Source organism: Pseudomonas frederiksbergensis (assembly GCF_003732705.1).
Classification (GTDB): domain Bacteria; phylum Pseudomonadota; class Gammaproteobacteria; order Pseudomonadales; family Pseudomonadaceae; genus Aquipseudomonas; species Aquipseudomonas frederiksbergensis_F.
Genome location: NZ_MOBR01000041.1, coordinates 316,372 through 371,360, shown reverse-complemented (window position 1 = coordinate 371,360; position 54,989 = coordinate 316,372). Strand labels below are relative to the sequence as shown.

Annotated in this window: 46 protein-coding genes, 2 pseudogenes and 1 riboswitch; of the genes and pseudogenes, 21 read left to right on the top strand and 27 right to left on the bottom strand. The window is 58.7% G+C overall.

Features of this window, described 5'->3' with window-relative positions:
• Positions 1 to 266 precede the first annotated feature (266 nt).
• Together BK667_RS29255 and BK667_RS29250 are read left to right on the top strand one after the other, a co-directional pair.
• On the top strand, positions 267 to 818 hold the full coding sequence (locus BK667_RS29255; RefSeq protein WP_123514731.1) for a cytochrome b: 552 nt from the start codon (positions 267 to 269) through the stop codon (positions 816 to 818).
• A gap of 31 nt (positions 819 to 849) precedes the next feature.
• Positions 850 to 1,443 carry a YceI family protein gene (locus BK667_RS29250; RefSeq protein ID WP_123514733.1) on the top strand — a complete coding sequence of 198 codons (594 nt, stop codon included), beginning with the start codon at positions 850 to 852 and terminating at the stop codon, positions 1,441 to 1,443.
• Positions 1,444 to 1,670: 227 nt separating this feature from the next.
• Here BK667_RS29250 and rhlE2 read toward each other — a convergent pair whose 3' ends face one another.
• The 4 genes from rhlE2 to ahcY all read right to left on the bottom strand — a co-directional run bounded on the left by rhlE2 (position 1,671) and on the right by ahcY (position 7,207).
• A complete protein-coding gene (rhlE2, locus tag BK667_RS29245; RefSeq protein ID WP_123599647.1) occupies positions 1,671 to 3,563 on the bottom strand; it encodes an RNA helicase RhlE2 in 1,893 nt (630 codons plus the stop codon).
• Positions 3,564 to 3,786: 223 nt separating this feature from the next.
• Positions 3,787 to 4,602: a substrate-binding periplasmic protein gene (locus BK667_RS29240; protein ID WP_123514737.1), complete on the bottom strand. Its 816-nt coding sequence runs from the start codon at positions 4,600 to 4,602 to the stop codon at positions 3,787 to 3,789.
• A 168-nt stretch (positions 4,603 to 4,770) separates the two neighbouring features.
• The gene (gene metF / locus BK667_RS29235) at positions 4,771 to 5,616 is read right to left on the bottom strand and encodes a methylenetetrahydrofolate reductase [NAD(P)H] (protein WP_123599646.1); all 846 of its coding nucleotides are present in this window, start codon (positions 5,614 to 5,616) and stop codon (positions 4,771 to 4,773) included.
• A 181-nt stretch (positions 5,617 to 5,797) separates the two neighbouring features.
• Positions 5,798 to 7,207: an adenosylhomocysteinase gene (ahcY, locus tag BK667_RS29230; RefSeq protein ID WP_123514741.1), complete on the bottom strand. Its 1,410-nt coding sequence runs from the start codon at positions 7,205 to 7,207 to the stop codon at positions 5,798 to 5,800.
• Between the two features lie 23 nt (positions 7,208 to 7,230).
• A riboswitch (S-adenosyl-L-homocysteine riboswitch) is annotated at positions 7,231 to 7,332 on the bottom strand.
• A 188-nt stretch (positions 7,333 to 7,520) separates the two neighbouring features.
• Here ahcY and BK667_RS29225 point away from each other — a divergent pair.
• Positions 7,521 to 7,925 (top strand): acyl-CoA thioesterase, encoded by a 405-nt coding sequence (locus tag BK667_RS29225; protein WP_123514743.1) that lies wholly within the window; start codon positions 7,521 to 7,523, stop codon positions 7,923 to 7,925.
• A gap of 180 nt (positions 7,926 to 8,105) precedes the next feature.
• Positions 8,106 to 8,993 carry a formate/nitrite transporter family protein gene (locus tag BK667_RS29220; RefSeq protein WP_123599645.1) on the top strand — a complete coding sequence of 296 codons (888 nt, stop codon included), beginning with the start codon at positions 8,106 to 8,108 and terminating at the stop codon, positions 8,991 to 8,993.
• Here the strand turns inward: BK667_RS29220 and BK667_RS29215 are convergent, their stop codons facing one another.
• Together BK667_RS29215 and BK667_RS29210 are read right to left on the bottom strand one after the other, a co-directional pair.
• Complete coding sequence (locus BK667_RS29215; protein ID WP_123514747.1) at positions 8,994 to 10,259, bottom strand: cation:proton antiporter; 1,266 nt, start codon at positions 10,257 to 10,259, stop codon at positions 8,994 to 8,996.
• A gap of 413 nt (positions 10,260 to 10,672) precedes the next feature.
• Positions 10,673 to 11,842 (bottom strand): MFS transporter, encoded by a 1,170-nt coding sequence (locus BK667_RS29210; protein WP_123599644.1) that lies wholly within the window; start codon positions 11,840 to 11,842, stop codon positions 10,673 to 10,675.
• A 323-nt stretch (positions 11,843 to 12,165) separates the two neighbouring features.
• Between BK667_RS29210 and BK667_RS29205 the strand changes: the two genes are divergently transcribed.
• Both BK667_RS29205 and BK667_RS29200 read left to right on the top strand, forming a co-directional pair.
• Positions 12,166 to 12,999 (top strand): EamA family transporter, encoded by an 834-nt coding sequence (locus BK667_RS29205; RefSeq protein ID WP_123514751.1) that lies wholly within the window; start codon positions 12,166 to 12,168, stop codon positions 12,997 to 12,999.
• Positions 13,000 to 13,040: 41 nt separating this feature from the next.
• Positions 13,041 to 13,424: an MAPEG family protein gene (locus tag BK667_RS29200; RefSeq protein WP_123514753.1), complete on the top strand. Its 384-nt coding sequence runs from the start codon at positions 13,041 to 13,043 to the stop codon at positions 13,422 to 13,424.
• 120 nt (positions 13,425 to 13,544) lie between these two features.
• On the opposite strand, the gene mltA is transcribed toward BK667_RS29200, so the two are convergent.
• A complete protein-coding gene (gene mltA / locus BK667_RS29195; RefSeq protein ID WP_123599643.1) occupies positions 13,545 to 14,723 on the bottom strand; it encodes a murein transglycosylase A in 1,179 nt (392 codons plus the stop codon).
• A 128-nt stretch (positions 14,724 to 14,851) separates the two neighbouring features.
• On the opposite strand from mltA, the gene BK667_RS29190 reads away from it, so the two are divergent.
• Entirely contained in the window at positions 14,852 to 15,301 is a 450-nt protein-coding gene (locus tag BK667_RS29190; RefSeq protein ID WP_123514757.1) for a c-type cytochrome, read from the top strand.
• 75 nt (positions 15,302 to 15,376) lie between these two features.
• Here the strand turns inward: BK667_RS29190 and BK667_RS29185 are convergent, their stop codons facing one another.
• The 4 genes from BK667_RS29185 to BK667_RS29170 all read right to left on the bottom strand — a co-directional run bounded on the left by BK667_RS29185 (position 15,377) and on the right by BK667_RS29170 (position 20,003).
• The gene (locus tag BK667_RS29185; protein ID WP_123599642.1) at positions 15,377 to 15,772 is read right to left on the bottom strand and encodes a DUF1090 domain-containing protein; all 396 of its coding nucleotides are present in this window, start codon (positions 15,770 to 15,772) and stop codon (positions 15,377 to 15,379) included.
• Between the two features lie 99 nt (positions 15,773 to 15,871).
• Complete coding sequence (ligB, locus tag BK667_RS29180) at positions 15,872 to 17,545, bottom strand: NAD-dependent DNA ligase LigB (RefSeq protein WP_123599641.1); 1,674 nt, start codon at positions 17,543 to 17,545, stop codon at positions 15,872 to 15,874.
• Positions 17,546 to 17,798: 253 nt separating this feature from the next.
• On the bottom strand, positions 17,799 to 18,989 hold the full coding sequence (gene metK / locus BK667_RS29175) for a methionine adenosyltransferase (protein WP_123599640.1): 1,191 nt from the start codon (positions 18,987 to 18,989) through the stop codon (positions 17,799 to 17,801).
• Between the two features lie 18 nt (positions 18,990 to 19,007).
• Positions 19,008 to 20,003 (bottom strand): ArsR/SmtB family transcription factor, encoded by a 996-nt coding sequence (locus tag BK667_RS29170; protein ID WP_123514765.1) that lies wholly within the window; start codon positions 20,001 to 20,003, stop codon positions 19,008 to 19,010.
• Between the two features lie 273 nt (positions 20,004 to 20,276).
• Here BK667_RS29170 and tkt point away from each other — a divergent pair, with 273 nt between their 5' ends.
• The 6 genes from tkt (at position 20,277) to fba (ending at position 26,635) form a co-directional block, all read left to right on the top strand.
• A complete protein-coding gene (tkt, locus tag BK667_RS29165) occupies positions 20,277 to 22,274 on the top strand; it encodes a transketolase (protein ID WP_123599639.1) in 1,998 nt (665 codons plus the stop codon).
• A gap of 150 nt (positions 22,275 to 22,424) precedes the next feature.
• Entirely contained in the window at positions 22,425 to 23,489 is a 1,065-nt protein-coding gene (gene epd / locus BK667_RS29160; RefSeq protein WP_123599638.1) for an erythrose-4-phosphate dehydrogenase, read from the top strand.
• Between the two features lie 17 nt (positions 23,490 to 23,506).
• Positions 23,507 to 24,670 (top strand): phosphoglycerate kinase, encoded by a 1,164-nt coding sequence (locus BK667_RS29155; protein ID WP_033060390.1) that lies wholly within the window; start codon positions 23,507 to 23,509, stop codon positions 24,668 to 24,670.
• A gap of 34 nt (positions 24,671 to 24,704) precedes the next feature.
• Positions 24,705 to 24,929: a hypothetical protein gene (locus tag BK667_RS29150; protein WP_123514771.1), complete on the top strand. Its 225-nt coding sequence runs from the start codon at positions 24,705 to 24,707 to the stop codon at positions 24,927 to 24,929.
• 56 nt (positions 24,930 to 24,985) lie between these two features.
• Entirely contained in the window at positions 24,986 to 25,318 is a 333-nt protein-coding gene (locus tag BK667_RS29145; protein ID WP_123514773.1) for an MliC family protein, read from the top strand.
• 252 nt (positions 25,319 to 25,570) lie between these two features.
• A complete protein-coding gene (gene fba, locus BK667_RS29140) occupies positions 25,571 to 26,635 on the top strand; it encodes a class II fructose-bisphosphate aldolase (RefSeq protein WP_054044249.1) in 1,065 nt (354 codons plus the stop codon).
• A 115-nt stretch (positions 26,636 to 26,750) separates the two neighbouring features.
• Here the strand turns inward: fba and BK667_RS33165 are convergent, their stop codons facing one another.
• Positions 26,751 to 27,167 carry a hypothetical protein gene (locus BK667_RS33165; RefSeq protein ID WP_148060171.1) on the bottom strand — a complete coding sequence of 139 codons (417 nt, stop codon included), beginning with the start codon at positions 27,165 to 27,167 and terminating at the stop codon, positions 26,751 to 26,753.
• Positions 27,168 to 27,571: 404 nt separating this feature from the next.
• Positions 27,572 to 27,673 (bottom strand): annotated as a pseudogene (locus tag BK667_RS33750) (transposase); the annotation flags it as partial.
• Positions 27,674 to 28,507: 834 nt separating this feature from the next.
• Here BK667_RS33750 and BK667_RS34095 point away from each other — a divergent pair.
• Positions 28,508 to 28,594, top strand: a pseudogene (locus BK667_RS34095) (class II fructose-bisphosphate aldolase); the annotation flags it as partial.
• 153 nt (positions 28,595 to 28,747) lie between these two features.
• On the opposite strand, the gene BK667_RS33160 reads toward BK667_RS34095, so the two are convergent.
• Positions 28,748 to 29,329: a hypothetical protein gene (locus BK667_RS33160; RefSeq protein ID WP_123514775.1), complete on the bottom strand. Its 582-nt coding sequence runs from the start codon at positions 29,327 to 29,329 to the stop codon at positions 28,748 to 28,750.
• A gap of 224 nt (positions 29,330 to 29,553) precedes the next feature.
• Positions 29,554 to 30,243 (bottom strand): transposase, encoded by a 690-nt coding sequence (locus BK667_RS29130; RefSeq protein ID WP_123599637.1) that lies wholly within the window; start codon positions 30,241 to 30,243, stop codon positions 29,554 to 29,556.
• Between the two features lie 237 nt (positions 30,244 to 30,480).
• Between BK667_RS29130 and BK667_RS29125 the strand changes: the two genes are divergently transcribed.
• Positions 30,481 to 30,885 carry a hypothetical protein gene (locus BK667_RS29125; RefSeq protein WP_123513259.1) on the top strand — a complete coding sequence of 135 codons (405 nt, stop codon included), beginning with the start codon at positions 30,481 to 30,483 and terminating at the stop codon, positions 30,883 to 30,885.
• A 385-nt stretch (positions 30,886 to 31,270) separates the two neighbouring features.
• Complete coding sequence (locus tag BK667_RS29120) at positions 31,271 to 31,735, top strand: hypothetical protein (RefSeq protein WP_123599636.1); 465 nt, start codon at positions 31,271 to 31,273, stop codon at positions 31,733 to 31,735.
• 151 nt (positions 31,736 to 31,886) lie between these two features.
• On the opposite strand, the gene BK667_RS29115 is transcribed toward BK667_RS29120, so the two are convergent.
• Both BK667_RS29115 and BK667_RS29100 read right to left on the bottom strand, forming a co-directional pair.
• Positions 31,887 to 32,177 carry a fructose-bisphosphate aldolase gene (locus BK667_RS29115; RefSeq protein WP_123599635.1) on the bottom strand — a complete coding sequence of 97 codons (291 nt, stop codon included), beginning with the start codon at positions 32,175 to 32,177 and terminating at the stop codon, positions 31,887 to 31,889.
• A gap of 599 nt (positions 32,178 to 32,776) precedes the next feature.
• The gene (locus BK667_RS29100; protein WP_123513254.1) at positions 32,777 to 33,445 is read right to left on the bottom strand and encodes a polysaccharide lyase family 7 protein; all 669 of its coding nucleotides are present in this window, start codon (positions 33,443 to 33,445) and stop codon (positions 32,777 to 32,779) included.
• A gap of 322 nt (positions 33,446 to 33,767) precedes the next feature.
• Here BK667_RS29100 and BK667_RS29095 point away from each other — a divergent pair, with 322 nt between their 5' ends.
• The 3 genes from BK667_RS29095 to BK667_RS29085 are packed head-to-tail and all read left to right on the top strand — an operon-like array spanning position 33,768 to position 36,736.
• A complete protein-coding gene (locus tag BK667_RS29095) occupies positions 33,768 to 35,891 on the top strand; it encodes a putative bifunctional diguanylate cyclase/phosphodiesterase (RefSeq protein WP_123513252.1) in 2,124 nt (707 codons plus the stop codon).
• Positions 35,892 to 35,936: 45 nt separating this feature from the next.
• Positions 35,937 to 36,428, top strand: a complete 492-nt coding sequence (locus tag BK667_RS29090; RefSeq protein ID WP_123513250.1) for a M48 metallopeptidase family protein — start codon at positions 35,937 to 35,939, stop codon at positions 36,426 to 36,428.
• Positions 36,429 to 36,439: 11 nt separating this feature from the next.
• Positions 36,440 to 36,736 (top strand): winged helix-turn-helix domain-containing protein, encoded by a 297-nt coding sequence (locus tag BK667_RS29085; protein ID WP_123513248.1) that lies wholly within the window; start codon positions 36,440 to 36,442, stop codon positions 36,734 to 36,736.
• Positions 36,737 to 36,944: 208 nt separating this feature from the next.
• Here the strand turns inward: BK667_RS29085 and BK667_RS29080 are convergent, their stop codons facing one another.
• Entirely contained in the window at positions 36,945 to 37,397 is a 453-nt protein-coding gene (locus BK667_RS29080) for a GNAT family N-acetyltransferase (RefSeq protein WP_123599632.1), read from the bottom strand.
• A 256-nt stretch (positions 37,398 to 37,653) separates the two neighbouring features.
• On the opposite strand from BK667_RS29080, the gene BK667_RS29075 reads away from it, so the two are divergent.
• On the top strand, positions 37,654 to 38,391 hold the full coding sequence (locus tag BK667_RS29075) for a substrate-binding periplasmic protein (RefSeq protein ID WP_123513243.1): 738 nt from the start codon (positions 37,654 to 37,656) through the stop codon (positions 38,389 to 38,391).
• Between the two features lie 125 nt (positions 38,392 to 38,516).
• Here the strand turns inward: BK667_RS29075 and yccS are convergent, their stop codons facing one another.
• The 9 genes from yccS to betI form a co-directional block, all read right to left on the bottom strand.
• Positions 38,517 to 40,700 (bottom strand): YccS family putative transporter, encoded by a 2,184-nt coding sequence (yccS, locus tag BK667_RS29070; protein ID WP_123599631.1) that lies wholly within the window; start codon positions 40,698 to 40,700, stop codon positions 38,517 to 38,519.
• A gap of 298 nt (positions 40,701 to 40,998) precedes the next feature.
• Complete coding sequence (locus BK667_RS29065) at positions 40,999 to 42,177, bottom strand: BaiN/RdsA family NAD(P)/FAD-dependent oxidoreductase (RefSeq protein WP_123599630.1); 1,179 nt, start codon at positions 42,175 to 42,177, stop codon at positions 40,999 to 41,001.
• A 132-nt stretch (positions 42,178 to 42,309) separates the two neighbouring features.
• Positions 42,310 to 43,695: an ATP-dependent RNA helicase DbpA gene (gene dbpA, locus BK667_RS29060; protein WP_123513237.1), complete on the bottom strand. Its 1,386-nt coding sequence runs from the start codon at positions 43,693 to 43,695 to the stop codon at positions 42,310 to 42,312.
• Between the two features lie 57 nt (positions 43,696 to 43,752).
• Entirely contained in the window at positions 43,753 to 45,180 is a 1,428-nt protein-coding gene (mdtD, locus tag BK667_RS29055; RefSeq protein WP_123599629.1) for a multidrug transporter subunit MdtD, read from the bottom strand.
• Positions 45,181 to 45,326: 146 nt separating this feature from the next.
• Complete coding sequence (locus BK667_RS29050) at positions 45,327 to 46,664, bottom strand: TldD/PmbA family protein (RefSeq protein WP_123599628.1); 1,338 nt, start codon at positions 46,662 to 46,664, stop codon at positions 45,327 to 45,329.
• The gene (locus BK667_RS29045) at positions 46,664 to 48,106 is read right to left on the bottom strand and encodes a TldD/PmbA family protein (RefSeq protein WP_123599627.1); all 1,443 of its coding nucleotides are present in this window, start codon (positions 48,104 to 48,106) and stop codon (positions 46,664 to 46,666) included. Before BK667_RS29045 ends, BK667_RS29050 begins: the two co-directional genes overlap by 1 nt.
• A 257-nt stretch (positions 48,107 to 48,363) precedes the next feature.
• A complete protein-coding gene (gene betA, locus BK667_RS29040; RefSeq protein ID WP_123513227.1) occupies positions 48,364 to 50,067 on the bottom strand; it encodes a choline dehydrogenase in 1,704 nt (567 codons plus the stop codon).
• A gap of 190 nt (positions 50,068 to 50,257) precedes the next feature.
• Positions 50,258 to 51,730, bottom strand: coding sequence for a betaine-aldehyde dehydrogenase (gene betB, locus BK667_RS29035; RefSeq protein WP_123599626.1), 1,473 nt, complete (start codon positions 51,728 to 51,730; stop codon positions 50,258 to 50,260).
• Between the two features lie 99 nt (positions 51,731 to 51,829).
• Positions 51,830 to 52,423: a transcriptional regulator BetI gene (gene betI / locus BK667_RS29030; protein WP_123513224.1), complete on the bottom strand. Its 594-nt coding sequence runs from the start codon at positions 52,421 to 52,423 to the stop codon at positions 51,830 to 51,832.
• Positions 52,424 to 52,803: 380 nt separating this feature from the next.
• Between betI and BK667_RS29025 the strand changes: the two genes are divergently transcribed.
• The gene (locus BK667_RS29025) at positions 52,804 to 54,753 is read left to right on the top strand and encodes a BCCT family transporter (protein ID WP_259698254.1); all 1,950 of its coding nucleotides are present in this window, start codon (positions 52,804 to 52,806) and stop codon (positions 54,751 to 54,753) included.
• Positions 54,754 to 54,989: the final 236 nt, after the last annotated feature.

The following is a 54,989-nucleotide window of genomic DNA, read 5'->3' as shown; positions in this document are numbered from 1 at the left end:
GTGCATCGGGCGTTAGGGTGAAACAGGTGTAAACCTATTTCAGGACTAGACACCGAAGAAAACTATCAAGTTTCGAATAAACCTTGGGGCGCAGGTGTTCTCTGGGTGGGCTACCTGTTTTTTTCCATATTGGCGTCTTTAATCTTTCCTTAACGCATCCCCAAGAGACTCTTGATCGTATTTCTCGATATTTCAAAGCGAAATTTTCCGCTTTAAATCGATAGATAACTCGATAGTCTTGGGCCAGCACTTACAGGGACTTGGCAATGCAACTACGAAACTCTACTGCTCGCTACGGCTGGGTCAGCATCTTCATGCACTGGGGCGTAGCGCTGGCGGTGTTCGGGATGTTCGCCCTGGGTCTGTGGATGGTCGGTCTCGGCTATTACGATCCTTGGCGCAAGGCAGGGCCGGATATCCACAAGAGTATTGGCCTGATCCTGCTGGCGTTGATGGTGTTTCGTGTGGTGTGGCGCCTTATCAGCCCACCGCCACCGACGTTGACCAGCTACAGCCGCATGACGCGCCTGGGTGCCAAGTTCGGGCATGCTTTTCTGTATCTCTGTCTGTTCGCTGTGATGATTGCCGGTTACCTGATTTCCACCGCAGAAGGTGTCGGGATTCCGGTGTTTGACTGGTTTGAAGTGCCTGCACTGGTTTCCGGGCTACCGGATCAGGCAGATACCGCGGGTGCGATTCATCTGTACTTGGCGTGGGCGCTGGTAATTTTTTCCGGCCTTCATGCGTTGGCAGCATTGAAGCACCACTTTATTGACCGTGATGTGACCCTCAAGCGAATGCTCGGTCGCAAAGCCTGAAATTCAACCTCGACTTCAAAGGAAATAAAGCATGTTGAAAAAGACTCTCGCCGCTCTGGCAATCGGTTCGGCCCTGCTGTCCGCTAACGTAATGGCTGCTGACTACACCGTCGACAAGACTGGCCAGCACGCTTTCGTTGACTTCAAGATCAGCCACTTGGGCTACAGCTACATCACCGGTACCTTCAAGGATATCGACGGCAAGTTCAGCTTCGACGCTGCCAAGCCAGAAGACAGCAAGATCGAGTTCAACGTGAACACCGCCAGCGTTTTCACCAACAACGCTGAACGCGACAAGCACATCTCCAGCAAAGACTTCCTGAAAGTAGCTGATTTCCCTACAGCCACGTTCGTGTCCACCAGCGTTAAAACCACCGGCAAAAACGCCGACGGTAAAGTCACTGCCGACGTGGCTGGCAACCTGACTATTGCTGGTGTCAGCAAACCAGTTGTGGTCAAGGCCACGTTCCTGGGTGAAGGCAAGGATCCATGGGGCGGCTACCGTGCCGGCTTCGAAGGCACCACCAGCATCAAGCGTTCTGATTTCGGCAAGATGATGGACCTGGGTCCACAGTCTGATGCTGTTGAGCTGTACATCACGTTTGAAGGTGTCAAAGCGAAGTAACTTTCGCCGCTTCAACAAAAACGCCCCCGATCTCGCGGTCGGGGGCGTTTTTTATGGCAGACACATTCCCCTGTAGGAGCAAGGCTTGCCCGCGATGGGATCACCTTGGTTTCTGTGGTGTGGCGTACGCCGTCATCGCGAGCAAGCTTTGCTCCTACAGGTTTGTGGTGCGCATAAAAAATGCCCCGGATCGTGAGATCCGGGGCATTTTTGGTTACTTCAGAAAATCAGCGATTGCGGGTCAGCAATGCTGGTTTCTCGCCGCGTGGGCGGCCTGGCAGTTGATCCAGTTGCTCAGGCGTCGGGAACCGATCGGTTTTCGACTCTTTATGGATGATCTTCGGTGCCGGGCCACGCGGGTTTTGCACGGCCGGTTCCGAACGAGGTTGGTCGTCGGTACGGGCCGGGCGGCGGTTGCGGGACTCTTCGCGACGGGCCTGACCGTCACGTGGGGCACCGTTGCGTGGGCCGCTGCGCTTGGCTGGCGGGGTACCGGTCGTGGCGCCATCGCTGGCGCGTGGACCGCTTTGGCGACCCTGAGGCTTGCCGCCGGTACGTGGAGCACCAGCACCAGCACCTGCGCCAGTTGCCGCGCCTTGTGCCGGAGCACCCGGACGACGACCACGGCCCTGGGCCGGTTTGGCTTGCGGCACGTAGTCAACGCGGTTACCGAAGTTATCCACGTCGTCGTCGAGGAACTCGTCCGGAGCACGATCAGCCGCCGCAGCGCGTGGCGCCGGACGCTGTTGTTCGCGAGCCGGGGTGCCTTCGCGCGGCTTGTGCTCACGGGCCGGGCGATCGCCACGGCCAGTGGCAGCCGGTTTTTCCTTGCCGCCCTTGTCCTTGCCTTTGTCTTTACGACCGCCGCCACCGCCAGTGCCGGTCGGACCGTCGCCGCGCGGGCCACGTGGGTTGCGCGGGTTACGCACATCCGGACGCTCGCGAACTTCAGGTTTCTCGGCTTCTACAGCGCTGGAGTCGAAGCCCATCAGGTTGCCGTCGGCAATCTTCTGCTTGGTCATGCGCTCGATGCTTTTCAGCAGTTTTTCTTCGTCCGGGGCAACCAGCGAGATCGCCTCGCCCGAACGACCGGCACGGCCAGTACGGCCGATACGGTGCACGTAATCTTCGTCGACGTTCGGCAGTTCGAAGTTGACCACGTGTGGCAACTGGTCGATGTCGAGGCCGCGAGCGGCGATGTCGGTGGCGACCAGAATGCGCACTTCACCGGCCTTGAAGTCGGCAAGGGCTTTGGTGCGCGCGTTCTGGCTCTTGTTACCGTGGATGGCGACGGCGCTCAGGCCGTGTTTGTCCAGGTACTCGGCCAGGCGGTTGGCGCCGTGCTTGGTGCGGGTAAAGACCAGAACCTGTTCCCAGGCACCAGCGGTAATCAAATGCGCCAGCAGCGAACGCTTGTGGCTTGCGGCCAGGCGGAACACACGCTGTTCGATACGCTCGACCGTGGTGTTCGGCGGCGTGACTTCGATGCGTTCCGGGTTGTGCAGCAGTTTGCCGGCGAGGTCGGTGATGTCTTTGGAGAACGTCGCCGAGAACAGCAGGTTCTGGCGTTTGCTCGGCAGACGGGCGAGGACCTTTTTCACGTCATGGACAAAGCCCATGTCGAGCATGCGGTCGGCTTCGTCCAGCACGAGGATTTCCACGTGGGACAAATCGACGCTGCCTTGGCCGGCGAGGTCGAGCAGGCGGCCAGGGCAGGCCACCAGCACGTCAACACCGCGGGACATGGCCTGAACCTGTGGGTTCATGCCGACGCCGCCGAAGATGCAGGCACTGACAAACTTCAGGTCACGGGCATAGACCTTGAAGCTTTCATGGACCTGAGCCGCGAGTTCGCGAGTAGGGGTCAGGACCAGTACGCGTGGTTGGCGCGGGCCGTGACGCTGGGATTTGTCCGGGTGACCGTTGGGGAACAACCGCTCCAGAATCGGAAGGGCGAAGCCGCCGGTTTTACCAGTACCTGTCTGTGCCGCGACCATCAGGTCGCGACCTTGCAACACGGCGGGGATAGCCCGCTGTTGCACCGGAGTAGGCTCGGTATAGCCCGCTGCCTCGATGGCGCGGACTAAAGCCTCGGAGAGACCGAGGGAAGCAAAGGACATGAGTAATCCTGTTTTAGTTAGGGCTTGGCCCAATGGGAGTCTTGCCTGGCGCGAATGGCGTTTAAGAGGAACGCAATCCCGTCCGGTCCTGCTGGGTTTCGAAGGCTCGTCTGGAGCGCTCGCGCGGGCTGAAAAGCTGCGCTGTAGCGGGGTCGAGATGCCTTGAACGATTCCGAGCGTCCGGGCGTGAGCCTGGCGGGAAGGCCGGAGTATAACAGAGCAATCACCGCGCGCCGCTTTCCTGCTGCTCAACGGTTTTTCCGCCCGTGGCGGAAGCGCTTTTCGCCTGCACGACCGGGGCCGGACTCGCGCCATAGCGGGCGCTCAGTTCAGCATACGCGGGCTCACGCTTGAAACGCTTGAGCTCGGCACCGAAGCGCTGCACCAGCAAATCCATGCCGGCGTTGCGCCGAACCGCCAGAAACTGGCTCTGATGGCTGATGATTGTCGGGTTTTCGGTGATCTGATCGCGGATTTTCAGCTCATCCAGCAAATGCTGGCCGACCCGGCGATCAGTAATCAACAGGTCGATGCGCCCGCGCAGCAGTTTGCCGAAGTTGGCTTCATGGGTCGGCGCAGGCTCGCGGGTAAACAGCGTCGAACCGCTGAAGTCCTCGCTGTACAGATAGCCCGGCGAGGTGCCGATGGTCAGGCCTTTCAGGTCATTGAGCGTGCTGAACGGATGGGGCCGTTCGTTGGCGTAGAACATCACGAACTCGACTTCCGAGAGCGGTTCGCTGGGGTAGAGCAGGGTAGCGTCGCGTTCATCGCTGTGGAAAATATCCAGCGCACCGTCGGCCTGACCGGTGTCGAGCATCGACAGGCAGCGTTTCCATGGCAGGAATTGCCATTCCACTTCGATCCCCAGGCGTTTAAAGACAATCGCGGTGGTTTCGTAGTCCAGGCCCAGGGATTTGCCGTTTTCTTCGTACACGTACGGTGCCCACGGCTCCGTGACAATGCGCAATTTCTCGCCCCGAGCGGCAAAGCTCAGGCAAGTGAAAAGAAGCACGGTCAGTAACTGCGTGATCAAAGGCATGGCTTGAGATTACGACGAGAAACCGCAAAGAGCCAGAAACTGGCCGCAGAAGCTCTGCTTCGGGCTTTAAAAGCAAAAGATCGCAGCGCTCGGAGGCGCGTGGGCGCTGCCGAAGGCTACGATCTTTTGATCTTTCTTGACGCTTTCAGCTTGAAGCTTGTAGCTGCTTCAGCGCGGCAACTTCAGGTTATTCCACACCGCCAAACTCGGCTCAGCCTGGTTCAACGTATAGAAGTGCAACCCTGGCGCGCCACCTTGCAGCAGGCGTTCGCACATCTCGGTGATGACTTGCTCACCAAAGCCTTGAATGCTCTGGGTGTCGTCGCCGTAGGCTTCCAGTTGCTTGCGGATCCAGCGCGGGATTTCCGCACCGCAGGCATCGGAGAAGCGCGCGAGTTTGCTGTAGTTGGTGATCGGCATGATCCCCGGCACGATCGGGATGTTCACGCCCATTGCCCGTACACGCTCGACGAAATAGAAGTAGCTGTCGGCGTTGAAGAAGTACTGGGTGATCGCACTGTCGGCGCCAGCGTTGGCCTTGCGCACGAAGTTGTTCAGATCGTCTTCGAAATTGCGCGCCTGCGGATGCATTTCCGGGTAAGCGGCGACTTCGATGTGGAAATGATCGCCGGTTTCTTCACGAATGAATTCAACCAGGTCGTTGGCGTGGCGCAGTTCACCGCTGGCCATGCCCATGCCCGAAGGCAAATCACCGCGCAGGGCAACGATACGGGTGATGCCGGCAGCCTTGTATTGCGTCAGCAGGCTGCGCAGGTCGTCCTTGCTGTCGCCCACGCAAGACAGATGCGGTGCGGCCGGGACTTTGACTTCGCTTTCAAGCTGCAACACGGTGTTGATGGTGCGATCACGGGTCGAACCGCCAGCGCCATAGGTGCAGGAAAAGAAATCGGGGTTGTACGTTGCCAACTGACGAGCAGTGGCGAGTAGCTTTTCATGCCCAGCATCGGTCTTCGTAGGGAAGAACTCGAAGCTGTAGCGACGGTCTTGGGACATGGTCATATCCTTGGAAACGCGTAAGCCTTGCTTTTGTAGGAGCAAAGCTTGCTCGCGATGAACGCGCCGCGGTATCCAAGGGAAACCGTGGTGATGCTATCGCGAGCAAGCTTTGCTCCTACAGATTTGCGTGGTTTCTGCATGAGTCCGCCCCTGCGAAAGGGGCGGACAGCAGGACCGATCAGTAGCGGTAGGCGTGCGGCTTGAACGGGCCTTCGACGGTCACGCCGATGTAGTCGGCCTGGGTCTTGGTCAGTTGAGTCACGACGCCGCCGAAACCGCGGACCATTTCCAGGGCCACTTCTTCGTCGAGTTTCTTCGGCAGTACTTCAACGGTCAGGCGCTCGGCTTTCTGGGCTGGCGACAGGTCGGCGTACTTTTGACCGAACAGGAAGATCTGCGCCAGCACCTGGTTGGCAAACGAACCGTCCATGATGCGGCTTGGGTGACCGGTGGCGTTACCCAGGTTAACCAGACGGCCTTCGGCCAGCAGGATCAGGTAGTCGTCGTTCTGGGCGTCGAACGCGCCAGGACCGGTACGGTGGATCTTGTGAACCTGTGGCTTCACTTCTTCCCATGCCCAGTTCTTGCGCATGAAAGCGGTGTCGATTTCATTGTCGAAGTGGCCGATGTTGCAGACAACAGCGCGCTTCTTCAGGGCTTTGAGCATGTTCGAGTCGCAAACATTGACGTTGCCGGTGGTGGTCACGATCAGGTCGATCTTGCCCAGCAGCGCTTTGTCGATGGAGGCTTCGGTGCCGGTGTTGATGCCGTCGATGAACGGCGAAACCAGTTCGAAACCGTCCATGCAGGCTTGCATGGCGCAGATCGGGTCAACTTCGGAGACTTTAACAATCATGCCTTCCTGACGCAGGGACTGGGCCGAGCCCTTGCCCACGTCACCGTAACCGATGACCAGCGCTTGCTTGCCGGACAACAGGTGGTCGGTACCGCGCTTGATCGCGTCGTTCAGGCTGTGACGGCAGCCGTACTTGTTGTCGTTCTTGGACTTGGTCACCGAGTCGTTGACGTTGATGGCCGGGATTTTCAGCTCGCCCTTGGCCAGCATGTCCAGCAGGCGGTGAACGCCAGTGGTGGTTTCTTCGGTGACGCCGTGGACGCGGTCCAGGATCGCCGGGTATTTCTTGTGCAGCAGCTCGGTCAGGTCGCCGCCGTCGTCGAGGATCATGTTGGCATCCCATGGCGCGCCATCTTTCAGGATGGTTTGCTCCAGGCACCACTCGTACTCTTCTTCGGTTTCGCCTTTCCAGGCGTAAACCGCGATGCCGGCAGCGGCGATAGCAGCAGCGGCCTGGTCTTGAGTCGAGAAAATGTTGCAGGACGACCAGCGTACTTCGGCACCCAGGGCAACCAGGGTTTCGATCAGCACGGCAGTCTGAATGGTCATGTGGATGCAGCCGAGAATCTTGGCGCCCTTGAGCGGCTGCTCACCGGCGTACTTGCGGCGCAGACCCATCAGGGCAGGCATTTCGGATTCGGCGATGATGGTTTCGCGACGGCCCCAGGCAGCCAGGGACATGTCGGCGACTTTGTAATCGGTAAAATCTGCAGGCGTGATAACAGCGCTCATGATGAGCCTCCATTCGTAATGTATGCGAATGGGCGCCGTTGTGCGTTTAGTGTCCGGTCGATGAGACCAGTCAACGCCCCATCCGAGCCTGACAGGTTTGACCTGCTGCAGCGCCCCTCGGACAGGTGGCGGGAAAACGGTAGTAGCCGTTTTGAAACGGTGGCGATTATAGCTTTCTTTGTCCGGCTAGTGGCAAGTGACAAGCTACAAGCGGCAAGTAACAGCGAATCTGCTTTTACTTGCAGCTTGTCGCTTAAAACTTGAAGCTGGGGGCCGAACCCTATCGCTCAAACGCCTCAAACCCGGAGCCCCCATGAATTTCCACACCCGCAAATGGGTTAAACCCGAAGACCTCAACCCCAACGGCACGCTGTTCGGCGGCAGCCTGTTGCGCTGGATCGACGAAGAAGCGGCGATCTACGCCATCGTCCAACTGGGCAACCAGCGCGTGGTCACCAAGTACATTTCCGAGATCAACTTCGTCAGCGCCTCGCGCCAGGGCGACATCATCGAACTGGGCATCACCGCCACCGAATTCGGCCGCACCTCCATCACCCTGACCTGCGAAGTGCGTAACAAGATCACCCGTAAAAGCATCCTCACGGTCGAGCGCATGGTGTTCGTCAACCTCGGCGAAGACGGCTTGCCGGCGCCCCACGGCCGCACCGAAATCCTCTACGTCAAAGACCAGTTCAAGGATGACGTCGTCGTCGATTGATGATCGTTCCCACGCTCTGCGTGGGAATGCAGCCCGGGACGCTCTGCGTCCCAAAGCGTGACGCAGAGCGTCACAAGAGGCATTCCCACGCAGAGCGTGGGAACGATCTGTGTGGGTCAGTGAACAGCTCCGAACCCCGCGTGTCGTACCTACATGACACGCCACCGGTTCCGGAGCTCCATGGACACTCAAAAAGACGGCAAGACCCCGAACCTCTCGGCTGAAGAACAACACGAAGCCGACCGCAACCAGCCGCCGCGCGCGGCAGTGCTGCACGAAATCATCCGCACCCAGGGCGATCAGGAGTTGGAGCGCAGCGTTGCCGCGCTCTGGTGGTCGGCCCTCGCTGCCGGCCTGACCATGGGCCTGTCGTTGATGGCCATGGGTCTGCTCAACTCGCGGCTGCCGGACGGCGAAGGCTTCAAGGTGATCGCCAGTTTCGGCTACTGCGCCGGTTTCCTCGCGGTGATCCTGGCGCGCCAGCAGCTGTTCACCGAAAACACCCTGACGGCCGTGCTGCCGATCATGACCAAACCCACGCTGAACAATTTCGGGCGACTGCTGCGCCTGTGGGGCGTTGTGCTGTTCGGCAACCTGTGCGGCACGTTGCTGGTGGCTTACGTGATGCTGCACCTGCCGATTTTCGACAGCAAGACCGACCTGGCCTTCCTCGACATCGGGCGCAAGATCATGGAAAACAGTGCCAGTCAGATGTTCGCCAAAGGCATCATTTCCGGCTGGATGATCGCCACCATGGTCTGGATGATTCCGTCCATGGAGAGCGCCAAGATGTGGATCATCATCCTCATCACCTACCTGATGGCGCTGGGGGATTTCACCCACATCGTCGTCGGTTCGGCGGAAGTCTCGTACCTGGTGTTTGCCGGCGAGTTGCCGTGGAAGGATTTCTGGCTGGTGTTCGCCGGGCCGACGCTGGCGGGCAACATCATTGGCGGCAGTTTCATCTTTGCGCTGATCAGCCATGCGCAGGTGCGCAGTGAAAGCAGCACGCCGAACAAGGCTGCGGATCAGCCCGGGAAGCCTGACCCGCAGAAGATCAAAAAATGATCAGTGATGTTCAGCCTGTGCCGTTGGCGCAGGCTCATCCTTGGTCACGTGCTTGACCAGTTTGCCGATGCTCAAGCCCTGCAACAGGATCGACGACAACACCACGATGTAGGTGATGCTCAAGATCAGATCCCGCTCCGGGCCCAGCGGCAAGGCCAGGGCCAGCGCCACCGAAACGCCGCCGCGCAAACCACCCCAGGTCAGGATCCGGATCGTCCCGCGCGGCACCGTGCGCCAGCGCCGCAGCAACAGGATGGCCGGGGCCACGGTCAGCAGGCGCGACAGCAGAATAGCCAACGCCAGCAAACTCGCGGCCAGTACATGCAGCCAGTTGAATGGCAGCAGCAACAGTTCCATGCCGATCAGCGCGAACAGCAGGGCGTTGAGCATGTCGTCGAGCAGTTCCCAGAAACCGTCCAGGTACTTGCGCGTCATGTCGTTCATCGCCAGGTTGCGACCCAGGTTCCCGATGATCAGCCCGGCGACCACCATCGCAATCGGTGCGGACACGTGCAGCTCCGAGGCCATGGCCGAACCGCCGATCACCAGCGCCAGGGTCAGCATCACTTCGATCTGATGCTGCTCGATGCTCTTGATCATCAGGTACACCAAATAGCCGATCAGCCCGCCGAACACCACGCCACCAATCGCTTCGTGGGCGAACAGCATGGCCGTGGCGCCGACGGTCGGGGTTTCGCCCAATTGCGCGATGCCCAACAACACGGTGAACACCACCACCGCTGTGCCGTCGTTGAACAGCGACTCGCCGACGATGGTGGTTTTCAGCGGCTTGGACGCATTGGCCGTCCGCAGCACGCCGAGTACCGCGATCGGGTCGGTGGGGGAGATCAGTGCTCCGAACAGCAGGCAATAGAGGAAACTCACGTGCCAGCCGAACAGGGCAAAAATGTAGTAAGCGAGGCTGCCGATCACCGCCGTGGCGATCAACACACCGAAGGTCGCCAACAGGCCGATGGGCCAGCGGTAACTGCGCAGGTCGTTCAGGTTGACGTGCAGGGCGCCGGCGAACAGCAGGAAGGACAGCATCCAGTTCATCAGCAGATCGCCGAAATCGATCTGGCCGATCAGCTGTTGAATGCGCTCTTCGAGGCCGGGGTAGCCGATGAAGCTCAGGCCTTGTAGCAGCAGGGAAAACATCAGCGCGGTGACCATCACGCCGATGGTCGGGGGCAGGCCGATGAAGCGGAAATTCACGTAGGTGAGCAGGGAGGTCAGGCAGATAAACGCAGCGACAAGTTCAAGCATCCGGGGTCCTTTGGATGGGGAGTGGAGTGGGCACGATGCGGGTCGTGCTTGGGTTTGATGTGTTGGGTTGGGGGGAGGGCACAGGTTGTGTGGTTTGAGATTGATGTTGAGATCAATGGCCACCCCTCACCCCAGCCCTCTCCCCAAGGGGGAGAGGGGGAAAGGGAGCAGATCTCCATGCTTTTCAAAACCTGAGTTCGACTCAGAACTTTCAGGTCGATGTAACTCGAAAGAACACCTCGGTCAGTCCCCTCTCCCCAAGGGGGAAAGGGAGCAGATCTCCATGCTTTTCAAAACCTGAGTTCGACTCAGAACTTTCAGGTCGATGTAACTCGAAAGAACACCTCGGTCAGTCCCCTCTCCCCTCTGGGGAGAGGGTTAGGGTGAGGGGTGGATCCCCTGACACCCACCCATCAGCCGGACACATTGACCGCAGCTGCACCACGACGTTGCAGGTAGATATAGAAAAGCGCCGTCAGCACCGTCAGCCCACTGACCAGCGCCCCAGTCCACGGCAAGTCCGCCAGGTCTGCGCCACTGGCCACCACCAGCCCGCCAATCCACGCACCGGCAGCGTTGCCCAAGTTGAACGCGCTCTGATTCAACGTCGAGCCAAGGTTCGGCGCTTCATGCGCCTGATCGATGATCAGCAGTTGCAGGATCGGGCACAGGGCAAACGCAAAAATCCCCCACAACACCAGCGTAATCGCCGCCGGAATCACCGAATGGCTGGTCTGGCTGAACGCCGCCAGCACCACGACGACAGCCAGCGCCATGCCCACCAGCGAGGGCAGCAAACGGCTGTCCGCCAGCCGACCACCGAGCATGCTGCCCGCCGTCAAACCAACGCCGAACAACAGCAGCATGATGGTCACGCCGTGGGGGCTGACGCCGGTGATGTCTTGCAGGATCGGCGCGATGTAGGTGAAGACGCTGAACAGACTGGTGGACGCCAGTACGCTCATGCCCAACGCGAGCAGCACGTTGACCTTGCCCAAAACCTTGAACTCGCTGGCGAGGTTGGCCTTGTCCATGGCGATGTCTTTCGGTAACCAGACCCACTGGGCAATGGCTGCGATCACGCCAATCACCGACACCGCCCAGAACGTCGAGCGCCAGCCGGCGTATTGGCCGAGCGCGGTGCCCAATGGCACGCCGAGCACGTTGGCCAGGGTCAAACCGGTGAACATCATGGCAATCGCCTGGGCCCGTTTGTTCGGCGCCACCAGACCGGCGGCCACCACCGAGCCGATGCCAAAGAACGCGCCGTGGCACAACGCGGTGACCACCCGCGCGGCCATCAGCGTCGCGTAGTTGGGCGCCAGGGCGCAGAGGATGTTGCCGAGGATGAACATCAGCGTCATGCCCAATAGCGTGGCTTTGCGTGGCATGTTGGCGGTGCCGATCGCCAGGATCGGCGCGCCGAATACCACGCCCAGGGCGTAACCGGTAATCAACAGGCCAGCGTGGGGAATGCTCACGGCGAGGTCGCGGGCGACATCGGGCAGCAAGCCCATGATGACGAATTCAGTGGTGCCGATGCCGAACGCGGCAACAGCGAGGGCAAGCAAGGCGAGTGGCATGCGCAAGGTCTCTGTCGGTAGTCTTGACGCTCGGATCAGGCATACGCAGGCCATCGACCGTTCTCGATGAGAGCGGGCGGGGGCAGAAATTATTGGAATTAGTCTGTGCGCAACTGAGTGCGGCGTGGTCGCTTGCAGTATAAACAGCTGCGGACATATGGCGAATCAATTATCCGCCCCGATTCTTTGTTGGAGCGAGGCTTGCTGTGGGAGCAAAGCTTGCAGTGGGAGCAAAGCTTGCTCGCGATGGCGTCCTTGAGATCGCTATCGCGGGCAAGCCTTGCTCCTACAAGAATCGGGGTGGGCAACAAAAGGAGTAAACCGTGCTTGCAACAGCACTGGTGTTGGTCGCGGCGCTGTTGCACGCGGCGTGGAATACCCTGATCAAATTCAGCGCCGAGCGGCTGCTGGTGGTGGCCTGCATGGACTCGGTGGCGATGCTGTTTGTCGCCGTGATGCTGTCGTTCGTGAGTGTGCCGCCCATTGAAATCTGGCCGTGGATCCTGGCCTCGGCGGCGTTCGAGTTGCTCTATCGCTACCTGCTGATCCAGGCCTATCGGGTCGGCGACCTGGGGTTGGTCTATCCGCTGATGCGTGGCCTGTCGCCGCTGGTGGTGCTGGCGCTGACGCTGATTTTCGCCGGGGAAGTGCTGACCCATCAGCAGATCTTCGGCATTTTGCTGATTCCGTTCGGCATGCTTTGCCTGCTCTGGCAGGGCGGTGGCGGCGCGCGGTTGCCGTGGTCGATGCTGCCGGTGGTGGCGCTGATCGGCCTGTGCATCGGCTGCTACACCTTTATCGACGGTCAGGCGTTACGGCGCTGGTCTCATCCGCTGGACTACTTGGTCTGGGTCACGCTGCTCAGTGCCTGGCCGTTTCCGTTGTTGGCGCTGGTGCGCAAGCGGCCAGCGTTCATGCTGTTCTGGCGTGAGCAGTGGCGACTGGGGCTGGCGGTCGGGTTTTGCGTGTTGTTCAGCTACGCTTTGGTGCTGTGGGCCATGCAGCTGGGCTCGATTGCCGAAGCGGCGGCGCTGCGCGAAATCAGTGTGATCCTGGTGGTGCTGTTCGGTATGCGCTACTTGAAAGAACCTTTCGGCCGGCCACGGCTCTTAGCCTGTGGGTTGGTGCTGATCGGCATCCTGGTGATGAAGTTTTGACCGACCACCGAATTTCTGAAAACTGAAGAAAGGACTGCTTTATGACGGTTGCGCTGTGGTGCGTTTTGATCGCGATTTTCCTGCCTTATGTCTGCACGGCCATCGCCAAGGCCAGTGGCGGGTACAACCTGAAAGACAACCATGATCCCCGGGACTTTCTTGAGTCGCTGAATGGCTTGGGCCGGCGTGCGCATGCGGCGCAGTTGAACAGTTTTGAAGTGATGCCGGCGTTCGCGGTGGCAGTGCTCGCGGCCCACCTGGTGGGCACGGCGCAGTTGGTGACGGTCAACGTGCTGGCGGTGCTGTTTATCACCAGTCGGCTGCTGTACATCATTTGCTACCTGGCGGATTGGGCGATCTTGCGGTCGCTGGTGTGGTTTGTGGGGATGGGGTTGATTGCGAGTTTCTTCTTCGTCTCGATCTGAACGGACAGATTTGATGTTTGTACTGGCCTCATCGCGAGCAAGCTCGCTCCCACAGGGGAATGCATTCCAAATGTGGGAGCGAGCTTGCTCGCGATGGCGATCTAACTGCCAGCAGATATCCTAAGGCTTCACCGCATCAGCCACCTGCGGCACTGTCGGCAACGCTGCACCTTTAGGCCACAACATCCAGATTTGCCCCTGCTGTTTCATATCCCCGGCCAGTTGCCCGGCCGCTTCGCCGGTGCCCCAGAACAGGTCCGCCCGTACTTCGCCGGCAATCGCGCCGCCAGTGTCTTGCGCCGCCACCGGGCGAACCAGTGCGCTGCCATCCGGTTTGGTGGTTGATAACCACAACAGACTGCCCAGCGGAATCACCTTGCGATCCACCGCCGCGCTATAGCCCGCCGTCAGCGGCACGTTCAGCGAGCCGCGAGGCCCTTCGTTGCTGTCCGGGTTTTGGGTGAAAAACACATAGCTGGGGTTGCTGCCGAGCAATTGCGGAATGCGCGACGGATTCGCCTTGGCCCAGGCGCTGATAGCGCCCATGGTCACGTCTTCTTTCTTCAGCTCACCTTGATCCACCAGCCAGCGGCCGATGGGCCGATAGGGGTGGCCGTTCTGGTCGGCATAAGCGATGCGCAGTTGGCGACCACTGTCGAGCTGGATGCGCCCGGAGCCCTGGATTTGCAGGAATTGCAGGTTCATCGGATCGGTCAGCCAGGCAACGACCGGTGCCTTGACCCCTTTGCTCTCGATGGTGGCGGCGTCGTCATACGGCTTGAGTACGCGACCTTCAAGTCGACCGCGCAGACGCTTACCCTTGAGTTCCGGGTAAATGCTGTCCAGGGACACAATGATCATGTCCTCGGGCACGCCGTACACCGGGACATTCGCCACTTCAGTCTGGGTCAGGCTGCCGGGGTACACCGGTTCGTAGTAGCCGGTGATCAGGCCGTTGGGGTTGTCATTGGCGGCGCGCAGGCCGTAGACCTCCAGGTTTTGCTTGAGAAAACCACGGATGTCTCCAGCGGTTTGCGGCACATTGGCAGCCGCTGCGCAGGTCGAGCCCCAGACCGGATCGGCCTTGAGTCGGGTGCAGGCGCTGCGCCAGGAACCGAAACCGGCCACCAGGTCGTTGTCGGATACGGCCGGCAACGCTTCCCAGGTTGCACTGGTGTAAGTGGCCAGGGCGTGGGTTTTCGGGGTGTTGTTTTCGCCGCCGGTGCAGCCTGCGAGCACAGCTACCATCGGAAGGGTCCAGGCCAGGCGGGGACGCCAAGCCTTGAAACGGCTATTCATGGAGTAATTCCTTTGACGGTTGCCTGGGTGCTCCATGCGCCCAAACAACCCTTATTGATAATAGGGCTATTGGTCTTTAACGATGACGCGAGGATACTGGCCGCCGTTCCCCGTGACCTGAAGCCACCATGACTCTTAAAAGACTTTCTGTTGTATTGCTGGCCTGCCTGACCTTGTCCGCCTGCGGCGGTGTCGACCCGAACTCTCCGCTGGGTCAACGCAAGGCGATCTTCAAGCAAATGCTCAAGACCGGCGAAGACCTGGGTGGCATGTTGCGTGGACGCATTCCGTTTGATGGTCCGAAATTCACTGAAGGCGCTACGAAACTCGACGCCTTGTCCCATGAACCATGGAAACATTTCCCGCAGGTGCGCGAAGAAGATCACACCAGCGCCAAGGATAACGTGTGGCAGCAGCAGGCCCGCTTCCAGGAAATGGCCCGCAACCTTGAAAGCGCCACCGGAGAATTGGTGATTGCCAGCCAGGTTCAGCCGTACAAGGCCAGCAACCTGGGGCCGGCGGTGCAGAAGGTTGAAGATGCGTGCAGTGCTTGCCATAAACAGTTTCGGGATCATTGATCGCAGATCAAAAGCGGACGCGGAGCGTCCATGGCTGCATTCCCACGCCGAGCGTGGGAACGATCTTCCTGAAACTTACTTATCCAACTCATCTAGCGCTTCCTGCAATTCCTTGCGGGACTCGGCGAGCTTGTCTTTGCGTTTGTTGATCTTGTCGGGATCGCCTTTTTTCATGGCTTTGTCGAGGTCGGCCTGACGCTTGCTGACTTCATGCTTGGCGTCGAGCACTTTGTTTTCCCGTTCCTTCTTCAAGGAGGCATCGGTGCAGTGGGCGGTGACTTCGTCCAGGGCGGTCTGGAGGCCAGCCTGCTGGTCGGCGTTGCCGTGACTCTTGGCCAATTCGATCTGGTTGACGATGCCCTGTTTCTTGGCGGCGCAGCCGGTCAGTTCCGGGATTTCTTCGGCCGCCATCAGCGGGGTGGCCAACACGCCGCAGAGGGCCAGCAGGGCGAGCGGTGAAAGAAGTTTCATAAAAGCTCCATGCGCAAAGGCAATCGGGTCGATGTGGCAATGGGCTGTTTGAGCGCAGCGCCACCATTGGGTTCCCGGGCTGACAGGCATTGTTGGTGGCTAAAAACCGTCAATCCCCGCAACACGTAATGTTTCGCTCAAGGCCAGGACCTGCGGGTCGCGGAAAAACGCACTTAATTGCGCTGCGCGTCCCGGGCCGATGCCGGCTTCGGCCTGCCATTGTTCATTGCTGCGTTGGGCCAGGGCCTGCCATGAATCGGCGAGCTGTGCCTGACCCGTCGGCGGCAAGCCCAACGCTTTGAGCCAGCGAGCGAAAGGACGTTGCCGGGCACTTTCAAAACTGTTTAAGAGGCGAGCGCTGCTGCGTTCGCCGAAGCCGTCAATGTTAGCAAGCTCTTGGGCGTCGAGGGTCAACCAATCCAGCAGGCTGTTGAGACGACCTGTTGCGAGAAGTTTCTCCCAAGTGCCAGGGCCGACGTGGGGCAGGGCCAGCCCCTGCTTGCCACTGAGCCAGGTCAGCCGCGCGAGAAACTGGCTCTCGCATCCCGCGGTTGGCTGCCAGCAGCTCAAATGATGAAAGTCCGTTGCCAGCGGTGCATTCACTTCAGGGCGTTCGGTGCTGCGCAGCACCACATCATCAAGCCGGGGAATGGTGAGTCCCGCGAGGCTGATGGCGACCTGATCACCGGGGCGAATATCCAGCTGTTCCCAGCGTTGCAGGGAACTGACGCTCACACGCTTGATCTGCCGGTCATCGAGCTGCACCGGCGCAAGATCCAGCACCGGTGTGATCCGCCCGGTTCGACCGATCTTGAAATTGACTTTGCGCACCTCGGCCAGTGCCTGGGCGAAAGGGTATTTCCAGGCGACGCTCCAGTAAGGTGGCCGGGCCTGCCAGCGCTCGGCGGACGGACGCTGATCCTGGCGCAGGACGATGCCGTCGCTGGCGAAGGGCAGTGGGGAGCGATACCAGTGATCCCGCCAGCGTTGTGCGTCGGCGAAGGTGTTGATCGGTTGGCTGTAGGGCTCGGTGGTCGGGAAACCCAATTTATCCAGTGTCGCCACCCGGGCAGGCAGGTTTGCCGGACCTTGGGGCCAGTCCCAGACAAACAGACCAATCCCGGCGGCCTGCTCTGCGCTCAGGGATTTGCGCGCCATCAGCCCGGCCACGGTGGCGCGGGCGTTGAGGCTGCCGGCCTTGGCTTGTACGTGATCGGTCAGGTGCCAATAGAGTTCGCCTTGCACCAGCACATCCAGCGGTTGTGTCAGTTGTTGGGGGATGGCGGCGATCTGCCGTGCAGCGCTCGTCCAGTCCTGGCCGCTCACGCCGTCACCGCGACTGATCGCTTGTTGCAGCAAACCCTTGCGATAAATCAACGACACCGCGACGCCATCGACCTTGGGTTGAATCCACACGTCCTTGCGATCCCGCAGCCAGTGTTCGGCGGCGGGTCCGTCATGGAGCTTTTCCAAACCCGTGTGGACGATGGGATGAGGCACCTTGCCGCCCGCCGTTCGCAGCGGTTCAGGGGAGGGGGCGAGGTTGAAGCAGGTGCGCCATTGTTTCAGCCGGGCTCGGGACTGGTCGTAGAGTTCATCGGCGATGGGTGAGTGGCCGTTACGGTGGTAACTGTCGTCCCAAGAGTCGATTTGCTGTTGAGCAGCGTCGATTTCGACCAATGCCCGAGCGTGCGGCCAGTCGGGGCAATCGGCGGCGCTGGCAGTCAGGGATGTCAGTAGAAGGGCGAAAAACAGGCGCAGGTTGGGGAGCATCGAGAGCGTCCTTGCTCGGGGAGATGTTTGAAGGCTAGGTCAGTATTCGGCGGTGTGAAGGGTGGGTGTTTTGCAGGATGTGGCGGTGGCTGGGATGGCCTCTTCGCGAGCAGGCTCGCTCCCACAGAGGAATGCGGTCAAATGTGGGAGCGAGCCTGCTCGCGAATGCCGCGACTCGGGCCCCAGCGAACGCCCAATAAAAAGCCCCGCACGGCGCGAACCGTGCGGGGCTTTGGGTACCGCCAGGGAAGTCTTACAGGCCGGCAGCAGCGCGCAACGAATCGGCGCGGTCGGTCTTTTCCCAAGTGAACGTGGTGAAGGTGTCTTCGCCCACGGTCTTGGTTTGCGGGGTGCGACCGAAGTGGCCGTACGCAGCAGTTTCCTGGTACATCGGGTGCAGCAGGTCGAGCATGGTGGTGATTGCGTACGGACGCAGGTCGAACACTTCGCGAACCAGTTTGACGATTTTCTCGTCGCTGATTTTGCCGGTGCCGAAGGTGTTCAACGAAATCGAAGTCGGTTGAGCAACACCGATCGCGTAGGAAACCTGAATCTCGCAACGCTCGGCCAGGCCGGCCGCGACGATGTTCTTGGCTACATAACGACCGGCGTAAGCTGCCGAGCGGTCAACCTTCGATGGATCTTTGCCGGAGAACGCGCCGCCACCATGGCGAGCCATGCCGCCGTAGCTGTCGACGATGATCTTGCGACCGGTCAGACCGCAGTCGCCAACCGGGCCGCCGATGATGAACTGGCCAGTCGGGTTGATGTGGAACTGGGTGTCTTTGGTCAGCAGTTCGGCAGGCAGTACGTGCTTGACGATCAGCTCCATCACGCCTTCGCGCAGGTCTTTGTAGGACACTTCAGGGTTGTGCTGGGTCGACAGAACAACGGCGTCGATACCGACAACCTTGCCGCCTTCGTAACGGCAAGTCACTTGCGACTTGGCGTCCGGGCGCAGCCAAGGCAGCAGGCCGGATTTACGGGCTTCGGCTTGGCGCTGAACCAGTTGGTGCGAGAACGTGATCGGGGCTGGCATCAGCACTTCGGTTTCATTGCTGGCGTAGCCGAACATCAGGCCCTGGTCGCCGGCGCCCTGATCTTCAGGCTTGGCACGGTCAACACCCTGGTTGATGTCAGGGGACTGCTTGCCGATGATGTTCATCACACCGCAAGTGGCGCCGTCGAAGCCGACATCGGAGCTGTTGTAGCCGATGTCCAGGATGACGTTACGCACGATCTCTTCAAGATCGACCCAGGCCGACGTGGTGACTTCACCTGCGATGATTGCCACACCGGTTTTGACCAGAGTCTCGCACGCCACACGGGCGAACTTGTCTTCAGCAATGATGGCGTCCAGCACCGCATCGGAAATCTGGTCGGCGATTTTGTCCGGATGCCCTTCAGACACGGACTCGGAGGTGAAGAGGGAGTATTCGCTCATCTCGATGTTTTCCTGAATTTACCGATGGTGAGTGTCGCCAGTCGGCCGCTGAAAATGGCGGACCTGGATCTGGAAACCATTGCGTAAGCCTACATAGAGGCTTTCCCCGGGAACGAGTCCCGCAGCGGTGGCCCAACGGGCCAAATCGTCCTGTTCAAACCCCAACCAGAGATCACCGCAGGCCTCCCTGGCCCAACTCTGGTTGTGGCTACATAACTCTGTCACAAGCAGGCTACCGCCTGGTTGCAGCAAACCGGCCATGTGCTTGAGCGCTTCGGCCGGCGCGGCGAAATGGTGCAGCACCATGTTCAGTACAACGCAATCGGCGGTAAGGCTCACACCATTCAGTGCATCGGCCAATTGCAGGCTGACGTTAGCCAGCCTTTCACGTTCGCAGACCTGACGCGCCAGTTCGAGCATCGCCGCGCTGTTGTCCAGCGCCGTGACCTGGGTGAAGCGTCGCGCCAGTTCCGGCAGAAAACCGCCATCGCCGGGGCCGACTTCAATGGCTGTGGCGCCTTCGCAGAAACTCAGCTTGTCGAGCAGCGCCACCACGCTTTCGCGGTACTGCGGCAGGCCGGCGATCAAGTCCTGCTGGGCGCGAAACTTCTCCGCCACCCGTGAGAAAAAGTCCTGGCTGGCCGCCGCCCGTTGCCCATGGACCTGACCGATCCGCGACTGCACATCGGCAGGCAGGGTCAGGTTATCCACTTCTTCGAGCAACGCGGCATGCAGCTTGCCGCCCAGCAGGTCGGTGTGGGGTAGGGCGCGACGGTAGAAAATCGCATTGCCTTCACGGCGGGTCGCCACCAGGTCGGCCTGGGCCAGGACCTTGAGGTGATGACTCATGCCGGATTGGCCGATGCCAAAAATCTGCGCCAGCTCCAGCACGCCAAACGAATCGTTGGTCAGGGCGCGCAATACATTCAGGCGTAGAGGATCGCCGCCGGCCTTGCACAGGGCCGCCAGCTCATCGCAATCATCATGTTGAATGGAAGGCACGCGTAAATTCATAAGGCCAGCAGTCTAGTGATGGTCAGAAAGCCCCGCAAGAGCAATATCAAAAAGTTTTGATATTGTTCGATAGATGGCACTTCTCAAGGCTCTGTTGTCTCTACAAACGAATAGCAGAAAGGTTTCATCAGTCGAAACCGCCGTTATCCATTGGAAAAACGCCTCCAGATGCTTATCTGTCATTGCCCCGAGGCGGGTCGGTGAGGGAAAATGCTCGCCTTTTTTCCGATTCGTTTTATTCACTCTCGATACAGAACCCGTAGGAGAACAGCGATGCCAAGCCGTCGTGAGCGTGCCAACGCCATTCGTGCCCTCAGCATGGATGCCGTGCAAAAAGCCAACAGCGGCCATCCGGGTGCCCCCATGGGTATGGCGGATATCGCCGAAGTACTGTGGCGTGACTACATGAAGCACAACCCGAGCAATCCATCGTTCGCCGACCGTGACCGCTTCGTGCTGTCCAACGGCCACGGCTCGATGCTGATTTACTCGCTGTTGCACCTGACCGGCTACGACCTGTCGATCGAAGACCTGAAAAACTTCCGTCAGCTGCACAGCCGCACCCCGGGTCACCCGGAGTTCGGCTACACCCCGGGCGTGGAAACCACCACCGGTCCACTGGGCCAAGGCCTGGCCAACGCCGTCGGTTTTGCCCTGGCAGAAAAAGTCCTGGCGGCGCAGTTCAACCGTCCTGGCCACAACATCGTCGACCACCACACCTACGTGTTCCTGGGTGACGGCTGCATGATGGAAGGCATTTCCCACGAAGTCGGCTCCCTGGCCGGTACGTTGGGCTTGGGCAAACTCATCGCTTTCTACGATGACAACGGCATCTCCATCGACGGCGAAGTCGAAGGCTGGTTCACCGATGACACGCCAAAGCGTTTCGAAGCCTACAACTGGCAGGTGATCCGCAACGTCGACGGTCACGACCCTGAAGAAATCAAGATCGCGATCGAGACTGCCCGCAAAAGCGAGCTGCCGACCCTGATCTGCTGCAAGACCACCATCGGTTTCGGTTCGCCGAACAAGCAAGGCAAAGAAGACTGCCACGGCGCCCCGCTGGGTGACGCGGAAATCGCCCTGACCCGCAAGGCACTGAACTGGAATCACGGCCCGTTCGAAATCCCGGCCGACATCTATGCCGAATGGGATGCCAAGGAAAAAGGGCGTGCCGCTGAAGCCGAGTGGGATCAGCGTTTCGCGGCTTACTCCGCAGCGTTCCCGACCGAAGCCAACGAGCTGATCCGTCGTCTGAGCGGCGAACTGCCCGCCGACTTCGCGGAAAAAGCCTCGGCTTACATCGCTGAAGTCGCGGCCAAGGGCGAAACCATCGCCAGCCGTAAAGCCAGCCAGAACGCCCTGAATGCCTACGGCCCGCTGTTGCCTGAACTTCTCGGCGGCTCCGCTGACCTGGCCGGTTCCAACCTGACCCTGTGGAAAGGTTGCAAAGGTGTTTCGGCTGAAGACGCCAGCGGCAACTACATGTACTACGGCGTTCGCGAGTTCGGCATGAGCGCGATCATGAACGGCGTGTCCCTGCACGGCGGTCTGGTGCCTTACGGCGCGACCTTCCTGATGTTCATGGAGTACGCGCGCAACGCGGTACGCATGGCTTCGCTGATGAAGAAACGCGTGGTGTTCGTCTACACCCACGACTCCATCGGTCTGGGCGAAGACGGCCCGACGCACCAGCCGGTCGAGCAACTGACCAGCCTGCGCAGCACGCCGAACCTCAACACCTGGCGTCCAGCCGATGCCGTTGAGTCGGCCGTTTGCTGGAAACTGGCGATCGAGCGCAAGGACGGCCCTTCGGCGCTGATCTTCTCCCGTCAGAACCTGCAGCATCAGGAACGTGATGCTGGTCAGATCGCCGACATCGCCCGCGGCGGTTACGTGTTGAAGGATTGCGCAGGCGAGCCTGAGCTGATCCTGATCTCCACCGGTTCGGAAGTGGGCCTGGCGGTTCAGGCGTACGACAAGCTGACCGAGCAAGGTCGCAAGGTTCGCGTCGTTTCGATGCCGTGCACCAGCGTGTTCGATGCTCAGGACGCCGGTTACAAGCAAGAAGTCCTGCCGTTGCAAGTCAGCGCCCGTATCGCCATCGAAGCCGCCCATGCGGACTACTGGTACAAGTACGTGGGCCTGGAAGGCCGCGTCATCGGCATGACCACCTACGGCGAGTCGGCGCCTGCGCCAGCCTTGTTCGAAGAGTTCGGCTTCACCCTGGAAAACATCCTGGGTCAGGCTGAAGAGCTGCTGGAAGACTAAGTCCAGGTGATGTATTGCCTGTTCTGACGCCATCGCGGGCAAGCCTTGCTCCTACAGATCAATGCGATCCGTAGGAGCAAGGCTTGCCCGCGATGACAATGGAACATTCAACGCAAAACCGACGGATTCACCACGGTAATCGAGAACCCCATGCCCCAACCGCGTCCCTACAAAGTTGCACTCAACGGCTACGGCCGGATTGGTCGTTGCGTCTTGCGTGCGTTGTTTGAGCGAGGCTCGACGGCTGGGTTTGAAATTGTCGCGATCAACGATCTGGCTGACATGGCCAGCATTGAATACCTGACACGTTTCGACTCCACTCACGGGCGTTTTCCCGGTGAAGTACGGGTTGAAGACGATTGTCTGCATATTAATGGCGACTGCGTGAAGGTCCTGCGCAGTGCCACCCCCGAAGGCATCGATTGGGCGTCCCTGGGCGTCGATCTGGTGCTGGAGTGCTCCGGCGCTTACCACACCCGTGAAGACGGCCAGCGGTTCCTCGATGCGGGCGCGCCACGGGTGCTGTTTTCCCAGCCGATGGCCAGCGAGGCGGATGTCGACGCCACCATCGTCTATGGCGTGAATCAGGATTGCCTGACCGGCGACGAGCTGCTGGTGTCCAACGCGTCCTGCACCACCAACTGCGGCGTGCCGCTGTTGCGTCTGCTGGATCAGGCCATTGGTCTGGAATACGTATCGATCACCACCATCCACTCGGCGATGAACGATCAACCGGTGATCGACGCCTATCACCATGAAGACCTGCGCCGCACCCGTTCGGCGTTCCAGTCGGTGATCCCGGTGTCCACTGGTCTGGCGCGGGGCATCGAACGCCTGCTGCCGGAACTTGCCGGGCGAATTCAGGCCAAAGCCGTACGGGTGCCGACGGTGAACGTGTCGTGTCTCGACATTACGATGCAAACCGTAAGCGACACCGACGCCACCGAGGTCAACCGGATTCTGCGCGAGGCGGCCACCAGCGGTCCGCTCAAAGGCTTGCTGGCCTACACTGAGCTTCCCCACGCAAGCTGTGATTTTAATCATGACCCACATTCGGCCATCGTCGATGCCAGTCAGACCCGCGTTTCCGGCCCTCGGCTGGTGAACATCCTGGCCTGGTTCGACAACGAATGGGGGTTTGCCAACCGAATGCTGGACGTTGCAGAACACTATCTGCAAATAGCTGCTCCACTTTCTGTCACTAAAAAACAGTAACTCAGGAATTGCGACCCATGACCGTGTTGAAGATGACCGACCTCGATCTGCAAGGTAAGCGCGTACTGATCCGCGAAGACCTCAACGTCCCAGTCAAGGACGGTGTTGTCACCAGCGATGCGCGTATCCTGGCTTCGCTGCCGACCATCAAGCTGGCCCTGGAAAAAGGCGCGGCCGTGATGGTCTGCTCGCACCTTGGGCGTCCGACCGAAGGCGAATTCTCGGCCGAGAACAGCCTCAAGCCAGTCGCTGACTACCTGAGCAAGGCCCTGGGCCGCGAAGTGCCGCTGGTGGCCGATTATTTGGGCGGCGTGGACGTGAAGGCCGGCGACATCGTGCTGTTCGAAAACGTACGCTTCAACAAAGGCGAGAAAAAGAACGCTGACGAACTGGCCCAGCAATACGCCGCCCTGTGCGACGTGTTCGTGATGGACGCCTTCGGCACCGCTCACCGCGCCGAGGGTTCGACCCACGGCGTGGCCAAGTTCGCCAAAGTCGCCGCCGCTGGCCCGTTGCTGGCTGCTGAACTGGACGCACTGGGCAAAGCCCTCGGCGCTCCGGCCCAGCCAATGGCCGCCATCGTTGCCGGCTCCAAGGTGTCGACCAAACTCGACGTGCTCAACAGTCTGAGCCAGATCTGCAACCAGTTGATCGTCGGTGGCGGTATCGCCAACACCTTCCTGGCGGCTGCCGGTCACCCGGTCGGCAAGTCCCTGTACGAACCGGACCTGCTGGACACCGCCCGCGCCATCGCCGCCAAAGTCAGCGTGCCGCTGCCGGTGGACGTGGTGGTTGCCAAGGAATTCGCTGAAAGCGCCACCGCGACCGTCAAACTGATCGCCGACGTGGCTGCCGACGACATGATCCTGGATATCGGCCCACAGACCGCGGCGAATTTCGCCGAGCTGTTGAAGTCGTCCAAGACCATCCTGTGGAACGGCCCGGTGGGCGTGTTCGAATTCGACCAGTTCGGCAACGGCACCAAAGTCCTGGCCCAGGCCATCGCTGAAAGCTCTGCGTTCTCCATCGCGGGCGGCGGCGACACCTTGGCGGCGATCGATAAGTATGGCGTGGCCGATCAGATCTCCTACATTTCTACCGGTGGCGGCGCGTTCCTCGAATTCGTCGAAGGCAAAGTACTGCCGGCGGTTGAAGTCCTGGAAAGCCGGGCCAAGGCCTGAGATCACTCAAATGACCAGGCAAAGGAGTGTTGACATGGTCAGGGCGATAGCGCTGTTGATCGTCGCGGTTTCGCTGGCGGCTTGCGGGAGTAACCCGAAAGCCAAACCGGAACCCGCGCCGTCTGCGCCGGCTGACAAAGGCTGTTACCAGGCCGACTGGCAGGCCGAAACCAACCCGGTGCTCAACAAACGATCCGGGCCCGATGGCCTGGACAAATACGAGACACAGACCCCGGCCAAGGAACATGGCTGTCCTTGACGGGTCTGACTCTTTACTCAAGGCCGGCGGCGTGCGCCGTCGGTCGAGGAACACGGATGAAAGGTTTTATCGCCGTCATGGCGTTGGCACTGCTGGCAGGTTGCTCGAATTTCAACCTGTTCAACACGTCGGCGCCGACGGACAACTGGACCACCTGGACCTGCGACAGCCAGGCGAAAGTGCTCTGGCGCTACACCGACGACAGCCGCAAGGAAGTCGACGTGCGCCTCGGCGGGGCCGATCAGGTCTACCGCTTGAAGCTTGAACCGGGCGCCGAAGGATCGCTGTACAGCAACGACATGCTGGCGTTTCACGTAAAAGGTGAGGAAGGCCTGGTGTACTGGGTCGCCACCAATGATTTGATTGGCCGCGGTTGTAAAGCGCAGTAATTGATGGCTCGCGCCAAACCCGTAGGAGCAAAGCTTGCTCGCGAAGAGGCCAGCACATTCAACACCTGTGTTGGCCGTTAAACCGCTTTCGCGAGCAAGCTTCGCTTCTACAGGTAATCGATGGCTCGTAGAGATTTAGGCAACACCGAATGAGCGGACCGGACCAACCCCCGATCTGCAATAACTTGAATAGCCGCCGCCGCTACGGCAGGCTGGCACGATTAACGACCCAAACCGGGAGAGACACACACAATGGCACTTATCAGCATGCGCCAGATGTTGGACCACGCAGCCGAATTCGGCTACGGCGTTCCAGCCTTCAACGTCAACAACCTTGAGCAGATGCGCGCCATCATGGAAGCCGCTGACAAGACTGACTCCCCGGTGATCGTCCAGGCTTCGGCCGGTGCTCGCAAATACGCAGGCGCCCCGTTCCTGCGTCACCTGATCCTCGCGGCAATCGAAGAATTCCCGCACATCCCGGTGTGCATGCACCAGGACCACGGCACCAGCCCTGACGTCTGCCAGCGCTCCATCCAACTGGGCTTCAGCTCGGTGATGATGGACGGTTCCCTGGGTGAAGACGGCAAAACCCCGACCGACTACGACTACAACATCCGCGTGACCCAACAAACCGTGGCCATGGCTCACGCCTGCGGCGTTTCGGTAGAAGGCGAGCTGGGCTGCCTGGGTTCCCTGGAAACCGGCATGGCCGGTGAAGAAGACGGCATCGGCGCCGAAGGCGTTCTGGATCACAGCCAAATGCTCACCGACCCGGAAGAAGCCGCTGACTTCGTCAAACGCACTCAGGTCGACGCCCTGGCCATCGCCATCGGCACCAGCCACGGCGCCTACAAATTCACCAAGCCACCTACCGGCGACGTGCTGGCCATCGACCGCATCAAAGAAATCCACAAACGCATCCCGAACACCCACCTGGTGATGCACGGCTCGTCCTCCGTGCCACAAGACTGGCTGGCGATCATCAACCAGTACGGCGGCGACATCAAAGAAACCTACGGCGTGCCGGTTGAAGAAATCGTCGAAGGCATCAAGCACGGCGTGCGCAAGGTCAACATCGACACCGACCTGCGTCTGGCATCCACCGGTGCGATGCGTCGCCTGATGGCTACCAACCCTAGCGAATTCGACCCGCGCAAGTTCTTCGGCGCGACCGTGACGGCAATGCGTGATGTGTGTATTGCTCGTTATGAAGCGTTTGGTACTGCGGGTAATGCTTCGAAGATCAAGCCGATCTCGTTGGAAGCGATGTATCAGCGGTATTTGAAGGGTGAGTTGAACGCTAAGGTTAATTAAGCCAGGGCGTTAAACAGCGTTGAAAAGAAACCCGCCGAGAGGCGGGTTTTTTGTTGGATTTATTAAAGGGTAAATTAAGTAATCTGTCCGCTTTTCTCCCCTGTGCCTCTACTTTTTATACTAATTCCCGCCAAGTTATAGTAGCTCCAAAGTATCGTTCGTGTAGAACTCTTGCTTTATTTGCATAAAGTTTTACTGAGTCTGGATTGTTGACGATGCTTTCATAGTTATCAGGTCGGTATTCAAGGTTGACTAGGAGTGTTAAGTCATCGGTGTAGTTTGGTGATTGCATATATGTTTCGCGTTCTCGGCCAGCTAGTGCAGCAGCATCTTCCTTAGCCTTGTTTTCCGCTGCAATACGCTGAGATCCGGCTGCGGCTAGATCTTGGATGTATTGTGTCGGATTCAAAGGTCCAGAAAAATAACCGCCCAGGCCATTGCATCCGCAAAAAACATAGTTTGCATCCGCACGGCATTGACACCCTACCGGATGCAAGATGGATGGTGCAGTCCAACGGTAACTTCCAGGCATGATGTTGACTCCTGTATGGTTTTAGGCAGAGAGAAATGAAAAAGGGGACGAATTTAGTAGTCTGTATTTTTCTATTCCTGTTTGTTACGTGTTCAATGCTAGAAAGCGTCAGCTTTATTGGCATCTGTAAGAAATGACAGTTTTTAAGAATGTTTTGTTATAGCTATAAAAGCTAAAAAATAGGTATTAAATAAATATGTTCCTTTTTTTTCTTTAGGGCAATAAAAGGGGACAGATTTATTTAATCTATCCCCTCTTCAAAATTATCCAGTCTATTTAGCTGGCCTGCCTCGTGTTCGTTGTGTTATTCGCAATCCGGTAATCGCCTCAATCTCATCGGTAAATCTCGCATTGCCAGTAAGTTGTCCGCGTTAAATAAAAGGGGACAGATTTATTTAATCGTGTTCGAAGTCGTTTGCTGCAGCGAAGACCACTTGCTTGTTGTGACCGCGCTGCACGACGTGATGCGGATAATTGGGTAATACGATGCGTGCTGTTCTAGGCATATAGCCACCTACTTCCATGTATGTTTCGGGAAGCGTAGAAGAGGGAGCAAAAAAATAATCAACGCGGTGTGTTGTACTATTTTGAGTCATAACCCATTGCTTTGTTATCGCAAAACTGTATTGCGAACTGTTATTTCTTACAGGTGCTTTGTGGAGGTGTTTTGTTTACGTTGAGGTGCCGGGAGGATGAATAAATAAATCCGTCCCCTTGTTTCTCCTTTTTCTCCGAGGTGGGTTATGAAAAAGTATTCAATTGCATTGCTTCTGCTTTTAGGTGTGTCCGGTATAAGTATGTCGACGTTTGCTTACTATTCGAGTCGGCCCGCTTATCATAATGACGGTTTACATTCAAAATCAGTGTTTGATATCTGTAAAAAGAAGTCGGCAGATGACCACAGCTGCGATGTAAAATAGATAAATTAAAAGGGGACAGATTTATTTAACCTGAAGAGGTGCGCAATGATGAGTACACGAAAAGCACAACCTGAAGATACAAACAAACCAGCAAGTCCGCAGAAGCAACCTGTTGATTCAGGGGCGGCGCAGGGCACGTTCAAAAACTCGAAAGGGCCTGCGCCTTTCACGCTTCCAAAAGAGTCGGAATAAAAAACGCGCTAATAAAAACCCGCCGTCGTGCGGGTTTTTTAATGGCTGAAAGATTATCGCGATAGTTAATGTGTACCGAACCGAACCGAAGCAGAGGAGGCAAAAAAATAATCAAAGCCGTCTGTTGTAAGGATTTTAGTCATAGCCAATAGCTCTGTAATCGCAAAACTGTATTGCAAACTGTTATTTCTTACAGGTGTTTTGTGAGGGCGGCTTGTTTACGGTTAGGGGCAAGGAGGACGGGTAAATAAATCTGTCCCCTTTTCTATGTATCAGCGTTACCTCAAAGGTGAGTTGAACGCGAAGGTTAACTAAGCCTGGGCGTTAAACAGCGTTGAAAAGAAACCCGCCGAGAGGCGGGTTTCTTTTTGGGGATTAAAGGGCGGATTAAATAAATCTGCCCCCTTTGTTCCCATAAACAAACCCGCCATTAGGTAGGTTTGTTTGCTGCTATTAATCACATGGGGTTTAGTTGATATCTAGTGTATTTTTCTTCGTGTAACGCAATTTGAATGCAGCTATCCCCTGTGCGCTTTGTTTAATATTAACTTCAGCTGTATATTGATTGGTATAATCCACATTCGCTCGGGCACCTAATTCAACCCTCCCGTACCAAGCAACCAGATTTACGTCATTGCCGTCATCTGTTGACGTGCTAGCATCGATATCTACCCTGTTATGCTGCAGTCTGAAGAAATATTTAGGTTCTTTACTCGTGGAGATTTTCCCACTGCTTAGATCGGTACTTAGGTATTCACCTGTATACGGACCGTTACAGCATTGAATATGATAGGCATTAATCGCCTCTGGATCGGGGTCACTCGCTATTCTTTTGAATAAAAAATACGCAACCTTAACTCCAACGCAGGAGTTTACGAACAAGTTGCTCACGTCGACAAGATCTGCGCTTGGTACGGATGATGCTGCGGCTGGATTGCCAGTGTAGTAGCTGCTAATTTTGAAGTTTTGGAAGCACATAAACGCTTCTGGATTGCTGCCAGATACGTAAGCTACCCCTTTGAATGATTCAGCTTGGTTATATTCCGTCATGGTGTTCATCCTGAGTGAAGTTTAGGGGGGGAAGGGACAGAATTAATTATCTGTGTCTTTTTCACTTTTACTTGCTGCATGTTCAATGGTAGATAGCGTCAGCTTTATCGGCACCTGTAAGATATGACAGTTTTTAAGAGCTTTTTGTTATGGTTGTAAAAACTAAAGAATATAAAAAAAGGGGACAGATTTATTTAATCTATCCCCTCTTCAAAGTATCCAGTCTATTTAGTTGGCCTGCCTCGCATTCGTTGTGTTATTCGCAATCCGGTAATCTCCTCAATCTCATCGGTAAATCTCGCATTGCCAGTGAGTTGTCCGCGTTGAAGCGCCCCTCTAAGCAATTGCAGTTCTGATGAAGGAATCTCCTGCTCCATGAAGGAAGCGTAGCGCGCGAGGCGTTCGGTGGGGGTAGTGCCCAATTCATTAAGTGCAGGACTTTCATCCAGCCAGTTATCCACAGGAGATTCATTGAAGCGTAAGTGCAGGCTCGACCAAGGGTAGTCTGGCGCACGTTGCACAATCTTCGCTCGCATCGGGTTGAGTTCGATGTATCGGCTACAGGCCAGCAAGTAGGTATCGGTTTGTACGACGCTGGATTTGTAGCGGCTTTCCCACAGCGTGCCCGAACGACCCTCCAGTTTGTTCCGGCGCCGCGTCATCCGGCCCGCCAAGCTTTTCATCAACTGTCCGAGTCCACTCGCAGAGTCACCGGGCGCGAGTAACAAGTGGACATGATTAGTCATTAGGCAAAATGCATACACCTTCACATCGAAGGCGGTTTTGAGTTCTTGTAAGTCAGCCAGGTAGTGTTCGAAGTCGTTTGCTGCAGCGAAGACCACTTGCTTGTTGTGACCGCGCTGCACGACGTGATGCGGATAATTGGGTAATACGATGCGTGCTGTTCTAGGCATATAGCCACCTACTTCCATGTATGTTTCGGGAAGCGTAGCAGAGCGGCAAAAAAAATAACCTGATGGAAGTGTCGTAAGATTTTATGTCATAACCTGCCGCTCTGTTATCGCGAAATTGTATTGTGAACTGTTATTTCTTACAGGTGTTTTGTGGGGAGTGTTTGATTATGGTTAGGGGCAAGGAGGATGCATAAATAAATCCGTCCCCTTTTCTGTAATCACTTGCTGGATGAAAAAATGGAAATTAAAGATAGCGTCAGTAGTTCCGATGATTTGGTAATCGTATTCAAACATCCAAAATATGGTGAGCACACGTTGAACCTAGATGGGAAGGGTCTTTTGTCTAATGAGGCCGGATACTTTCATATTAATCCGAAGTATAGAGAGCTAGACGGGCACTCGTATTATATGGGGCTCAAGTTTAAAATTGATTTTGAAGTTGGAAAGACCTACACGCTAAACAAAAATGATGACTCCGTTACAGCGAGTTTGCAGATTGATCATATTGCCGGTGATACGCATGCCAGCGGTACGTTTCGTTTGTCAGAGGGTGGGGAGTTTCCAGTGGGGGAATTCAAGCTCTTTGAGGAAGATGTCTTTGCAGTAGAGGGAAGATTTGCGTTCAGGGAATTCAAGGAATGAGTCGTTGATGCTGGTCGGAAAGGAAAAGTGTGACGGAAAAAGCGGACAGAGGTATTTAATCGCTTCCAGAATAGTTGGAATAAAAAACGCGCTAATAAAACCCTGCCGTTGTGCGGGTTTTTTAATGGCTGGAAGATTGTCGCGATAGGTAATGTGTACCGAACCGAACCGAACCGAACCGAACCGAAGCAGAGGAGGCAAAAAATAATCAAAGCCGTCTGTTGTAAGGATTTTAGTCATAGCCAATAGTTCTGTTATCGCAAAACTGTATTGCAAACTGTTATTTCTTACAGGTGTTTTGTGAGGGTGGCTTGTTTACGGTTAGGGGCAAGGAGGATGGATAAATAAATCTGTCCCCTTTTCTAAAAATTAATGGAGGTGTTATATGTCGTCTAACAATGTGACTCGTGCCTTGATCGGAGGTAAGTTGACTGCAACATTGCGTATGGAGGAGAGCCATCCCGGTGAGCGCGAATTCGTTGCGAAGTACGAGCCTTTTGAGGATAAGCGGTTAGTTGGTACTTATCTCAATGCTCCCGAAGAATACCGCCTGGATGTTCATGCTTATCAATATGTTCCAGACGAAGAGGTTCAATTTTTTCATGACGATATTATATTTGGTTTTAGTAAGTTCTTGCCGATCGGTAGGTATGAGCTGCCGCACGATGATATAAAGATAATCGCTGATTATAGATTTTCGGAAGGATATTGGCAGGCTGAAGCTGGATATTTATTCCTGGCGGGGATCGATCCAAGCGGTTTTCACGGTAGTTTTGTAGCCTACAAAAATGAAAATAAAAAAGGACCAGCGATGCTGGTTGGGGCATTTAACTTTGAGTTTGCAGAGTAAGAGTAAGGCGTGAAGAGGGTTGGAGTGGCAGGTGGCGCAAATAAGGAGTTGTTGTTGGTTGGTCAAAAAAATAACTCCAGTTTTTCTTTTGTTGAGCATTTTCAGACCGCCAGAACCCGCCCGACGGCGGGTTTTGACGTGGAATGAGGCATTAGCCCTTTGGCATATCAAACCCACGCTGCTCAATCACCTTAAACACGTCATGCACATCCCGGAGCAGGATCAAGGCGATGTTGGTGACGGTGTTGATGTCGTTTTCGGCGTAGTCCGGCAGGCTGGTGCAGGCCATGAGGTTGAGGTATTTGACGACGGCGTTGAGGCGTTCGCTGACGCAGTTGTGCAATTCGCGGATCGGGGCGTCGCTGTCGATTAGGAGGACGGGGTAGTCGGTGGCGAATTGGGACATGGGGGTGAAGCGGCGCGGTGGGTTGTTAATTGTCATAAGTAAAACTCCTCGAATCTAAAAGAAGAGCTACTTCCGTTCGCTGCGAAACGAGTTGGGTGGTAGCTGTGTGCGGGTTCGCAGACCGAGGATACGAGGAACCCGGCAGACCCGAAGGTCTCCCACACACAGCCACCATAAAACGGACTACGAGCGCTGATGCGATCGTCGTTGCTTTTATGATGCTCGGTTACACGTATCGGTAGGGCTGCGAAACCCTATCGCCGACTGCTGTCAGCGACGGGGCGAACTATAAGCGGCGACTTTGATGGCTGCAACCGCACCGTAGGACAACGCATAACCCTTGTGGCGAGGGAGCTTGCTCCCGTTCGGTGGCGCAGCCGCCGCGAAACCGGGTGCTGGAGTGGAACTGTAGGAATGCGCTGGCAGGTGGATGGGGCTGCTTCGCGGCCCGGCGGGAGCAAGCTCCCTCGCCATAAAGGCATTATTCCCACGCATTTTTCGGAAGCACAGTGATTGAGATCGTTCCCACGCTCTGCGTGGGAATGCCTCTTCGGACGCTCTGCGTTCGGCTTCTGAATGGAACGCGGAGCGTCCCGGGCTGCATTCCTTTGCTGCGCGTGGGAACGAGCGGAAGGTCACTTATCGTGATCAATATCCAGTTTGCTGAACGTCACTTTTCCGCCTTCGCTCGTATACCCGGTGTGGTCCTGCACATACACGCCCGCCTTGAAATACAGCGGCTTGTCGCGCCATGTCGCGCTGATGTTCGAATCCCACTGATACCCCGCCGCGCTGATGCCCAGTTGTCCGCCAGGGCTCAGGTGAAGGAGGTAGGAAAACTCCTGATCCAGTTTCACGCCGGTGGCGATGGTGATGACCCGGCCTTCGCCGTCGTCGGGGTGCATGCGCACTTTGGCGACGATGTTGCCGGTCTGGGTGCTGGTCTTGAATTGGTATTCAAGCTTGATCAACGGTTTCTGACTTTCATAGGCGTGGATCTGGCCGATGACGATTTTGCCGGAGCTCGGCACCTGGTTAACCGCCAGTGTCGCGCGCAGGGAGTTGTCGGCATCGGTGTAGAGCCAGTTGCGCAGGGTGCCATTGCTGTAGGTTTCGCGAAGTTCGGTGCGGGGGTATTTGGCGTTTTCGGTTTTGGAGCCGGTGACCGGGGACCAGAAGAACAGGGTGCCGGTATCGGAGTGGAAGTATTGGTCCTTGAAACCCTTCACCAGTTTGGCTGTTTCAACGGTGTAAGGCGGATTGCCGACAGGAACACTGAGGTTCCATGTTGCGAGATCGATCATAGACAAAGCTTCCACGAATTCATGCTGCACGCACGTGCCAGAAGCTCTAGCACGGGCCTTGGAGGGCAGTCTTTATAAGCGTAGTCGGCTTCTTTGTTAATGCCCGTCTGGCAGATGATTGACGCCAACATCCTGTCAAAAAGCCATCCTTCCCGGTTTCAGGGGGCTGTAGAGCCGACCGTTAGTCGGCTTATGGACGCTTTGGTTAAATGATGGCGTGATGACACCTACTGCTTTTCCGGATCCGGGTCTAGAGTGAAGGCGTAGAATTTGTCCGGTTTTCACGAGAAACCGGCCTGTCGCCCCGAACAAGAGAAGCAGCATGGAATGCGCGCAACCCACGCCAAGTGAAGGCAGCTCTGTCCTATTGATCGTCGATGATTACCCTGAAAACCTGATCAGCATGCGCGCCTTGTTACAGCGCCAGGATTGGCAGGTCATGACCGCCGCCTCGGGCTTCGAGGCCCTCAGTTTGCTCCTTGAACACGAAATCGACCTGGTGCTGCTGGACGTGCAGATGCCGGGCATGGATGGTTTTGAAGTCGCGCGGTTGATGCGCGGCAGTCAGCGCACCCGCCTGACCCCGATTATTTTCCTGACCGCCAACGAACAATCCCAGGACGCCGTGATCAAGGGCTACGCCAGTGGCGCGGTGGATTATCTGTTCAAACCCTTCGACCCGCAGATTCTCAAGCCCAAGGTCCAGGCGTTGCTGGAGCATCAGCGCAATCGCCGTGCGCTGCAGCGCCTGAGCCACGATCTGGAGGTCGCCAGGGCCTTTAATGCCTCGGTGCTCGACAATGCCGCCGAAGGCATCCTGGTGGTGGGTGAGGACGGCCTGATTCGATTTGCCAACCCGGCGATGTCGCGGCTGCTCAATGCCACGGTCAAAGACTTGCAGGGCAAGGAGTTTCTGGACTTCCTGCAAAAACCGCACATTCCGGTCTGGGCCGATTCCGACCTTTTTAACGGCTACAAACGCGGCGAGACCCTGCGCCTGCACGATGCGCTGTTGCGCACAGCACCGGGCCAACAGGTGCCAGTGGCGTTGTCCTGCGCGCCGCTGCCTTCCGAGCAACACGCGATGGTGGTGACGGTGCTGGATATGTCGGTGGTGCGTCACTTGCATCAGCAACTGGAGTTTCAGGCAGTGACCGATCCGCTGACCGGGCTGCTCAACCGCCGGGGTTTCCACCAGACCGTGGAAAACCTGCTGCTGCGCGGCGAACGTTCCGACAGCGCCTGGGTGCTGCTCTACCTGGACCTGGATGGTTTCAAACGGGTCAATGACTCCCTCGGCCACGATGCCGGTGACCGGGTGCTGCGCTGGGTGTCCGAGCAGTTGAAGGCCTGCCTGCGGCCCTTCGACATTCTGGCGCGCATGGGCGGTGATGAATTCACGGCGCTGCTGGACCTGGAATTCCCCGAGCAAGCGGCAAAGATTGCCGAGAAATTGATTGAGCGGGTGTCGATCTGTCAGCAGATCGAAGGCCTGGACATTGCCCTCGGCGCCAGTATCGGCATCGCCACTTACCCGGATTGCGGTTCCAACCTCGACGGGCTGCTGCGGGCGTCCGACATTGCGATGTACGAAGCCAAACGCGCCGGACGTCAGCAATATCGTTTTTACGATCACGAAATGAATGGCCGGGCGCGCTCGCGTTTGATGCTCGAAGAAAGTGTGCGCAGCGCCATCGAGAATCGCGATTTCAATCTGGTGTATCAGCCACAAGTGGCGATCAATGGCGGGCAGATTCGTGGTTTTGAAGCGTTGCTGCGCTGGCAGCACCCGAGCGTCGGCGATGTGCCGCCGGGGCTGTTTTTACCGTTGCTGGAGGAGGCGCGGTTGATCAGTCGCCTGGGCAGCTGGATTTACCATCGCAGTGCCAAGCAGCGTAAAGCCTGGGATACCTTGTTTGCCGAGGACTTGGTGCTGGGGGTGAGTTTGAGCAGCACGCAATTTGGCATGCCCAACCTGGTCACTGAGTTGCGGCAAACCCTGGAACGCCATGAGTTGCAGCCGCGCCAGATAGAAGTTGAGGTCACCGAAGAAGCGCTGATGATCAACCCCGATGAAACTCGCAAGCAACTGCGCTTGCTGCGCAATCTGGGGGTACGGGTGGCGCTGGATGATTTCGGTTCGGGGCCGTGTTCGTTGGCGCATCTGCGGGATCTGGAACTGGACACGCTTAAACTCGATCGGCATCTGATCGCGCGATTGCCGGAGTCTTCCCGGGATGCCTCGCTGGTACGCACCGTTATCGATCTGTGCAAGCAATACGGCCTGCTGGTCATCGCCGAAGGGGTGGAAACCGTGGCGCAATATGACTGGCTCCAGGCCAATGGCTGTGAATACGTGCAGGGGTTTTTGGTGGCGCGACCGATGACCTCCGAGGATGCCGGTGAGTTTGTTCAGCCTTTCGACTGGAGCGCGCTGCCCCGCTGAATTCGCTACACTGGCGACCTTTTCATGATGCATGTTGCCCGCCCAATGACCGCGTTGAAATACCTTCAGGCCTATCCCGCTGCGTTGCAGGACCAGGTGCGCCAGTTGATCGCCGACGGTCGGCTGGGCGACTACCTGGAACAGCGTTATCCGCAAAAGCATGGCGTGCAAAGCGACAAGGCGTTGTACACCTACGCCTTGGACCTGAAGCAGGAATACCTGCGTAACGCCCCGGCCATCGACAAGGTGTTGTTCGATAACCGCCTGGACCTGACCCACCGCGCCCTCGGCCTGCACACCACGATTTCCCGGGTGCAGGGCGGCAAGCTCAAGGCCAAGAAAGAAATCCGCGTGGCGTCGCTGTTCAAGGAAGCGCCGTCGCAGTTTCTGAAAATGATCGTGGTGCATGAGCTGGCGCATTTCAAAGAGTCGGATCACAACAAGGCGTTCTACAAACTGTGCGAACACATGCTGCCGGGGTATCACCAGGTGGAGTTTGATCTGCGGGTGTATCTGACGTGGCGGGATATGCAATAAGGAGTGTCCGGATGGACGTCAGCAAGACCAAAAGCAGCTTCTACCGCCGGTTGTACGTGGCGTACTTGATCGATAGCGGGCTGGCCAGCAGCGTCCCGACCCTGACCGAAGTCACCGGCATGCCCCGGCGCACGGCCCAGGACACCATTGCGGCGCTGGCGGATCTGGATATCGTTTGCGAGTTCGAACAGGAAGACGGCGCGCGCAACCATGCCGGGCATTATCGGATTCGCGAGTGGGGGGCGATTGATCGGGGGTGGATCGAGCGCAATTTGCGGCAGATTAAAGCGGTGCTTGAATATCCCTGATTATCGGGTTTGCTTTGGATCGACCCCTCACCCCAGCCCTCTCCCCAGAGGGGAGAGGGAGCCGAACGAGTCGTTTTCTCCCGTTACATCGACCTGAAATATCGAGTCGAACTCAAGTTTGAAAAGCATGAAGATCGGCTCCCTTTCCCCCTCTCCCCTGTGGGGAGAGGGTTGGGGTGAGGGGTGGATTCCCAGCCAGGCACAAGACTCAAGAACGCCGCATCCCGATATGCGGAATGTCATCCTCCAGGTATTCCTCACCCGCCACCACAAACCCATACCGCCCGTAATACCCCTGCAAATGCGCCTGCGCCGACAAATAAATCGGCACCTCAGGCCAGCGCTTCTCAGCCTGCTTCAGCGCCTGTTCCATCATTCCATGCCCCAACCCCTGGCCCCGGCCTTCAGGCGCGGTCACCACCCGACCGATCACCACATCGCCGCCCTGCAATTCCGGGTCGAGCAAACGCAGGTACGCCACCAGCGTATCCCCGTTCCAACCCATCAAATGGCAAGTGTCACCTTCCAGATCCTGGCCATCGACGTCCTGATAGGCGCACCGCTGCTCGACGACAAACACCTCGGCGCGCAGTTTCAAAATGGCGTACAGCTGCTCTTTACCCAGATCGCTGTGATGTTTGCAGACCCACTCGATTGTCATCTTCACATTCCTTGAACAACGTCCTCCCGATACTAAGCGTCCCGAAGAAAGATGTCTCGATGGCGGAGAAATCTGTGACATAGGCCAAAATGCCATCATTCATTTCGCGCGGGGTTGTCTTCTTTGTGTAATCTGCAAGTCAGCGCTGTGCAGTGGCTTGAATGAGCTAAGGTTTAGTACCGCTACGTCGGTATTTGAGTCTTGGAGTTTGGCTGAAAAACACGTCGGGCAGCCCGCCCGCTAAGGATTTTCTAGCATGCCGCGATTGCATCGAGCTTTTGCTTTGATTGGATTGCTGTTGCTGACTCAGAACGCGGCGGCGGAAAAGTTGCGTCTGGTGGCCGATGCCTGGCCGCCCTTTACCGATGCCACGCTGGTCAATGGTGGCTTGGCCACGGACATCGTCAGCACCGCGCTGGCCCGGGCCGGCTACGCCAGCGATTTCGAGCAAGTGCCCTGGGCGCGAGCCTTGCTGGGCGTAGGGGAGGGCCGCTACGACGTGCTGGTCAACGCCTGGTACAACGACGACCGTACCAAGTTTGGCCAATTTTCCGATGAGTATCTGCTCAACCGCGTGCGCTTCATCAAGCGCAAAGACGCGCCCATCGAATACAACAACCTGCAGCAACTGCACACCTATCCGATCGCGGTGGTGCGCGGGTACGCCTACTCGCCGGAATTCGATGAGGATGCGGCGCTGCAGAAAATCCCGGTGCATAACTTCGCCATGGCCGTGCGCATGCTCGCGGCCGATCGGGTCAAGCTGACCCTGGAAGATGAGTTCGTGGCCCGCTACTACCTGGCCCGGGAGTCCTCCAAGGTGCGCAACTCGGTCGAGTTCTTGCCCAAGCCGCTGAGTGAAAACAGCCTGCACATTCTGGTCAGCCTGAAGAACCCGGCGCATGAGCAGATTGTGGCGGGGTTTGATCGGGAGATCGCGGCGATGAAGGCGGATGGGAGTTATGAGCGGCTGATGAAGCAACATGGGATGTAGGGCAGCGGCAGGTTTTGAGCTTCAAGCGGCAAGTGGGTTGGGGTGAATCCGTGATTTTCGGCACGACACAACCCGTGTAGGAGCAAGGCTTGCCCGCGAAGAGGCCCGCCCAGCCACCGCAAATCTCAAACCTCGCCCGTATCCTTGATCAAATGCGCCGCCAACGTGCGCAACGGCCCCAGCTGCCGGCAAATCAACGCCAACTGCGTCTGCACCAGCCGCTGCCCTTCATCAATCTCATCCGGCATCTGTTCCAGATCATTGGCCAGCGCTTCTTCCGCATCGCTCTGAATCGCAATCGGCAGCTTGCTGGCCAGACCCTGGGCGATTTCATCGATGCTGGCCGCCAGGCTCACCCCGGCACCTTCGATCAAATGCTCGCGCACGTCCGGTGGCAATTGCGTTTCGCGGTGCGCGCCGAGTCCTGACAAGTAGCTCAGCAACGTGTGGGACAGCACCAGGAAGCGGAAACCGACGTCCGCTTCCTTCCGGAAATGCCCCGGCTCCATCAGCATGTTCGCCAGCGTCGTCGACAGCGCCGCATCGGCGTTGTGCGCATTGCGTCGGGCCAGGCGATAAGCCAGGTCATCGCTTTTGCCGGCGGCGTATTGCTGCATGATCTGACGCAGGTAAATGCTGTTGCAGGTCAGGGTGTTGGCCAGCACTTTGTTCAGGCGACGACCCTGCCAGTCCGGCAGGAAGAGCAGTACCGCGAGCCCGGCGATCAGGCCGCCGACCAAGGTATCGAACAGGCGCGGCAGGAACAGCCCGTAACCGTCCCCCACCTGGTTGAAGCAGAACAGCACCATCAAGGTGATCGCCGCCGTCGCCAGGGTGTAGCGCGTGGTGCGGTTGATAAAGAACACCACCCCGGCGGCGATGGCGAAGCATGATTGCACCAGCGGACTCGGGAACAGATCGAACAGCGCCCAGGCCAGGGTCAGGCCGATGGCCGTGCCGATGATCCGCTGGCCGAGTTTGCGTCGGGTGGCGCCGTAGTTCGGCTGACAGACAAACAGCGTTGTAAGGATGATCCAGTAACCCTGGGACGGGTGGATCAAATGCACCATGCCGTAGCCGATGCTCAACGCCAGGGGCAAGCGCAGGGCGTGGCGGAACAGCAGCGAAGTCGGCGTCAGCTGCGTGCGCAAGCGCAGCCACACATCCTTGAGGTTGCGCGGCGAGCGGTCGAGCAGGCTGCTGTCGGTGGCGTCGGCGAGGGCGTCGGGGTTGCTCGCGTCGCTGAGCAAACGGTCCAGCGTGCCAAGGTTGGCCGCCAACGCGCGCAATGAACGCAACAGTCCGCGCCAGGCCGGGTTGCTCTGGATGCGCAGGTGTTCGAGGGAGGCGTGCAGGTCGCCCAGGGCTTCGGCGAAGCTGGCGTCATACACGAAGGGTTGGCGCATCTGGATCGATTCGGCCAGGGCGCGGCAGGCTTTGCCTTGCTGGCGCAACAGGCGCTGGCAGCGGAACATCACGTCGCTGTGGAAGAACGCGTCAGCCAGGGCGTTGTAAGGGTAGTGCGAAGAACTGGCGCGCTCGTGGATGTCCTGGGCGAGGAAGTACAGCTTCAGGTAGCGGCTGACCTTCGAGCCGGGGCGACCGTTGCCGACCCGGTGCAGGATGATTTCCTTGGCGACGTTCAGCGCGGCGACCACCCGACCGTTTTGCTGGGCCAGTTCCAGGCGCCGCGCTTCCACGTCCAGTTGCCGGATCGGCTCGAACAGCGATGATTTGAGTTTCAGGTACAAGCCCAATTCCCGGAACAACCGCGCCAGGCTCTGCTGCACCGGTTGGTTGGAAAACAGCGCCTGCCACAGCACCGAGAGCAAACCGTACCAGGCCGCGCCGGCCACCAGCAGCACCGGCTCGTGCCAGAAATCAGTCACCGCGCCGCCGCGCTGGTCCACGCCGATCATGGTGTAGACCGACAGGATCAGCGTCGCCGAGGCAATCGCGCCATAGCGTTCGCCCAGCGCCCCGAGCATGGTCAGGCCGAAAGCGGCCAACGCCAGGGCGATGATAAAGATGATGGGGTAGGGGAAGAGCAATTCGACGGAGAACGCGGCGACGCTGAAACACACCAGCGTCACGGCCAGGGCGTTGAGGCGGCCCTGCCAACTGTCGTCGGTCTCGGCCAGGGCGCTGGCGATAATGCCCAGGAACAACGGGATCAACAGCCCCATTTCATCCTGATACCAACAAACGGCCATGCTGCCGGTCAGGGCGATGAACACCCGCACGCTGTAGCTGAATTTATCCAGCGCCCAGAGGCGACGTAGAGACTGACTAAATGGGGTCGATGACATGAAGTGCGAGGGCCTTCCGAGGCGATGACGCTAAATTGAGCCAGTAATGACGCCGACGCAATGGCGCCGATCACATCTGACAGCAAAATCTGTTCCCTTGATGGTTCTGTGTTGTCTATTCGGACGCTTTCGCGGGCAAGCCTCGCTCCTACAGGTTCGTGCCATGCGCAATATCGCGTTCGACGCAAACCTGTAGGAGCGAGGCTTGCCCGCGAAGAGGCCGGTACATTCAACATCCATGTCGACTTTAAGACCGCCATCGCGAGCAAGCTTTGCTCCTACAGAGGGCTGTGTTGTGTCAGACGTATTGCGCAGCGGCGTAACCTGAAGCCCACGCCCACTGGAAGTTGAAGCCGCCCAAGTGCCCGGTGACGTCGAGCACTTCACCGATGAAGTACAGCCCAGGGCTTTTCAGCGATTCCATGGTTTTGGACGACACTTCATGGGTATCGACGCCGCCCAGGGTCACTTCCGCGGTGCGGTAGCCTTCGGTGCCGGCGGGGACGACTTTCCAGCTCGCCAGTTTTTCGGCGATGTCGGCGATTTCCGCGTGGGTGTACTGCTTCATCGGTTTGGAGACAAACCAGTTGTCCGCCAGCAGATTGGCCATCTTCTTGGTGAAGATTTCCCCCAGCAGGGTTTTCAGCTCGCTGTTTGGACGTTCGGCTTGCTGCTGTTGCAGCCAACTCGGTACATCGTGGTCCGGCATCAGGTTGATTTCCACCGTGTCGCCGGATTCCCAGAACGAGGAAATCTGCAAAATCGCCGGGCCGCTGAGGCCGCGGTGAGTGAACAGGATGTTCTCGCGGAAACTCTGCTCGTTGCAGCTCACCAGGCAGTCCACCGAGGTACCGGACAGTTCGGTGCACAACTCTTTGAGCTGATCGGTGATGGTGAACGGCACCAGGCCGGCGCGGGTTGGCAGCAAATCGTGGCCGAACTGCTTGGCCACTTGATAACCGAAACCGGTGGCGCCCAAGGTCGGGATCGACAGACCGCCGGTGGCGATCACCAGGGATTCGCAGGTGATTTGGCCGAGGGTAGTGTCCAGCAGATAGCCGCTTTCGAGCTTCTCGATGGTCTGGATCGAAGTGTCCAGGTGCAGGCTGACGCCGACCTGATCGCACTCGTTGAGCAGCATTTCGAGGATGTCGCTGGATTTGTTATCGCAGAACAACTGGCCGAGTTTTTTCTCGTGGTACGGCACGCCGTGTTTGGCGACCAAGCCGATGAAGTCCCACTGGGTGTAGCGCGCCAGGGCGGATTTGCAGAAGTGTTCGTTCTGCGAGAGGAAATTGCCAGGTTCGGTGTACATGTTGGTGAAATTGCAGCGGCCACCGCCCGACATCAGGATTTTCTTGCCGGCCTTGTTGGCATGGTCGAGCAACATCACCTTGCGCCCGCGCCCGGCGGCGGTCAGCGCACACATCAACCCTGCGGCGCCAGCGCCAATGATCACGACTTCGGTAGAGCGCAAAACGGTGTCCTCACACAATGATCGTTCCCACGCTCTGCGTGGGAATGCCGCCATGGACGCTCTGCGTCCGCCGTTATGTGACGCGGAGCGTCACGGGATGCATTCCCACGCGGAGCGTGGGAACGATCAGGTTCAGAGGATGCGCACGCGCAACGAGCGGCCCTTGATCTTGCCGTCGTTCAAGCGCTGCAACGCCTGTTTGGCGATGCCACGCTCAACCGCCACATACGCCTGGAAGTCGAAGATCGCAATCTTGCCCACCTGGGCGCCCGGAATGCCGGCATCGCCAGTCAGTGCACCCAGAATGTCGCCCGGACGCACCTTGTCTTTACGGCCAGCGCCGATGCACAGGGTGCTCATCACCGGCAGCAGCGGTGCGCCGCCCTGGGAGGTGAGGTTGTCGATCTGGTCCCAGTTCAACGGCGACTGCTGCAGTTTCTCGATGGCCTGGGCGCGGATGGCTTCGGACGGCGCCACCAGGCTGATTGCAATGCCTTTCTCACCGGCGCGACCGGTACGGCCAACACGGTGAATGTGGATTTCCGAATCGCGGGCCAGTTCGACGTTGATCACCATATCCAGCGCATCGATATCGAGGCCACGAGCGGCGACGTCGGTGGCGACCAGTACCGAAGTACTGCGGTTGGAGAACATCGCCAGTACCTGATCGCGGTCACGCTGTTCCAGATCGCCGTGCAGGCCGACGGCGGAAATGCCTTTGGACGTCAGGTGATCAACGGTTTCCTGAACTTGCTGCTTGGTGAAGCAGAAGGCCACGGTGGATGCCGGGCGGAAGTGGCCGAGTACTTTGGTCACCGCGCTCATGCGCTCATCCGGGGCGATTTCGTAGAAGCGCTGCTCGATCTGCGTGTCGTCGTGGAAGGCTTCGGCCTTGACGATCTGCGGGTTGCGCATGAACTTCGCGGCCAACTGCTTGATGCCGGTCGGATAGGTGGCGGAGAACAGCAGGGTCTGGCGACGTTCCGGGGTCTGGGCGATGATTTCTTCGATGGAATCGTAGAAACCCATGTCCAGCATGCGATCGGCTTCGTCGAGGATCAGGGTGTTCAGGCCATGCAGGATCAGCGAGCCTTTGCGCAGGTGCTGCTGGATGCGGCCCGGGGTGCCGACGATGATGTGCGCGCCGTGCTCCAGGGAACCGATCTGCGGGCCAAGGGACACGCCGCCGCACAGGGTCAGGACCTTGATGTTGTCTTCGGCACGGGCCAGACGACGAATTTCTTTGGCCACCTGGTCCGCCAGCTCGCGGGTCGGGCAAATGATCAGCGCCTGGCAACCGAAGAAGCGCGGATTGATCGGGTTCAGCAGGCCGATGCCGAAGGCAGCCGTCTTGCCGCTGCCGGTCTTGGCTTGGGCGATCAGGTCCATCCCTTTGAGGATCACCGGCAAGCTTTGCGCCTGGATCGGCGTCATCTCGGCATAACCCAAAGAGTCGAGGTTAGCCAGCATGGCGGCGGACAGCGGCAAAGTATTAAAAGCGGTGGCGATGGTGGTCACGGGACAGGCCTGCAAAACAAAATGTCGCGCAGTGTATCAGGCCCGTGGCCGTTGGCCCTAAGGTTCGATGTGTTCTTCCGGACGCTTGACGCGCCGTCCGTCTTCCTTTGAGAGTTGCGAGAAGATCGTCGCGGCCAGCATCGCCATGACGCCGACGGTCACGAAGGTCAGTTGGAACGCGCCCAAAACCGTCTCCACGCCATCGTTTCCAACCTCCGCCGTGAAACCGCCGAGCAGGGCGCCGGCACACGCCACACCGAGGCTCAAGGACAATTGCGCCACCACCGACAGCAAGCTGTTGCCGCTGCTGGCGCTGGCGTCGTCGAGGTCGATCAGGGTCACGGTGTTCATCGCGGTGAACTGCAAGGAGTTGATCGCGCCGGCAATCGCCAGCATCACCAGCAGCAGCCAATACGGCGTTTGCTCGCTGACCAGGCCCATGGCCGCCAGCATGATGCCCAGCGCCAACGTGTTGCCGGTCAGGATGATGCGATAACCGAAGCGTTCGATCAGCGGTCGCGCCACGGATTTGGCAAACATCGCCGCCGCCGCCAAGGGCAACATGCTCATCCCGGCCTGGGAAGGCGAATACCCCAACGCCACTTGCAGCAGTAACGGCACGAGAAAGGGCAGGGCGCCGCTGCCCAAACGGGCAAACAGGTTGCCGAGAATACCGACGGCGAACGTCCGGGTCTTGAACAGCGACGGCGCGAACAGCGGATTATCGATGTGTCCGGCCCGCAGCCAATAGGCGGCCAGACACGCCATGCCGCCGAACAACAGCAACATCACGCGAAGGTGCGGCAGGTGCAATTCACCGAGGCCTTCCATGGCGATGGTGATCAGCACCATCGCCGCGCCGAACAGCAGAAAGCCGAGGCCATCGAAACGGGTGCGTTCGCTGCCACGCAAATCCGGGATGAATTTCCACACGGCGTAGCAACCGATCACGCCGACCGGCAGGTTGATCAAAAAGATCCAGTGCCACGACAGGTACTGCACCATCCAGCCGCCGGTGGTCGGGCCGAGCAACGGGCCGAGCAGACCGGGAATGGTGATGAACCCCATGATCCGCACCAGCTCTGAACGCGGATAAGCCCGCAGCACCACCAGCCTGCCCACCGGCAGCATCAAGGCACCGCCCAAGCCTTGAATGATCCGGGCGCCGATCAGCATGGTCAGGGTGCTCGACAACGCGCAGAGCAACGAGCCGATGCTGAACAGCAGGATCGCGCCGAAGAAGATCTTCTTGGTGCCGAAACGGTCGGCGATCCAGCCCGAGGCGGGGATCAGCAAAGCGACGGTGAGCATGTAGGCGATGATCACGCCTTGCATGCGCAGCGGGTTTTCCGCCAGGTCCAGGGCCATGGCCGGCAGGGCGGTGTTGAGGATGGTCCCGTCGAGGGACTGCATGAAGAAGGCGATGGCGACGACCCACGGCAACCAGCGGGCGGTGACGGGGTCGAGAGCTGGGCGGTTGGGCATGGGACCTCATTTGATTTAAATGACGACGATGATCGTTCCCACGCTCCGCGTGGGAATGCATCCTGTGACGCTCCGCGTCACGCCTGCAATTGGGACGCGGAGCGTCCCGGGCTGCATTCCCACGCAGAGCGTGGGAACGATCTGGGTCAGAGGGTCAGGGTCAATCGGCTGACGAGCGCCCCCGGCAACAACGCCGATGCCGTCGCCCGCTGGCTGTAGGTGCTCGCCGATAGCAGCAACTCGCGCTCCTGGGTCAAGGCCTCCAGTTGCGAACCGAGCAAGCTATAGGCGCTGTCATCGAAACGCATGGTGCTGACCGGCGCCTGGATCTCGCCGTTCTCGACCCAGAACGTCGCAAACCGCGTCATGCCGGTCAGGCGTGCGGCGGGTTGGTCGGAGTAGTTCAAGTACCAGAGGTTACTGATGTACAACCCCGTGCCCAGTTGCTTGAGAATCTCGGCTTCCGGCAACCCGCCGGCCGCCATGTTCAATGCACTCGGCATTTCACCGCCACCCGCACCGTTGGCCGTCAGGCCATACTCAGCCGCGCTGCGCGAGCTGACCATTTGCGCGCCGGCCTTGCCTTCGACGATCAACCCCAAGTCGCTGCGCGGGTAACCTTCACCGGAAAACGCCGGGCTCAGGGAACCGCTGACTTTCTCATCGACGGACACTAGCGGGCTGAACGACTGATCCCCCGCGTAGAGCTTCTGCAACGGACTGTTCTTGCTGGCAATCGACTGCGCCGAAAAACCGCCCCAGCCGAGCATGTCCATGATTTCTTCCATGGCCGCCGGCGCGAGGTAAGCGCGGTACTGGCCCGGCGCCAAGGTGCGCAATGGCCGACCAAGAAACGCCAACTGCTCGCGCGCCTGGGCAAACCGCTTGGCAAAACCTTCGCTGTTCCAGTCGTGCCCGGCGTAACTGGCTTTCACCGCTTGGCCGTTGTCATGGAACAGGCTGAAGTCAAAGTTGAAGCTGTTGGCCTGATGCCAGCCGAACGCGCCCGAAGAACTGGCGAAACCGCGACTGATCGGGCCAGCCGCATAGAAACCCACCAAGTCCAGCCCTTCGGCGGCCTGGGTGATTTCAGCGACAACCTGCTCGGTGTCCGGCAGCGGATGGTCCTGCACGTTTTTGCTCTGCCAGCCGTTGTGGTTGAGCAGCAGGTAAGGATCTGCCGGTAGCAGCGGCAAGGTCTCGCGCAGTTGTTGCAGGCCTTCGGCCAGACGCTGGATATCGGTTTCGGCATCGCCGGACAGGGTGATGTGCAGGTCGGCGTGGCGTCCTTCGTTGATCAGTTTGAAACCGACGCTCGCCTGCTGCACCTGCCCGGCCTGACGCACCTTGGCGTGGTTGAAGCGCACGAAGGCCGAGGATTCGGCGGCGTGGCTGAGGGTGAATTGTTCCGGTTCTTGAATCGCCCCGCGCAGCCAGGTGACCAGCGCCTTGAAGGATTCGACCTGATTTTTTGAAGTGCTCATCAGGCATCTCCCCCAAACACATCCACATTGTTGAACACACAGGCTGGCGACGCATGGCCGACGCGGATCACCTGATTCGGCTCGCCCTTGCCGCAGTTCGGCGTGCCCAAAACCTTGACGGTGTTGGCGTCGCCGACGGCGCTGAGGCTTTTCCAGAACTGCGCGGAAATCGCCCGGTAGTTCGGGTTCTTGACCACGCCTTTGAGTTCGCCGTTTTCGATCAACTGGCCCCACTCGCAACCGAACTGGAACTTGTTGCGCGCATCGTCGATGGACCAGGAGCGGTTGGTGCGCATCAAAATGCCGTTTTCGATATTGCCGATCATCTGCTCCAGCGGTTGATCGCCGGGTTCGATGTTGAGGTTGGCCATGCGGTCGATCGGTGGGCGGTTCCAGCCGCAAGCGCGGCTGTTGGCCACGCCGTCCATGCCAGCACGGAATTGCGACAGCGCGCCGCCCAATGGCCGCAGCAACAGGCCTTCCTTGATCAGGAATTGCTTGCTCGCGGCGCTGCCGTCGTCGTCATGGCCGTAGCTGGCGAGCTGTTCGGGAATGTCCGGGTCGAAGGTCACGTTGAGCAGTTTAGAGCCGTATTGCAGGCTGCCGAAGTCCTCGGCCTTGACGAAACTGGTGCCGGCGTAATTGCGCTCATCACCGAGGATGCGGTCCAGTTCCAGCGGGTGGCCGATGGATTCGTGGATCTGCAGCATCATCTGGTCCGGCATCAACAGCAGGTCACGCGGGCCTTGCGGGGTGTTGGGTGCCAGCAGCAATTGCAGGGCCTGATCGGCAATTTTCGGCCCGGCGCCGACCAGTCCACAGCGGCTGATTACATCGAAACCGCCCTGTTGGCCGAAGTTTTCGCGGCCCAGGGTGCGGGTCTGGCTGTCGTTGCCGTCGTAGGCGGTGACTTCCAGGCTCGGGTAGACGAAACGCTGAGCCTGGCGCAGTTCGGCGCCGGCACTGCTGAGGTAAATCTGTTCAACGTTGGTGATGCCGATGCTCACCTGCCAGTTCACCAGCCGCTCGTCCTTGGGCACGGCGGCGGATTCGGCGCCGAGCAGTTGGTAGCAATCGCTCAAGGAAGGGAAGGGCTGGTCGAGGTTCGGCGACAGGTAGTCGGCGCGGTCGCTGGAAACGATCTGCGTGCTCAGGTCGAGCAAGGCGTGGGGCTTGAGGCGACGGGCTTGTTGCTCGGCCTTGTCCAGTGCGGCTTGCAGGCCTTGTTGCGACAGGTCGTTGGTCGCGGCGTAGGCTTCGACACCGTTGACCCGCACGGTCAGCATCGCGCCTTCGTCACGGCTCAGGCTTGGCGGTTCGGCGACATTCTTGCGCACCGACAGGTACTGGCCGGACTCACGTACATAACGCAGCGAAAAGAATTCAGCGCCCGTGCGCAAGGCAGCGAAGCGCTGCTTGAGCTGGGGGTGGAAATCGAACATTCGAAAACCTCCTTGGTCTGGAGAAGCGGCGTATCGGTACGGCGAGGGGGTGAAACGTTTGCGTGGCGCTAGATTAGGCCTGGGCGGGGGGTAGGATCAAGGGCGAAGCGGTGTGGGAAAGGATTACCGGGGTGTGTCAGGTAGAGATGTGTCGCCTGGTGAGACGCCTTCGCGGGCAAGCCTCGCTCCTACAAGGAAACACGATCCCCTGTAGGAGCGAGGCTTGCCCGCGAAGGCCGCACCGCGGTGTAACTGTCTTACTGCGCGGTAGGACTCACATCCCGCATCGGCTTGCCACGCACCGGTGCATCGCCGGCCACGAAGTAGGCGGCGGTGCTGCGCGGCAATGGCTGGCGGCCACGGATCTTGTCGGCGATTTTCTCGGCGATCATGATCGTTGGCGCGTTCAGGTTGCCGGTGGTGATGATCGGCATGATCGAGGCATCGACCACCCGCAGGCTCTGCATGCCGTGCACGCGGCCTTCAGCGTCAACCACGGCCATCTCGTCGGTGCCCATTTTGCAGGAGCAGGACGGGTGGAACGCGGTTTCGGCGTGTTCGCGGATGAACTTGTCGAGTTGTTCATCGGTTTGCACGTCGATGCCCGGGCTGATTTCGCGGCCACGGTAAGCGTCCAGCGCAGGCTGTTGCATGATTTCACGGGTCAGGCGGATGCCGTCGCGGAATTCCTGCCAGTCTTGCTCGGTGGCCATGTAGTTGAAGAGGATGCTCGGGTACTCGCGCGGATCCTTCGACTTGGCCTGAACGCGACCGCGGCTTGGCGAACGCATGGAACCCATGTGCGCCTGGAAGCCGTGCTCTTTCACACCGTTGCTGCCGTTGTAGTTAATCGCCACCGGCAGGAAGTGGTACTGGATGTTCGGCCAATCGAATTCTTCGCGGGTACGGATGAAACCGCCGGCTTCGAACTGGTTGCTGGCACCGATGCCGGTGCCGTTGAACAGCCACTCGGCACCGATGGCCGGCTGGTTGTACCAGAGCAGCGACGGGTACAGCGAAACCGGTTGGGTGCAGGCGTATTGCAGGTACAGCTCAAGGTGATCCTGCAGGTTTTCGCCGACGCCTGGCAGGTCGTGGACCACCGGGATGTCGAGCTTGTTCAGCAGTTCGGCCGGGCCGACGCCGGAGCGTTGCAGGATCTGCGGCGAGGCGATGGCGCCGGAGCACAGCAGCACTTCCTTGCGCGCCTTGGCTTCAACGCGCTCTTCGGCGGCGCCGATCAGGTAACGCACGCCGACCGCACGCTTGCCTTCGAACAGAATCTTGTCGGTCAGGGCGTGGGTGACGATGGTCAGGGTCGAACGCTTCTTGGCCGTGTCCAGGTAACCGCGAGCGGTGCTGGCGCGACGGCCGTTCGGCGTCACGGTACGGTCCATCGGGCCGAAGCCTTCTTGCTGGTAGCCGTTCAAGTCTTCGGTGCGCGGATAACCGGCCTGCACGCCTGCTTCAACCATCGCGTGGAACAGCGGGTTGTTGCCGGCCTTTGGCGTGGTCACGCTGACCGGACCGTCGCCACCGTGGTAGTCGTTCGGGCCGATGTCGCGGGTTTCAGCTTTGCGGAAGTACGGCAGGCAGTTCAGGTAATCCCAATCTTCCAGACCTGGCAGTTTCGACCAGTTGTCGTAGTCCATCGCGTTGCCACGGATGTAGCACATGCCGTTGATCAGCGAAGAACCGCCGAGGCCCTTGCCGCGACCGCATTCCATCCGGCGACCGTCCATGTGTGGCTCTGGATCGGTTTCGTACGCCCAGTTGTAGCGACGACCTTGCAGCGGGAACGCCAGGGCGGCCGGCATTTGTGTGCGGAAGTCGAAACGGTAATCCGGGCCGCCCGCTTCGAGCAGCAGGACGGTGACGCCTTCGTCTTCAGTCAGACGGGTCGCAAGTGTGTTACCGGCCGAGCCGGCACCGATGATGATGTAATCGTATTCTTGGGACATTAAATGCACCCTCTTTGAATGGTGGCAGGTCGAAAGTGCCTTGAGGCCTTGCGAGTGCTTCGCACTCGATCGCGGGCAAGCCTTGCTCCTACAGGTTGGCGTCGTGCACAAAACCTGCGGCAACTCCCATTCCTGTAGGAGCATGGCTTGCCCGCGATGACGGCATCACAGGCGACGCATATCTGGCGTCTTAGAAAACCGAGGCGTAATCGCCCAGTTCGACCTGTACCGATTTGATGCGTGTGAAGTTGTTCAGCGAAGTGATCCCGTTCTCGCGGCCAACACCCGACTGCTTGTAGCCGCCGACCGGCATTTTCGCGTCGGACTCGCCCCAGGCGTTGATCCAGCAGATACCGGCTTCCAGTTGATGAATCACGCGGTGGGCGCGGTTCAGGTCTTTGGTGACGATGCCGGCGGCCAGGCCGAAGTCGGTGTCGTTGGCACGACGGATCACTTCTTCTTCGGTGTCGTAGGTCAGGATCGCCATCACCGGGCCGAAGATTTCTTCGCGAACGATGGTCATCTCGTCGGTGCAGTCGGTGAACACGGTCGGTGCCACGAACGCGCCTTTGGCCAGGTCGCCTTCGGTCAGACGGGAGCCGCCGCACAGGACGCGAGCGCCTTCTTCCTTACCTTTGGCGATGTAGCCCAACACGCTTTCCATGTGGGCGAAGCTGACCAGTGGGCCGAAGTTGGTGTTTTCGTCTTCCGGGTTACCGATGCGGATGCGCGCAACGCGCTCGGCGATCTTGGCTTCGAAAGCAGCCTTGAGGTGAGTCGGTACAAACACGCGAGTGCCGTTGGTGCAGACCTGACCGGAGCTGTAGAAGTTGGCCATCATCGCGGTGTCGGCGGCGCGATCGAGGTCGGCGTCGTCGAAAATGATCAGCGGGGATTTGCCGCCCAGTTCCATGGTCACTTCTTTGAGCGAAGAGCTCGAAGCGCTGGCCATGACCTTCTTGCCGGTGTCGGTGCCGCCGGTGAAGGAGATTTTTTCGATGCGCGGGTGCTCGGTCAGCCAGGTGCCGACTTCACGGCCGCTGCCGGTCAGAACGTTGAACACGCCCGCCGGAACGCCGGCTTCGGTGTAGATCTCGGCCAGTTTCAGGGTGGTCAGTGAGGTGACTTCACTTGGCTTGAAGATCATCGCGTTACCGGCCGCCAGGGCCGGTGCGGATTTCCACAGGGCGATCTGGATCGGGTAGTTCCACGCGCCGATACCGGCGACGACGCCCAGTGGCTCGCGACGGGTGTAGACGAACGACGTGGTGCGCAGCGGGATTTGCTCGCCTTCGATGGCGGGCACCAGGCCTGCGTAGTATTCCAGCACGTCAGCGCCGGTGACGATGTCGACGTACTTGGTTTCGGAGAAGGATTTGCCGGTGTCCAGGGTTTCCAGGGCGGCCAGTTCATCGTTGCGCTCGCGCAGGATGTCGACGGCGCGACGCAGGATGCGCGAACGCTCCATGGCGGTCATCGCAGCCCAGATTTTCTGACCCTTTTCGGCGCTGACCACTGCGCGTTCGACGTCGTCGAATGTCGCACGCTGTACTTTTGCGAGGACTTCACCGTTAGCCGGGTTGATGGCTTCGAAGGTGGCGTCGCTGCTAGCGTCGGAGTAACCGCCATCGATGTAGAGTTTTTGCAGTTCGAAACGGGCCATAGTGTCCTCGCAAGTGCATAAGTGGTTGGCGTTGGTCACCGGGTGCCGTGGAGCGTTGGCGGTCGGTGACGGTTCAGGGGCTGAGCGGTTATGTGTGCTCTAGCTCACCTGCTTGGCCAATTGGAAATCCATGTATTCGTAAGCGATCTGTTGCGCCTGCCCGGTGTCGAAAGCATCTCCCGACAGCGCGCCGCGCAACCACAAGCCGTCAATGAGGGCTGCCAGGCCACGGGCGGCGTTGCGCGCTTCATCGAGCGGCAATACACGGCGGAACTGGCAGCACAGGTTGGAATACAGGCGGTGATCGTTGATCCGCTGCAACCTGTGCAAAGACGGCTGGTGCATGCTGGTGGCCCAGAAGGCCAGCCAGGTTTTCATTGCCGGGCCATTGACCTGGCTGGCGTCGAAGTTGCCTTCGATAATCACCTGCAGATGAGCCCGTGGGCTGTCATCGGCCAGCGCCTGACGACGCGCGGTGACGTTCTCGCTGAGGACGCTCATCAGATACCGCATGGTGGCGGCGATCAGGCCATTCTTGTCCTGAAAATAGTGACTGATGATGCCATTCGAGACACCGGCCAAACGGGCGATCAGCGCAATGCTGGCGTCCCCCATTCCGACCTGATCGACAGCCTGCAATGTGGCTTCGATCAATTGCTGGCGGCGGATGGGTTGCATACCGACCTTGGGCATCTTGCACATCTCCTTAGGCCTTCCGACGGACGAAAAACGTCTATCGGATTGAGGGCCAGTCTATTTTGTTTTGATTGAACGTTCAATCAACAAAGAATAAGATCTGCGACAATTCGTCGCGATTTACAGATTTTTCCTACGTGTAAACGGCGATAAACCGACATCCGAATCTGCTCGAAACCTATACGCGCTGGCGTCCCTAGGGGTTCGGGCTTTTTTCGGGCTGTCTTTATATCACCCGCCGGTCGGCTGCCAACTAACCGATTGGTCGGGTAACGCGTTGCCTTGTGTTCTTCTCCCGCACTGCCCGGAGCATCTGTGCCATGAGTTCTGCCTCTCTTATAAAGACCCCACCCGAGAAGGTGACGGTCAACGGTTGGGTGTTCTACACCTCTACCGCGTTGATCCTGTTGTTGACCGCCATTCTGATCATCGCCCCGCAAGAGGCCGGCAGATTGCTCGGCATTGCCCAGGCCTGGTTGTCCCGCAGCTTCGGCTGGTACTACATGGTGGTGATCGCCGCCTACCTCGTTTTCGTGGTTGGCCTGGCGTTTTCGTCCTACGGCAAACTCAAACTGGGCAGTAAGGACGACACCCCGGACTTCAGCTACGGCGCGTGGGCGGGGATGCTGTTCTCGTCAGGGATCGGCATCTCGTTGCTGTACTTCGGCGCGTCCGAGCCGCTGGACCATTACTTCAACCCGCCGGAAGGCGTGGCCGCGAGCAACATGGCCGCGCGTCAGGCTGTTCAGCTGACGTTCCTGCATTGGGGCCTGCATGGCTGGGCGATTTACGCACTGGTCGGTCTGGCCGTGGCGTACTTTGCTTACCGTCACAACCAGCCGCTGGCGCTGCGTTCGGCGCTGTATCCGCTGGTGGGCGAGCGTTGGGTCAAAGGCGCGGCCGGGCATGCGGTGGACGGCTTCGGCATGTTCGTGACCCTGCTGGGGCTGGTGACGAACCTGGGGATCGGTTCGCTGCAAGTGTCTTCCGGGCTGGAAAACCTGTTCGGCATGGAACACAGCAACACCAACCTGCTGATCGTGATCATCGTGATGAGCACCGTGGCGACCATCGCTGCCGTGTCCGGCGTGGAAAACGGCATTCGTCGTCTGTCCAACCTCAACATCGTGTTGTTCAGCGGTCTGCTGATTTTTGTGTTGCTGTTCGGCCCGACGCTGCACCTGCTCAACGGTTTTGTGCAGAACATCGGTGACTATTTGAACGGCGTGGTGCTGAAGACCTTCGACCTCTATGTGTACGAAGGCGACAGTGACAAGTCTGACCGCTGGTTGGGCCTGTGGACCTTGTTCTACTGGGCCTGGTGGATTTCCTGGGCCCCATTCGTAGGCATGTTCATCGCGCGTATTTCCCGTGGTCGCACGGTGCGTGAACTGGTAGCCGGCGTGTTGCTGATTCCGCTGGGTTTCACCCTGGCGTGGCTGTCGATCTTTGGTAACTCGGCCCTGGACCTGGTGATGAACCATGGGGCGGTTGAGCTCGGGAAGACGGCGCTGGAACAGCCGTCGATGGCGATCTATCAATTGCTGGAGCATTACCCGGCGTCGAAGATTGTGATCGGCGTGTCGATCTTCGTCGGTTTCGTGCTGTTCCTGACCCCGGCGGATTCCGGCGCGGTGATGATGGCCAACCTGTCCTGCAAGGGCGGTAACGTTGACGAAGATGCGCCGCACTGGCTGCGGATCTTCTGGTCGGCGGTGATCACCCTGGTGACCATCGGCCTGTTGTTCGCCGGTAACTTCGAAGCCATGCAAACCATGGTGGTGCTGGCCGGTCTGCCGTTCTCGGTGGTGCTGGTGTTCTTCATGTTCGGTTTGCACAAGCAGATGCGCCAGGATGTGCAGGTCGAACAGGAGCAAGCGGAGCTGGCAGCGCGCGGTCGTCGCGGTTTCAGCGAGCGTTTGACTCAATTGGACCTGCAACCGAACCAGTCGATCGTGCAGCGCTTCATGGACAAGCAAGTCAGCCCGGCGCTGGAAGATGCCGCCGTTCAATTGCGCGCTCAGGGCCTGGACGTGCAAACGTTGTTGGGTAAATCCAAGCGGTGCATGGGCCTGCGGATCGAGATGGAAGAGGGCAATCCTTTTGTCTACGAAGTGAGCCTGGACGGCTACCTGGCCGCGGCGAGCGAGACGGTGTCGGCTGAGAGTGCGGATGAACCGCGTGCGCGCTACTACCGCGCCGAGGTGTACCTGCACAACGGCAGCCAGGACTATGACCTGATGGGCTTCACTCAGGATCAGATCACCCGTGACGTGCTCGATCAGTTTGAAAGCCATCGGCAGCTCCTTGGCCGGGTCTATAGCTGAGTAGCGAGATGATCGTTCCCGCGCTTGTCGTGGGAACGCAAAGGGGCTCAAGTTGAGCCCCTTTTTTGTGCCTGATCGTTCGGTTGATCGTTCCCACGCGCTGCTGATCGTTCCCACGCTCTGCGTGGGAATGCCTCAACGGACGCTCCGCGTTCGGCTTTGGATGGGACGCGGAGCGTCCCGAGCTGCATTCCCACGCAGAGCGTGGGAACGATCACCTCTCGCGGCGTTTTTGT

Excerpts from the sequence above, each read along its gene's own strand:
- BK667_RS29215 (WP_123514747.1), bottom strand. The coding sequence starts at position 10,259 with ATGCTTGAACTTGTCGCTGCGTTTATCTGCCTGACCTCCCTGCTCACC.
- BK667_RS29095 (WP_123513252.1), top strand. The coding sequence starts at position 33,768 with ATGGAATGCGCGCAACCCACGCCAAGTGAAGGCAGCTCTGTCCTATTG.
- BK667_RS29145 (WP_123514773.1), top strand. The coding sequence starts at position 24,986 with ATGAAAGGTTTTATCGCCGTCATGGCGTTGGCACTGCTGGCAGGTTGC.
- ligB (WP_123599641.1), bottom strand. The coding sequence starts at position 17,545 with ATGCTCCCCAACCTGCGCCTGTTTTTCGCCCTTCTACTGACATCCCTG.
- BK667_RS33165 (WP_148060171.1), bottom strand. The coding sequence starts at position 27,167 with ATGCCTGGAAGTTACCGTTGGACTGCACCATCCATCTTGCATCCGGTA.
- metF (WP_123599646.1), bottom strand. The coding sequence starts at position 5,616 with ATGTCCCAAGACCGTCGCTACAGCTTCGAGTTCTTCCCTACGAAGACC.
- BK667_RS29125 (WP_123513259.1), top strand. The coding sequence starts at position 30,481 with ATGGAAATTAAAGATAGCGTCAGTAGTTCCGATGATTTGGTAATCGTA.
- metK (WP_123599640.1), bottom strand. The coding sequence starts at position 18,989 with ATGAGCGAATACTCCCTCTTCACCTCCGAGTCCGTGTCTGAAGGGCAT.
- BK667_RS29220 (WP_123599645.1), top strand. The coding sequence starts at position 8,106 with ATGGACACTCAAAAAGACGGCAAGACCCCGAACCTCTCGGCTGAAGAA.
- mltA (WP_123599643.1), bottom strand. The coding sequence starts at position 14,723 with ATGAATAGCCGTTTCAAGGCTTGGCGTCCCCGCCTGGCCTGGACCCTT.
- fba (WP_054044249.1), top strand. The coding sequence starts at position 25,571 with ATGGCACTTATCAGCATGCGCCAGATGTTGGACCACGCAGCCGAATTC.
- BK667_RS29080 (WP_123599632.1), bottom strand. The coding sequence starts at position 37,397 with ATGACAATCGAGTGGGTCTGCAAACATCACAGCGATCTGGGTAAAGAG.
- BK667_RS29250 (WP_123514733.1), top strand. The coding sequence starts at position 850 with ATGTTGAAAAAGACTCTCGCCGCTCTGGCAATCGGTTCGGCCCTGCTG.
- BK667_RS29190 (WP_123514757.1), top strand. The coding sequence starts at position 14,852 with ATGACTCTTAAAAGACTTTCTGTTGTATTGCTGGCCTGCCTGACCTTG.
- ahcY (WP_123514741.1), bottom strand. The coding sequence starts at position 7,207 with ATGAGCGCTGTTATCACGCCTGCAGATTTTACCGATTACAAAGTCGCC.
- mdtD (WP_123599629.1), bottom strand. The coding sequence starts at position 45,180 with ATGCCCAACCGCCCAGCTCTCGACCCCGTCACCGCCCGCTGGTTGCCG.
- BK667_RS29185 (WP_123599642.1), bottom strand. The coding sequence starts at position 15,772 with ATGAAACTTCTTTCACCGCTCGCCCTGCTGGCCCTCTGCGGCGTGTTG.
- BK667_RS29045 (WP_123599627.1), bottom strand. The coding sequence starts at position 48,106 with ATGTTCGATTTCCACCCCCAGCTCAAGCAGCGCTTCGCTGCCTTGCGC.
- tkt (WP_123599639.1), top strand. The coding sequence starts at position 20,277 with ATGCCAAGCCGTCGTGAGCGTGCCAACGCCATTCGTGCCCTCAGCATG.
- BK667_RS29255 (WP_123514731.1), top strand. The coding sequence starts at position 267 with ATGCAACTACGAAACTCTACTGCTCGCTACGGCTGGGTCAGCATCTTC.
- BK667_RS29075 (WP_123513243.1), top strand. The coding sequence starts at position 37,654 with ATGCCGCGATTGCATCGAGCTTTTGCTTTGATTGGATTGCTGTTGCTG.
- BK667_RS29240 (WP_123514737.1), bottom strand. The coding sequence starts at position 4,602 with ATGCCTTTGATCACGCAGTTACTGACCGTGCTTCTTTTCACTTGCCTG.
- BK667_RS29090 (WP_123513250.1), top strand. The coding sequence starts at position 35,937 with ATGACCGCGTTGAAATACCTTCAGGCCTATCCCGCTGCGTTGCAGGAC.
- BK667_RS29170 (WP_123514765.1), bottom strand. The coding sequence starts at position 20,003 with ATGAATTTACGCGTGCCTTCCATTCAACATGATGATTGCGATGAGCTG.
- betA (WP_123513227.1), bottom strand. The coding sequence starts at position 50,067 with ATGTCCCAAGAATACGATTACATCATCATCGGTGCCGGCTCGGCCGGT.
- BK667_RS29115 (WP_123599635.1), bottom strand. The coding sequence starts at position 32,177 with ATGACAATTAACAACCCACCGCGCCGCTTCACCCCCATGTCCCAATTC.
- betB (WP_123599626.1), bottom strand. The coding sequence starts at position 51,730 with ATGGCCCGTTTCGAACTGCAAAAACTCTACATCGATGGCGGTTACTCC.
- BK667_RS29100 (WP_123513254.1), bottom strand. The coding sequence starts at position 33,445 with ATGATCGATCTCGCAACATGGAACCTCAGTGTTCCTGTCGGCAATCCG.
- BK667_RS29210 (WP_123599644.1), bottom strand. The coding sequence starts at position 11,842 with ATGCCACTCGCCTTGCTTGCCCTCGCTGTTGCCGCGTTCGGCATCGGC.
- BK667_RS29155 (WP_033060390.1), top strand. The coding sequence starts at position 23,507 with ATGACCGTGTTGAAGATGACCGACCTCGATCTGCAAGGTAAGCGCGTA.
- BK667_RS29130 (WP_123599637.1), bottom strand. The coding sequence starts at position 30,243 with ATGCCTAGAACAGCACGCATCGTATTACCCAATTATCCGCATCACGTC.
- BK667_RS29085 (WP_123513248.1), top strand. The coding sequence starts at position 36,440 with ATGGACGTCAGCAAGACCAAAAGCAGCTTCTACCGCCGGTTGTACGTG.
- BK667_RS29120 (WP_123599636.1), top strand. The coding sequence starts at position 31,271 with ATGTCGTCTAACAATGTGACTCGTGCCTTGATCGGAGGTAAGTTGACT.
- BK667_RS29050 (WP_123599628.1), bottom strand. The coding sequence starts at position 46,664 with ATGAGCACTTCAAAAAATCAGGTCGAATCCTTCAAGGCGCTGGTCACC.
- betI (WP_123513224.1), bottom strand. The coding sequence starts at position 52,423 with ATGCCCAAGGTCGGTATGCAACCCATCCGCCGCCAGCAATTGATCGAA.
- BK667_RS29150 (WP_123514771.1), top strand. The coding sequence starts at position 24,705 with ATGGTCAGGGCGATAGCGCTGTTGATCGTCGCGGTTTCGCTGGCGGCT.
- yccS (WP_123599631.1), bottom strand. The coding sequence starts at position 40,700 with ATGTCATCGACCCCATTTAGTCAGTCTCTACGTCGCCTCTGGGCGCTG.
- BK667_RS29225 (WP_123514743.1), top strand. The coding sequence starts at position 7,521 with ATGAATTTCCACACCCGCAAATGGGTTAAACCCGAAGACCTCAACCCC.
- epd (WP_123599638.1), top strand. The coding sequence starts at position 22,425 with ATGCCCCAACCGCGTCCCTACAAAGTTGCACTCAACGGCTACGGCCGG.
- BK667_RS29200 (WP_123514753.1), top strand. The coding sequence starts at position 13,041 with ATGACGGTTGCGCTGTGGTGCGTTTTGATCGCGATTTTCCTGCCTTAT.
- rhlE2 (WP_123599647.1), bottom strand. The coding sequence starts at position 3,563 with ATGTCCTTTGCTTCCCTCGGTCTCTCCGAGGCTTTAGTCCGCGCCATC.
- BK667_RS33160 (WP_123514775.1), bottom strand. The coding sequence starts at position 29,329 with ATGACGGAATATAACCAAGCTGAATCATTCAAAGGGGTAGCTTACGTA.